At 56.0% G+C, this 57,671-nt stretch carries 42 protein-coding genes and 3 pseudogenes (1 of these 45 running past the window's edge); 21 read left to right on the top strand and 24 right to left on the bottom strand.

All coding sequences use genetic code 11. From position 1 onward, the window contains the following. Nucleotides 1–262: the end of an exodeoxyribonuclease V subunit alpha gene (gene recD, locus ACIQU2_RS25755; RefSeq protein ID WP_403144931.1), read on the top strand. The gene continues 1,847 nt to the left of window position 1, outside the view; only the last 262 of its 2,109 coding nucleotides appear in the window; its start codon lies beyond the left edge, outside the window; the stop codon is at nt 260–262. Between the two features lie 29 nt (nt 263–291). Here recD and ACIQU2_RS25750 read toward each other — a convergent pair whose 3' ends face one another. Next, a complete protein-coding gene (locus ACIQU2_RS25750; RefSeq protein ID WP_282374820.1) occupies nt 292–1,239 on the bottom strand; it encodes a LysR family transcriptional regulator in 948 nt (315 codons plus the stop codon). Nucleotides 1,240–1,402: 163 nt separating this feature from the next. On the opposite strand from ACIQU2_RS25750, the gene ACIQU2_RS25745 reads away from it, so the two are divergent. Beyond that, complete coding sequence (locus ACIQU2_RS25745; protein WP_403144928.1) at nt 1,403–2,929, top strand: CoA-acylating methylmalonate-semialdehyde dehydrogenase; 1,527 nt, start codon at nt 1,403–1,405, stop codon at nt 2,927–2,929. A 10-nt stretch (nt 2,930–2,939) separates the two neighbouring features. Next, on the top strand, nt 2,940–3,824 hold the full coding sequence (mmsB, locus tag ACIQU2_RS25740) for a 3-hydroxyisobutyrate dehydrogenase (protein ID WP_347802399.1): 885 nt from the start codon (nt 2,940–2,942) through the stop codon (nt 3,822–3,824). A gap of 163 nt (nt 3,825–3,987) precedes the next feature. On the opposite strand, the gene ACIQU2_RS25735 is transcribed toward mmsB, so the two are convergent. The 4 genes from ACIQU2_RS25735 to ACIQU2_RS25720 form a co-directional block, all read right to left on the bottom strand. Continuing rightward, nucleotides 3,988–4,332, bottom strand: coding sequence for a cupin domain-containing protein (locus ACIQU2_RS25735; RefSeq protein ID WP_007946320.1), 345 nt, complete (start codon nt 4,330–4,332; stop codon nt 3,988–3,990). Nucleotides 4,333–4,441: 109 nt separating this feature from the next. Further along, a complete protein-coding gene (locus ACIQU2_RS25730; protein WP_150658680.1) occupies nt 4,442–4,813 on the bottom strand; it encodes a MerR family transcriptional regulator in 372 nt (123 codons plus the stop codon). A gap of 46 nt (nt 4,814–4,859) precedes the next feature. Beyond that, complete coding sequence (locus tag ACIQU2_RS25725) at nt 4,860–5,435, bottom strand: NAD(P)H-dependent oxidoreductase (RefSeq protein ID WP_403144924.1); 576 nt, start codon at nt 5,433–5,435, stop codon at nt 4,860–4,862. Between the two features lie 45 nt (nt 5,436–5,480). Beyond that, on the bottom strand, nt 5,481–6,365 hold the full coding sequence (locus tag ACIQU2_RS25720) for a LysR substrate-binding domain-containing protein (RefSeq protein ID WP_403144921.1): 885 nt from the start codon (nt 6,363–6,365) through the stop codon (nt 5,481–5,483). Nucleotides 6,366–6,586: 221 nt separating this feature from the next. On the opposite strand from ACIQU2_RS25720, the gene ACIQU2_RS25715 reads away from it, so the two are divergent. Then, complete coding sequence (locus ACIQU2_RS25715; protein WP_347802396.1) at nt 6,587–7,351, top strand: sulfite exporter TauE/SafE family protein; 765 nt, start codon at nt 6,587–6,589, stop codon at nt 7,349–7,351. On the opposite strand, the gene ACIQU2_RS25710 is transcribed toward ACIQU2_RS25715, so the two are convergent. Further along, nucleotides 7,341–7,655 carry a putative quinol monooxygenase gene (locus ACIQU2_RS25710; protein ID WP_403144918.1) on the bottom strand — a complete coding sequence of 105 codons (315 nt, stop codon included), beginning with the start codon at nt 7,653–7,655 and terminating at the stop codon, nt 7,341–7,343. The two genes, ACIQU2_RS25715 and ACIQU2_RS25710, sit on opposite strands and share 11 nt — an antisense overlap. A 160-nt stretch (nt 7,656–7,815) precedes the next feature. On the opposite strand from ACIQU2_RS25710, the gene ACIQU2_RS25705 reads away from it, so the two are divergent. From ACIQU2_RS25705 to ACIQU2_RS25675, 7 genes and pseudogenes are all read left to right on the top strand, one after another. Beyond that, nucleotides 7,816–8,406: an NAD(P)H-dependent oxidoreductase gene (locus tag ACIQU2_RS25705; RefSeq protein WP_403144915.1), complete on the top strand. Its 591-nt coding sequence runs from the start codon at nt 7,816–7,818 to the stop codon at nt 8,404–8,406. Between the two features lie 144 nt (nt 8,407–8,550). Continuing rightward, nucleotides 8,551–9,462: pseudogene (locus ACIQU2_RS25700) on the top strand (LysR substrate-binding domain-containing protein). A 124-nt stretch (nt 9,463–9,586) separates the two neighbouring features. After that, nucleotides 9,587–10,573 (top strand): annotated as a pseudogene (locus ACIQU2_RS25695) (SulP family inorganic anion transporter); the annotation flags it as partial. Between the two features lie 227 nt (nt 10,574–10,800). Next, nucleotides 10,801–12,150, top strand: a complete 1,350-nt coding sequence (locus ACIQU2_RS25690) for a GntP family permease (RefSeq protein WP_403144912.1) — start codon at nt 10,801–10,803, stop codon at nt 12,148–12,150. A gap of 15 nt (nt 12,151–12,165) precedes the next feature. Further along, a complete protein-coding gene (locus ACIQU2_RS25685; protein ID WP_008149080.1) occupies nt 12,166–13,026 on the top strand; it encodes a MurR/RpiR family transcriptional regulator in 861 nt (286 codons plus the stop codon). A gap of 1 nt (nt 13,027) precedes the next feature. Continuing rightward, on the top strand, nt 13,028–14,485 hold the full coding sequence (locus ACIQU2_RS25680) for an amidohydrolase family protein (protein WP_403144910.1): 1,458 nt from the start codon (nt 13,028–13,030) through the stop codon (nt 14,483–14,485). A gap of 120 nt (nt 14,486–14,605) precedes the next feature. Further along, nucleotides 14,606–14,974, top strand: a complete 369-nt coding sequence (locus tag ACIQU2_RS25675; RefSeq protein ID WP_403144908.1) for a glyoxalase superfamily protein — start codon at nt 14,606–14,608, stop codon at nt 14,972–14,974. A gap of 3 nt (nt 14,975–14,977) precedes the next feature. Here ACIQU2_RS25675 and ACIQU2_RS25670 read toward each other — a convergent pair whose 3' ends face one another. The 6 genes and pseudogenes from ACIQU2_RS25670 to ACIQU2_RS25645 all read right to left on the bottom strand — a co-directional run. After that, a complete protein-coding gene (locus tag ACIQU2_RS25670) occupies nt 14,978–17,830 on the bottom strand; it encodes an RHS repeat domain-containing protein (protein WP_403144907.1) in 2,853 nt (950 codons plus the stop codon). Continuing rightward, entirely contained in the window at nt 17,827–22,317 is a 4,491-nt protein-coding gene (locus tag ACIQU2_RS25665) for a SpvB/TcaC N-terminal domain-containing protein (protein ID WP_403144904.1), read from the bottom strand. The genes ACIQU2_RS25670 and ACIQU2_RS25665 overlap by 4 nt, the downstream gene beginning before the upstream one ends. Next, on the bottom strand, nt 22,314–26,216 hold the full coding sequence (locus ACIQU2_RS25660) for a neuraminidase-like domain-containing protein (protein ID WP_403144901.1): 3,903 nt from the start codon (nt 26,214–26,216) through the stop codon (nt 22,314–22,316). Before ACIQU2_RS25660 ends, ACIQU2_RS25665 begins: the two co-directional genes overlap by 4 nt. Before the next feature lie 26 nt (nt 26,217–26,242). Next, on the bottom strand, nt 26,243–29,593 hold the full coding sequence (locus ACIQU2_RS25655) for a Tc toxin subunit A (RefSeq protein WP_403144898.1): 3,351 nt from the start codon (nt 29,591–29,593) through the stop codon (nt 26,243–26,245). A 234-nt stretch (nt 29,594–29,827) separates the two neighbouring features. Then, a complete protein-coding gene (locus tag ACIQU2_RS25650; RefSeq protein ID WP_403144941.1) occupies nt 29,828–30,541 on the bottom strand; it encodes a methyl-accepting chemotaxis protein in 714 nt (237 codons plus the stop codon). A gap of 144 nt (nt 30,542–30,685) precedes the next feature. After that, nucleotides 30,686–31,714, bottom strand: a pseudogene (locus tag ACIQU2_RS25645) (methyl-accepting chemotaxis protein); the annotation flags it as partial. A 293-nt stretch (nt 31,715–32,007) separates the two neighbouring features. Here ACIQU2_RS25645 and ACIQU2_RS25640 point away from each other — a divergent pair. Then, on the top strand, nt 32,008–32,679 hold the full coding sequence (locus ACIQU2_RS25640; protein ID WP_403144895.1) for a histidine phosphatase family protein: 672 nt from the start codon (nt 32,008–32,010) through the stop codon (nt 32,677–32,679). Nucleotides 32,680–32,705: 26 nt separating this feature from the next. Beyond that, a complete protein-coding gene (locus ACIQU2_RS25635) occupies nt 32,706–33,533 on the top strand; it encodes a phosphatase PAP2 family protein (protein ID WP_403144893.1) in 828 nt (275 codons plus the stop codon). 40 nt (nt 33,534–33,573) lie between these two features. On the opposite strand, the gene rimJ is transcribed toward ACIQU2_RS25635, so the two are convergent. Genes rimJ through ACIQU2_RS25615 form a run of 4 tightly spaced genes read right to left on the bottom strand, consistent with a single transcriptional unit; the run spans nt 33,574 to nt 37,142 of the window. Further along, complete coding sequence (gene rimJ, locus ACIQU2_RS25630; protein ID WP_403144892.1) at nt 33,574–34,161, bottom strand: ribosomal protein S5-alanine N-acetyltransferase; 588 nt, start codon at nt 34,159–34,161, stop codon at nt 33,574–33,576. Between the two features lie 57 nt (nt 34,162–34,218). Continuing rightward, nucleotides 34,219–35,241, bottom strand: a complete 1,023-nt coding sequence (locus ACIQU2_RS25625) for a sensor histidine kinase (RefSeq protein WP_403144889.1) — start codon at nt 35,239–35,241, stop codon at nt 34,219–34,221. Nucleotides 35,242–35,250: 9 nt separating this feature from the next. Continuing rightward, complete coding sequence (locus tag ACIQU2_RS25620) at nt 35,251–36,711, bottom strand: RAD55 family ATPase (RefSeq protein ID WP_403144887.1); 1,461 nt, start codon at nt 36,709–36,711, stop codon at nt 35,251–35,253. Then, nucleotides 36,708–37,142, bottom strand: a complete 435-nt coding sequence (locus ACIQU2_RS25615; protein ID WP_403144885.1) for a hypothetical protein — start codon at nt 37,140–37,142, stop codon at nt 36,708–36,710. The genes ACIQU2_RS25620 and ACIQU2_RS25615 overlap by 4 nt, the downstream gene beginning before the upstream one ends. Nucleotides 37,143–37,349: 207 nt before the next feature. Between ACIQU2_RS25615 and ACIQU2_RS25610 the strand changes: the two genes are divergently transcribed. Further along, nucleotides 37,350–37,940, top strand: coding sequence for a GNAT family N-acetyltransferase (locus ACIQU2_RS25610; protein ID WP_403144883.1), 591 nt, complete (start codon nt 37,350–37,352; stop codon nt 37,938–37,940). Between the two features lie 94 nt (nt 37,941–38,034). Here ACIQU2_RS25610 and ACIQU2_RS25605 read toward each other — a convergent pair whose 3' ends face one another. Both ACIQU2_RS25605 and ACIQU2_RS25600 read right to left on the bottom strand, forming a co-directional pair. Continuing rightward, nucleotides 38,035–39,441: a DUF2252 domain-containing protein gene (locus ACIQU2_RS25605; RefSeq protein WP_403144880.1), complete on the bottom strand. Its 1,407-nt coding sequence runs from the start codon at nt 39,439–39,441 to the stop codon at nt 38,035–38,037. 126 nt (nt 39,442–39,567) lie between these two features. Next, nucleotides 39,568–40,491: a hypothetical protein gene (locus ACIQU2_RS25600; protein ID WP_403144877.1), complete on the bottom strand. Its 924-nt coding sequence runs from the start codon at nt 40,489–40,491 to the stop codon at nt 39,568–39,570. 117 nt (nt 40,492–40,608) lie between these two features. Between ACIQU2_RS25600 and ACIQU2_RS25595 the strand changes: the two genes are divergently transcribed. Further along, nucleotides 40,609–41,028, top strand: coding sequence for a hypothetical protein (locus ACIQU2_RS25595; protein ID WP_403144874.1), 420 nt, complete (start codon nt 40,609–40,611; stop codon nt 41,026–41,028). Between the two features lie 13 nt (nt 41,029–41,041). Here ACIQU2_RS25595 and ACIQU2_RS25590 read toward each other — a convergent pair whose 3' ends face one another. Beyond that, on the bottom strand, nt 41,042–44,053 hold the full coding sequence (locus tag ACIQU2_RS25590) for a DEAD/DEAH box helicase (protein ID WP_403144871.1): 3,012 nt from the start codon (nt 44,051–44,053) through the stop codon (nt 41,042–41,044). A gap of 660 nt (nt 44,054–44,713) precedes the next feature. Continuing rightward, entirely contained in the window at nt 44,714–45,634 is a 921-nt protein-coding gene (locus ACIQU2_RS25585) for a restriction endonuclease (RefSeq protein WP_403144869.1), read from the bottom strand. A 204-nt stretch (nt 45,635–45,838) separates the two neighbouring features. On the opposite strand from ACIQU2_RS25585, the gene ACIQU2_RS25580 reads away from it, so the two are divergent. The 6 genes from ACIQU2_RS25580 (at nt 45,839) to ACIQU2_RS25555 (ending at nt 54,279) form a co-directional block, all read left to right on the top strand. Further along, on the top strand, nt 45,839–48,385 hold the full coding sequence (locus ACIQU2_RS25580; RefSeq protein ID WP_403144867.1) for an N-6 DNA methylase: 2,547 nt from the start codon (nt 45,839–45,841) through the stop codon (nt 48,383–48,385). Then, nucleotides 48,378–49,715 carry a restriction endonuclease subunit S gene (locus ACIQU2_RS25575; RefSeq protein WP_403144864.1) on the top strand — a complete coding sequence of 446 codons (1,338 nt, stop codon included), beginning with the start codon at nt 48,378–48,380 and terminating at the stop codon, nt 49,713–49,715. Before ACIQU2_RS25580 ends, ACIQU2_RS25575 begins: the two co-directional genes overlap by 8 nt. Further along, nucleotides 49,708–49,851 carry a helix-turn-helix domain-containing protein gene (locus ACIQU2_RS25570; RefSeq protein WP_403144861.1) on the top strand — a complete coding sequence of 48 codons (144 nt, stop codon included), beginning with the start codon at nt 49,708–49,710 and terminating at the stop codon, nt 49,849–49,851. Before ACIQU2_RS25575 ends, ACIQU2_RS25570 begins: the two co-directional genes overlap by 8 nt. A 154-nt stretch (nt 49,852–50,005) precedes the next feature. Beyond that, nucleotides 50,006–50,311, top strand: coding sequence for a helix-turn-helix domain-containing protein (locus tag ACIQU2_RS25565; protein WP_403144858.1), 306 nt, complete (start codon nt 50,006–50,008; stop codon nt 50,309–50,311). Beyond that, the gene (locus ACIQU2_RS25560; protein ID WP_403144855.1) at nt 50,308–53,571 is read left to right on the top strand and encodes a type I restriction endonuclease subunit R; all 3,264 of its coding nucleotides are present in this window, start codon (nt 50,308–50,310) and stop codon (nt 53,569–53,571) included. Before ACIQU2_RS25565 ends, ACIQU2_RS25560 begins: the two co-directional genes overlap by 4 nt. Then, a complete protein-coding gene (locus ACIQU2_RS25555) occupies nt 53,572–54,279 on the top strand; it encodes a M48 family metallopeptidase (protein ID WP_403144853.1) in 708 nt (235 codons plus the stop codon). A 477-nt stretch (nt 54,280–54,756) separates the two neighbouring features. Here the strand turns inward: ACIQU2_RS25555 and ACIQU2_RS25550 are convergent, their stop codons facing one another. The 4 genes from ACIQU2_RS25550 to ACIQU2_RS25535 all read right to left on the bottom strand — a co-directional run bounded on the left by ACIQU2_RS25550 (nt 54,757) and on the right by ACIQU2_RS25535 (nt 57,549). Next, on the bottom strand, nt 54,757–55,773 hold the full coding sequence (locus tag ACIQU2_RS25550; protein ID WP_403144851.1) for a hypothetical protein: 1,017 nt from the start codon (nt 55,771–55,773) through the stop codon (nt 54,757–54,759). Nucleotides 55,774–55,938: 165 nt separating this feature from the next. Beyond that, the gene (locus ACIQU2_RS25545) at nt 55,939–56,235 is read right to left on the bottom strand and encodes a hypothetical protein (protein ID WP_403144848.1); all 297 of its coding nucleotides are present in this window, start codon (nt 56,233–56,235) and stop codon (nt 55,939–55,941) included. Continuing rightward, entirely contained in the window at nt 56,232–57,212 is a 981-nt protein-coding gene (locus tag ACIQU2_RS25540; RefSeq protein WP_403144939.1) for an integrase domain-containing protein, read from the bottom strand. Before ACIQU2_RS25540 ends, ACIQU2_RS25545 begins: the two co-directional genes overlap by 4 nt. Further along, complete coding sequence (locus tag ACIQU2_RS25535; protein WP_403144846.1) at nt 57,190–57,549, bottom strand: hypothetical protein; 360 nt, start codon at nt 57,547–57,549, stop codon at nt 57,190–57,192. Before ACIQU2_RS25535 ends, ACIQU2_RS25540 begins: the two co-directional genes overlap by 23 nt. Nucleotides 57,550–57,671: the final 122 nt, after the last annotated feature.

The raw sequence follows: 57,671 nt of genomic DNA, 5'->3' as shown, positions 1-57,671 counted from the left end.
CAATGATGTTGAAACCGTGTACGCCATGACGGTGCACAAATCCCAGGGCTCGGAATTTGCTCATACGGCGTTGATTTTGCCGGATGCCCTGAACCCTGTACTCACCAAGGAATTGATCTATACCGGAATTACCCGGGCCAAAAACTGGTTCACCCTGATCGAGCCTCGTTCCGGCGTATTCGAAGAGGCAGTGCGACGCAAGGTCAAACGCTTGAGCGGGTTGATGCTGGAATTGGATGAGGGTGTTGAATCAAGTGATTGAAAGGGACGAAGCCGCGCGAAAAGCGCCGACTAATCGGCGAACAGGGTCTCCCGACTTTCGCCCATCAACAGACCCTGATTCTGCTCAGTGACCGCGCGGATGTAATCCCACAACAGGGTGATCCGCTTGAGCTTGCGCAGGTCCTCGCGGCAGTACATCCAGAACTGTCGTGTGATGTTGATCTCTTCTGGTAACACCGGCAGTAACCGCGGATCCTGGGCCGCCAGAAAGCACGGCAGAATCGCCAGCGACCGACCTTGCTGCGCGGCCACGAATTGCGCAATCACACTGGTGCTGCGCAGATTGGCACTGGCGCCGGGCAACACATTTGCCAGGTACAACAGCTCCGAACTGAACGCCAGATCGTCGACGTAACTAATGAATGAATGTTTACCCAGGTCTGCCGGGCGGCGGATCGGTGGGTGCTTGTCCAGATAATCCTGCGTCGCGTAGAGCTGCAAACGGTAGTCGCAGAGTTTGCAGCAGACGTACGGACCATGCTCCGGGCGCTCCAGGGCGATAACGATGTCCGCCTCGCGCTTGGACAGGCTGATGAAGTGCGGCAGTGGCAGGATGTCCACCGAGATCGCCGGGTAGGCGTCGACGAAATGGCTTAGCTGCGGGGTGATGAAAAAGCTGCCGAAGCCTTCGGTGCAGCCCATGCGCACATGCCCGGACAACGCAACGCCAGAGCCCGAAACCTGCTCGCAGGCCATGTGCAGCGTGCTTTCAATCGACTCGGCGTAACCCAGCAACCGCTGGCCCTCGGCGGTCAGGACAAAACCGCTGGTCCGGGATTTTTCGAACAGCAAAGTGCCCAACGCCGCTTCCAGCGAGCTGATGCGCCGCGACACAGTGGTGTAGTCGACCGCCAGGCGCTTCGCCGCGGTGCTGGCCTTGCGGGTGCGGGCGACTTCAAGGAAAAACTTGAGGTCATCCCAGTTCAACGAGCCTAGAGACGTGATGTTTTTTTGCATGATGGACCGGCTTTTATGTGCGTTCTTATTAGAAGTTTGCACATCTATACTCCAAAAACAGTCCGACAACCAATTCGCAACACGCGCCTCATCTCAAGGCGACTTTCTCGCCTTGGCTCCCCAGATAGCTCTCTAAATAAGAACAACGTCCCGGAGACCCAACATGAACGCATCGCTCACGCCAAACGAAACCACTGTCCAAACGGTAAAGCTGTTGATCGACGGCGAGTGGGTCGAGTCCCAGACCACCGAGTGGCACGACATCGTCAACCCGGCAACCCAGCAAGTGCTGGCCAAGGTTCCGTTCGCTACCGCACAGGAAGTCGACGCCGCGATCAGCGCCGCCCATCGCGCCTTCCAGACCTGGAAGCTGACGCCCATCGGCGCGCGGATGCGCATCATGCTCAAGCTCCAGGCGTTGATTCGCGAACACTCCAAACGCATCGCCGTGGTACTCAGCAACGAGCAAGGCAAAACCATCGCCGATGCTGAAGGCGATATCTTCCGCGGCCTGGAAGTCGTCGAACACGCCTGCTCCATCGGCAGCCTGCAAATGGGCGAGTTCGCCGAGAACGTTGCTGGCGGCGTCGATACCTACACCCTGCGTCAACCAATCGGCGTTTGCGCCGGCATCACGCCGTTCAACTTCCCGGCCATGATTCCGCTGTGGATGTTCCCGATGGCCATCGCCTGCGGCAACACCTTCGTGCTCAAGCCGTCCGAACAGGACCCGATGTCGACCATGCTGCTGGTGGAACTGGCGATCGAGGCCGGTGTTCCGGCGGGCGTGCTCAACGTCGTTCATGGCGGTAAAGACGTGGTAGATGCGCTCTGCACCCACAAGGACATCAAGGCTGTTTCCTTCGTCGGTTCGACCGCCGTTGGCACTCACGTCTACGACCTGGCCGGTAAACACGGCAAACGCGTGCAATCGATGATGGGCGCGAAGAACCACGCCGTTGTTCTGCCGGATGCCAACCGCGAACAAGCGCTCAATGCGCTGGTGGGTGCCGGTTTCGGTGCGGCCGGGCAACGCTGCATGGCCACGTCCGTGGTGGTGCTGGTGGGCGCGGCCAAGCAATGGCTGCCTGACCTGAAAGCGCTGGCGCAGAAACTCACAGTGAATGCCGGCAGCGAGCCGGGCACTGACGTCGGTCCGGTGATTTCCAAGAAGGCCAAGGCGCGGATTCTGGATCTGATCGAGAGCGGCATCAAGGAAGGCGCCAAGCTGGAACTGGACGGTCGCGAAATCACAGTTCCAGGCTTCGAGAAGGGCAACTTTGTCGGCCCGACCCTGTTCTCCGGCGTAACCCCCGAGATGCAGATCTACACCCAGGAAATTTTCGGTCCGGTGCTGGTGGTGCTGGAAGTCGATACCCTCGATGAGGCCATTGCACTGGTCAACGCTAACCCGTTCGGCAACGGTACTGGCCTGTTCACCCAAAGCGGTGCGGCGGCGCGTAAATTCCAGACGGAAATCGACGTCGGCCAGGTCGGCATCAACATCCCGATTCCGGTGCCGGTCCCGTTCTTCAGCTTCACCGGTTCGCGCGGGTCCAAGCTCGGCGACCTCGGTCCGTATGGCAAGCAAGTGGTGCAGTTCTACACTCAGACCAAGACTGTCACCAGTCGCTGGTTCGATGACAACAGCGTCAACGACGGTGTGAACACCACCATCAACTTGCGTTAAGGAGCCGGACATGAAAATCGCTTTTATCGGTCTCGGCAACATGGGCGCGCCGATGGCGCGCAACCTGATCAAGGCCGGCCATTCGCTACGGCTGGTCGACCTGAACAAAACCGTTCTGGCCGAGTTGGAGCAACTGGGCGGCAGCATCAGCGCTTCGGCACGAGAAGCCGCTCAAGGCGCGGAGCTTGTGATCACCATGCTGCCCGCCGCGGTGCATGTGCGCAGTGTGTGGCTGGGTGAAGACGGCGTGCTGGCGGGGATCGGCAAGGGTGTGCCGGCCGTTGATTGCAGCACCATCGATCCGCAGACGGCGCGTGATGTTGCCGCGGCGGCGGCCAAGCAAGGCGTGGCCATGGCGGATGCACCGGTCTCTGGTGGTACTGGCGGTGCTGCGGCCGGGACACTGACCTTTATGGTCGGCGCCACGCCTGAACTGTTCGCCACCCTGCAACCGGTATTGGCGCAGATGGGCCGCAACATCGTCCATTGCGGTGAAGTCGGCACCGGGCAAATCGCCAAAATCTGCAACAACCTGCTGCTGGCGATCTCCATGGTCGGTGTCAGCGAAGCCATGGCGCTGGGCGATGCGCTCGGCATCGACACGACGGTGTTGGCGGGAATCATCAACAGTTCCACCGGCCGTTGCTGGAGTTCGGAGATGTACAACCCGTGGCCGGGTATCGTCGAAACGGCGCCGGCTTCGCGCGGCTATATCGGTGGTTTCGGTGCCGAACTGATGCTCAAGGATCTGGGGCTGGCCACGGAAGCTGCACGTCAGGCGCACCAACCGGTGGTGCTCGGCGCGGTAGCCCAGCAGTTGTATCAGGCGATGAGCCAGCGTGGGGAAGGAGGCAAGGATTTCTCGGCGATCATCAATAGCTATCGCAAACCCTAATAAAACCTGTGGGAGCGAGCTTGCTCGCGATGGGGGCGGCACAGTCAACACTGGTTGTGGATGATCCACCGCCATCGCGAGCAAGCTCGCTCCCACAAGTACGGCATGTTCCTATCGACATTTACCGGGAAATCACGTCGGGTGATCTCCCGGTTTTTTTGCATCAGGCAAACACGAAATACTTGCGCACGGTTTCAACCACTTCCCACGTGCCTTTCATGCCTGGCTCAATGACGAAAATATCACCGGCGCGCAGATGGATCGGCTCCTTTCCCTCTGGGGTGATGATGCAGTACCCCTCGCGGAAATCGCAGTATTCCCACTTCACGTATTCCACATACCACTTGCCCGGCGTGCAGATCCAGGTACCCATGATTTTGCTGCCGTCTTCGCTGGTGTAGGCGTTGAGGTTGACGGTGTGCGGGTCACCTTCGAGTTTTTCCCATTTGCAGGCGTCGAGCACCGGCAGTGGGTGGGTGTCGCGAAGAACGGTAATAGGTGCGGTCATGTGGACTCCGGGGCAGTGGACTAGAGAACGGAAGTCGCACCCTATAGCGCCCGTCCACCGGTCAGTTGTCTGTGCTCGACATTGAGCTGTCCAGAAACGCGCATTGCCCTCAAAGACTGTTCAGCGGGCAATCGAATCGGCTCTGTTCGAGGCTGGCTTCGAACTCGACCAATTGCGAATGCTGCTGCGACAACGCAGCGATCCGCTCGCTGATTTCCTGCTTCTTGGCGGCGATGACCTGATGGGCCAGTTCCCACGGCATTTGCGGCCCTTGATGTCCGGCGAAGATCGACTGCAATTCCTTGAGCCTGAAACCCAGCTGCTGCGCGCACTTGATGAAGATCAGCAGGTCAACGCTTTGCTGGTCGTAGACGCGGTATTTGCCCAACCGTTGAGCGGCAGGCAGCAGGCCGATCGATTCGTAATGGCGGATGCTCTTGATCGTGGTGCCGGAGCGTTGCGCGGCTTGGCCGATGTACATGGAAAGTCCCTTTTCGCCGTGGTAGCCCGGTGCATTATCGGCAGACTCAGCGACTGGCGATAGCCTGGGCCTGCAGCAACCAGGTTTCACGCTGATCAGCGCTGGAACCGAGAATCGGGCCGAACGTGAGCGTGCGTTGTGGCTCGATGCCGCAGAACGCGAGCGTGGTTTTGCGTACCTGATGCAGTCCAGGCATGCGATAGATCCAGTTGTAATACCAGGGTGGCGTGTCCATGGTCACCAGCAAATGGGCGCTGCGGCCGTGCAGGAGTTTGTCGGGAAAGGCTTTGCCTTCGCGGTATTTGAAAGCGAAACCCGGCAGGAACACCCGATCGAAAAAGCCCTTGAGCAACGCCGGAACTCCGCCCCACCAGATCGGATAAACCAGCGTCAGGTGCTCGGCCCACACAATGTCCGCCTGGGCACGGCACAAGTCGGCTTCCAGCGTCTGGACCTGTTGATAGCCTTCACGCAGCACCGGGTCAAAGTCCATTGCGCCCAGAAACAACTGGCGCACCTCATGCCCGGCACGCACCGCCGACTGGGCGTAACGTTCGGCGAGTGCGCCGCAGAAACTGTTGCTCGCCGGATGACCGAGAATCACCAGAATTCGTTTGCCCATCGTCTCTGTCCTTGAAGATGAAAACTCAAGGGTAAAGTCTGCCCCTCAGGGGAGAGTCAAGGCGTGCAGCAAGGCCTTGGCATAACCGGGCAATGCGGTGAAATCCCGAGCGCAGAGCAACAGTTTGCGCATGGCCCAAGGTTCTTGCAGGGCGAGGCTCTTGAAGGATTGTTCGCCGCGCCAGCGCTCAACTGCCGCGAGGGGGACGATCGCCAGCCCGGCCCCCCGGGCGACCATGCGCATCACGCCATCGAAACCGTCTGCGCGGATTCGGATCTGCAGGCGTGAGCCGGTGTGCAGCGCCTGTTCTTCCAGGTACACCGCCAAGGCGCTGTTGGCGTTCAGGCCAACGTAGTCGTGGTGCAAGGTGTCGCTGAAGCTTACGAAACCTGCATGTGCCAAGGGGTGATCGCGGGGCATTATCAGCACCAGCGGATCGTCGCGAAACGGGCGGGTCTGCAGGTCATCGGTGTCCACGGCGTCCGAGACGATGCCCAGGTCTGCCGCACCTTGGCGCAAGGCGTGGGTGATGCGTGCACTGGGCAGTTCTTGTAGATCGATGTCGAGGTTGGGGTGGTCGCGAAGAAAGTCCGCGAGCAACTCCGGCAGGTACTCGGTGATCGCCGTGGTATTGCACAACAGTCGCACTTGGCCTTTGACGCCGTTGGCGTATTCGGCCAGATCCTGCTGCATGCGTTCAGCCTGTTGCAGCAGGACGCGGGCATGTTGCGCCAGGGCTTTGCCGGCCGGGGTCGGGCTGACACCGCGGCGACCTCGCTCCAGGAATTCGATCCCCAACGAAGCCTCCATGGCGCGGATGCGCGCACTCGCCGCCGCCAGGGACAGATGACTGCGAGCCGCGCCGGCGGTGATGTTGCCGCTGTCGAGAATGTTCAAGTAGAGGCGCAGGTCGGTCAGGTCGAAGTGCATCGGCAACCTCTTGATCTGTGTTGTCTGGAAGGCCGCTATCGCGAGCAAGCTCGCTCCCACAGGTGACCGCGTCATCCGCACCGACTCGGTCCACTGTGGGAGCGAGCTTGCTCGCGATAGCGGCCTTCAAAACGACGAAGTTTTCAGCCTATTGCTTGACGAGAGGCTGCCTCAGTATATGGCAGATTTCCAAGGAGCCGATCCAGGCCCACGATAGCGCCATGGATACTCTCGCCGCGTTCTATCAAAACATCGGTCTGGCCCTTTCCTTGATGGTCATCGCGACCTTTCTGCTGGCCGGCATGATCAAGGGCGTCATCGGCCTCGGCTTGCCGACCATCGCCATGGGCTTGCTCGGTCTGGCTATGGCTCCGTCACAGGCTGCCGCGCTGCTGATCATCCCCGCGACGCTCACCAATGTCTGGCAACTGGCATTCGGCGGGTATCTGCGGGGGTTGATCAAACGCCTGTGGCCGATGTTGCTGGCGATCTTCATCGGCACCGGAGCCGGCACGTTATGGATCGGCATGGTCGGTGGTCATTGGGTCGTGCGGGGATTGGGTGCGGCGCTGTTGCTCTATGCGTTGAGCGGGTTGTTTCTGCCGACCTTGCGTGTCGGCAGTCACACCGAGCGTTGGCTCGGTCCGCTTTGCGGCCTGTTGACGGGCGTCATCACCTCGGCCACCGGCGTCTTCGTGATTCCGGCCGTGCCTTATCTGCAAGCCTTGGGCTTGAGCAAGGATGAACTGGTCCAGGCGCTGGGTCTGTCATTCACCGTCTCGACCCTGGCTTTGGCCGCCGGCCTGTTATGGCGCGGCGCACTGGGCGGTGGCGAGTTAAGTGCGTCGTTGCTGGCGCTGATCCCGGCAGTGCTCGGCATGTTGCTGGGGCAATGGCTGCGCCAGCGGATCAGCGCCGTGCTGTTCAAGCGTGTGTTCTTCATCGGCCTGGGCGTGCTCGGCGGCCACTTGCTGATCAGCGGGTAGCGGACGACGGGCTGAGCATGTCGATGGCGCGGATATCGAAATCCCGTTCCAGGTACTCATCGCGCTGCTCGAGGAACTGCTTCATGTGCGGCAGGTTCGAGTGCACGTCGAGGTGAGCCTGAGACTGCCAAATCTCGTAGAAGATAAACAGCGTGGGGTCCTGTTTGTCGCGCAGCATGTGGTACTCGATGCTGCCGGGTTCGGCGCGGCTCGCTTCCACATAACCGCTGAAAAACGCTTCGAAGGCGTCGGATTTTTCCGGGCGGGTCTTGGCGTGCAGGATGAAGCCTTGCATTTCACTCATCAGAAATTTCCTCAAATGCAGAATCGGCGCAAGTGTATGGCAACAATCGCCTGTCGATTCGTGCGTATTGGTCAAATGAATGTTGTGAATTCAGCGCTTATTCCGCGCGAGGCAGATCGCTACTCTGCCGCCATCGAATTCCAACCTTCCGAGACTTCCCATGAAAAAAGTCCTGTTGCTCAATGGCGGAAAAAAGTTTGCCCACTCCGATGGCCGCTACAACACCACCCTGCATGAAGCTGCGCTGAGCGTGCTGGATCGTGGCGGTGTCGACGTGAAAGCCACCTTCATCGACGAGGGTTACGACGTCGCCGAAGAAGTTGCCAAATTCCTCTGGGCCGACGTGATCATTTATCAGATGCCCGGCTGGTGGATGGGCGCACCCTGGACCGTCAAGAAGTACATCGACGAAGTGTTCACCGAAGGCCATGGCAGCCTGTACGCCAGTGACGGTCGCACGCGTTCCGACTCGTCGCAAAAGTACGGCAGCGGTGGCCTGTTGCAGGGCAAGCAATACATGTTGTCGCTGACCTGGAACGCGCCGCAGCAAGCCTTCGACGACCCGACCGACTTCTTCGAAGCCAAGGGCGTTGACGCGGTGTACTTCCCGTTCCACAAGGCCAACACCTTCCTCGGCATGACCGGCCTGCCGACGTTCCTGTGCGTTGATGTGATGAAGCGCCCGAATGTCGAAGCCGATGTCGCGCGCTATGAGCAGCATTTGACCGAGGTGTTCGGCCTGCCGGCGTAAGCGTTTCGGGCTACTATCCGTCGCAACGGCGGGGAAGATCGCAGCCTGCGGCAGCTCCTACAGGTGTCCGCATAATCATGTAGGAGCTGCCGAAGGCTGCGATCTTGGCGATTCATGTCACGCCCATCGCGAAAGAGGACACACGTGAAAGCCAGATCCGATGAATTGCAGATTTTCGTCTGCGTGATTGAATGCGGGTCGATTTCCGCTGCGGCCGAACAGGTCGGGCAAACGCCTTCGGCAGTCAGCCGCACGCTGTCGCGGCTGGAGGCGAAACTCGATACCACGCTGATCAACCGCACCACGCGGCGCATGGACCTGACCGAAGAGGGCAAGTATTTCTTCGAGCACGCCAAGCTGATTCTCGATCAGATGGACGAACTCGAAGAACGCCTGACCTCACGCCAGCAAACGCCGTCCGGGCGTCTGCGGATCAACGCCGCATCGCCGTTCATGCTGCACGCCATCGTGCCGTACATCGACGAATTCCGCCGGCTCTATCCGGACATCCAGCTGGAACTCAACAGCAACGATCTGATCATCGATTTGCTGGAGCAGAGCACCGACATCGCCATCCGTATCGGCACGCTCGCCGACTCGACCTTGCACGCTCGATCTCTGGGATGCAGTCCGCTGCACATCGTCGCCAGCCCGGCCTATCTTGAAAAACACGGTGTACCGGCTGAAGTGGCGGATTTGTCCGGGCATACGCTGCTGGGCTTTACCCAGAACGAGGGCCTCAACTAATGGCCGCTACGCTACGTGCATGGCGATCGCTGGCCGATTCAGGCGTCGATCAGCGCGTCCAGCGGCGAGACGATCAGGCACTTGGCGCTGGAAGGTCAGGGCATTGCCTGTCTGTCGCATTTCATGACGATTGATGACATCCGCGCCGGTCGTTTGCAGGTGCTGTTGGCGGATTTCAACAGCGGCTATCGCCAGCCGATCAATGCGGTGTACTACCGTAACTCGCAACTTGCCTTGCGGATTCAATGCTTCCTGGACTTCATCCAGGGCAAATTGGCAGCTTATGCGAATGCGGACTTCAAGGGCTGATTCGCTGCCTTCGCGAGCAAGCTCGCTCCCACATTTGATCTCCACCCGACACAGATTTTGTGTCCGACGAAGATCCACTGTGGGAGCGAGCCTGCTCGCGAATGCATTTTCGAAGTCCCAATAACTGGCCGGACTCACCACGTCTTTCGCCCTGCTACCGAATGCATCGCCTTCGCGCTGGTTGCTCCCCTCAATCCATTGATGGGGCTTTACGGCGCTTTCATCATTTGCACGTTGACCGCGCTCTTCGGCCCGGGCGACCGGGCATGGTGTCCGGTGCTGCCGGATCGATGGCCGTGGTGATCGTCGCGATGGTGCTGCAGCACGGGGTGCAGTATTTGCTGGCGACCGTGTTGCTGGGTGGGTTGATCATGCTGGCGTTCGGGTTGCTGAAACTGGGCAAGCTGGTGCGCATGGTGCCGCACCCGGTGATGCTCGGCTTCGTCAACGGCCTGGCGCTCATCATTGCCTTGGCGCAGCTGGAACACTTCAAGAACGGTGACGTCTGGCTCAGCGGCACGCCGCTGTACTTGATGGCAGGGCTGGTTGCCGTGACGATGGCCATCGTTTACTTGCTGCCGCGCCTGACACGCGCCGTGCCACCAGCGCCGGTGGCGATTCTGGGGTTGGGCTGGTGGTTTATCTGCTCGGTCTGCCGACCTGCACCTTGGGTGACATGGCGCACATCGCCGGCGTCTTGCAGACCTTTGCGCTGCCAGACATCCCCTGGAACGTGGAAACCCTGCGCATCATCGCCCCTTACGCGATATTGATGGCGTTGGTCGGTCTGCTGGAAACCCTGCTGACCCTGAACCTCACCGACGAGATCACCGAGAGCCGTGGCTACCCGGATCGCGAGTGTGTGGCACCGGGGGCGGCCAACATGGTCTCTGGTGTTCGGCGGTATGGGCGGCTGCGCCATGATCGGCCAGACGGTGATCAACCTCAGTTCCGGCGGGCGCGGTCGGCCGTGCTCTGCGGGATCATCATTGCGGCGCTCAACTTTGCCTGGCAACAAGCCCGGCAGCTTTACGCCGACAGTCATCAGGAGACCGACGGCAGCAAGCTTTACCGTGTGCATCGCACCTTGTTCTTTGCCATGAAACACCCCATCAGTTGTGTCCAACTTTTGGGGTGCAGACCAGAGCGTGGGAACGATCAGCGTGAGGGCGATGAAAGTTCCACTGTCCAATTTTCATATTCACCGACCCTGCATGCCTCTGCGCGACATCCCTTACCTCTATACGGAAATTACTTTCACCTCGTTTGAAAATCACACCTCGAAATGTTTTATGAGTTTCACAGCCCATTCGACGTGACCCTTTCGAGGAGTACCGCATGACACCGTCCTTCGGCTATTGGCTGCTGGTTTACGCCGCCATTGCCATCATCGCACTGATCGTTCTGATCGCCCGTTACCGACTCAATCCGTTCATTGTCATCACCCTGGTGTCCATCGGCCTGGCGCTGCTGGCGGGGATGCCACCGTCGGGTGTGGTGGGGGCGTACGAAGCGGGCGTCGGCAAGACGCTGGGCCATATCGCGCTGGTGGTCGCACTGGGCACGATGCTCGGCAAAATGATGGCTGAGTCCGGCGGTGCCGAGCAGATGGCGCGAACGTTGATCGACCGCTTCGGTGAGAAAAATGCGCACTGGGCGATGGTCTGCATCGCTTTCCTTGTAGGACTGCCGCTGTTCTTCGAGGTCGGTTTTGTACTGCTGGTGCCGATTGCTTTCACCGTGGCGCGGCGCGTGGGCGTGTCGATCCTGATGGTCGGTTTGCCGATGGTGGCCGGGCTCTCGGTGGTCCACGCGCTGGTGCCGCCGCACCCGGCGGCGATGCTGGCGGTGCAGGCCTATCAGGCCTCGGTGGGGCAGACCTTGCTCTATGCGATTCTGATCGGGATTCCGACCGCGATCATCGCGGGTCCGCTGTACGCCAAGTTCATCGTGCCGCGCATTCAACTACCGGACGATAATCCGCTGGAGCGTCAGTTCCTTGAGCGTGAACCGCGCGACAGCCTGCCGGGTTTCGGCATCACCATGGCGACCATTCTGCTGCCGGTGGTGCTGATGCTGGTCGGTGGTTGGGCCAATCTGATTTCTACGCCGGGCAGCGGCTTCAATCAGTTTCTGTTGTTCATCGGCAATTCGGTGATCGCCTTGCTGCTGGCGACCTTGCTGAGCTTCTGGACGCTTGGCCTGGCCCAAGGCTTCAACCGTGAATCGATCCTCAAATTCACCAACGAATGCCTGGCACCAACCGCCAGCATCACCTTGCTGGTGGGCGCGGGCGGTGGCTTGAACCGGATTCTGGTGGACGCTGGCGTCACCGACCAGATTGTCAGTCTGGCCCAGGTATTCCACCTGTCGCCGCTGTTGATGGGCTGGCTGTTTGCTGCATTGATGCGCATCGCCACCGGTTCTGCCACGGTGGCCATGACCACCGCGTCGGGCATCGTCGCGCCGGTGGCCATTGGTCTGGGTTATCCCCATCCAGAACTGTTGGTGCTGGCGACAGGCGCGGGGTCGGTTATCTTTTCCCACGTCAATGACGGCGGCTTCTGGTTGATCAAGGAATACTTCAACATGACCGTCGCCCAGACCTTCAAGACCTGGACGGTGCTCGAGACCATTATCTCGGTCGTCGCCTTCGGCCTGACCTTGGGACTTTCTTATCTGCTTTAGCCGGAGCCGCCTGCCATGGACATCCTCTACCAGATCCGCGCCCGTCAGGATTCCTTCAGCGCCGGCGAAGGACGCATCGCTCGGCTGATGCTCGACGACGTGGGATTTGCCTCCGCCGCCAGTCTCGATGAACTGGCGCTGAGAGCGGAAGTCAGCACCGCCACGCTCTCGCGTTTTGCTCGCACCGTCGGCTGCCGCGATTTGCGGGATCTGCGGCTGCAACTGGCCCAGGCCAGCGGCGTCGGCAGTCGTTTCCTCGACCCGGCGGGCACGCCCGAGCAGTCGGCGTTTTACGGACAGATCGTTGGCGATATCGAATCGACCCTGCGCCAGCATCTGTCTGCGTTCGACGAGTCGCGTTTCGCCGACGCGGTGAAGCTGCTGGGCAAGGCGCGGATGATTCACGCCTTCGGCATGGGTGGTTGCTCGACCTTGTGCAGCGATGAACTGCAAGTGCGGCTGGTGCGATTCGGCTATCCGATTGCGGTGTGCCACGACCCGGTGATGATGCGCGTCACCGCCGCGAGCCTAGATGCCGAACGCGCAGTCATTGCCTGTTCGCTGACAGGCATCACGCCCGAACTGCTCGAGGCCGTCGAGCTGGCGCGCAGTTACGGCGCACGAATCCTCGCCATCACCCGCGCCGACTCGCCGCTGGCGCAATTGGCTGATGTGCTGCTGCCGCTGCAAGGTGTCGAAACCTCGTTCATCTACAAACCCACGGCGGCACGCTACGGCATGCTGCTGGCCATCGACGTGCTTGCCACCGAGCTGGCACTGGCCAATCCTGAAGACAATCAAGAGCGTCTGCGGCGGATCAAACTCGCTCTGGACGATTACCGCGGCGGCGACGATCACTTGCCGCTGGGAGACTGACATGATGTACGACACGCTGATCCGCAACGCCCTGATTATCGACGGCAGCAACGCGCCCGGTTATCCCGCCGACATGGCGATTCTGAACGGCCGCATCGAGCGTATCGGCGACTTGCACGATGCCAGCGCCACCGAAGAAGTTGACGCCGACGGCCGTGTGTTGGCGCCAGGTTTCATCGACGTGCACACCCACGACGACACCGTGGTGATCCGCCAGCCGCAGATGCTGCCCAAGCTCAGCCAGGGCGTGACCACGGTGATTGTCGGCAACTGCGGAATCAGCGCTTCGCCGGTGAGTTTGCGCGGCGATCCTCCCGACCCGATGAACCTGCTCGGCACCGCAGCAGCGTTCGTTTATCCGAGGTTCAGCGACTACCGCGCAGCCGTCGAAGCGGCGAACACCACGCTGAACGTGGCCGCACTGGTCGGTCACACGGCGCTGCGCAGCAATCACCTCGACGATCTGTTCCGCACTGCCACGCCCGATGAAATCACCGCGATGCGCGAGCAACTGCGTGAAAGTCTTGAGGCTGGTGCGTTGGGCCTGTCCACGGGGCTTGCCTATGCCAACGCGTTCTCGGCTTCCACCGATGAAGTGATGCAATTGACCGAAGAGCTGACCGCTTTCGGTGCGGTCTACACCACCCATTTGCGCAGCGAATTCGAGCCGGTGCTGGAGGCTATGGATGAGGCGTTCCAGATCGGTCGTCATGCGAAAACACCGGTGATCATTTCCCACCTCAAATGTGCCGGAGCCGGTAACTGGGGGCGTAGTCCGCAACTGTTGGCGTCCCTCGAACAGGCGGCGAAAACCCACCCGGTAGGCTGCGATTGTTATCCCTACGCGGCGAGTTCTTCGACGCTGGACCTCAAGCAAGTCACCGACGCTCATCGCATCACCATCACCTGGTCAACGCCGCACCCTGAAGTGGGTGGTCGCGACCTGATGGACATCGCCGCCGAGTGGGCCGTGCCGCTACTTGATGCCGCTCGACGCCTGCAACCGGCCGGCGCGGTGTATTACGGGATGGATGAGGCGGATGTACGAAGAATCCTCGCGCATCCGCTGTCGATGGTGGGCTCTGACGGATTGCCGGAAGACCCGTTTCCGCATCCACGTTTGTGGGGCGCTTTCCCACGGGTGCTCGGACACTTCAGTCGCGACGTGGGGCTGTTTCCGCTGCACACCGCGGTGCACAAGATGACCGGGTTGTCGGCGGCGCGATTTGGCTTGAAGGAACGTGGCGAAATCCGTGAAGGACATTGGGCGGATCTGGTGTTGTTCGATCCTGTGACGATTCGCGATGTGGCGGATTTCAATGATCCGCAACGAGCGGCGGAAGGTATCGATGGGGTTTGGGTCAACGGTGTCTTGAGTTACAGCGACGGGCAGGCGAACGGCAGAAGGGAAGGGCGGTTTCTGGCGCGGCAAGGGGACTTGCGTGATGGTTTCCAGTAAACATTCCGAGTGCTGTGTCACAGTGGTGGCACATTGAGACTAAAGAAAGCCATCGCCAAGCCGAAGCGCTGACATCTCGCCCAGCTACACTCTGGGCCTTATCAGTCTGGGAGCAACTCCATGAGCTTCGGCAAAACCACCCCGATCCTGCGGATTTTCGATGAAATCAAGGCCGTGGAGTTCTACGTCGACTTCCTGGGATTCAAGATCGATTGGCAGCATCGCTTCGAGCCGAATTTTCCGCTGTACCTGCAGGTTTCCCGAGGCGAATGCGTGCTGCATTTGTCAGAGCATCACGGCGACAGCTCGCCGGGCTCGGCGCTACGTATCGAGACGGACGAGCTGGAGGCGTTTCAGCAGCAACTGCTCGCCAAGGAATACAAGTTTTCGCACCCGCAGATCCAGGCCATGCCCTGGGGGAGCCAGGACATGACCATCAGTGATCCGTTCGGCAATCGGTTGGTGTTCACCAACGCGATTAGCGTATGAGGTTCATAACCTTTTGTATGGGTTAGGGTGCTGTTGCAGGTGAGTTATTGCATAGATGTCAGGAAGTAACGCGCTGGCATCCAGCCTGTTCCAATGGTTCGGGGGAACATTTGCGAAGTTGATGAAGCCATTATTTGTAACACCCCAAACGTCATTGGAGTGCTGTTGTGATGAAATTTGATTCCAGACCCAGCTGCTTACGCCGCTGGTGTTGAGATCATGTTGAATGTCTTGATCCAGAGGCCTGGGCAATGGTTGCAGTGGTCCGGTGTACAGAGGCGCGTGGGCGGCGACGTTGGCAACTGATATGTGAAATCTCGGGTCTTGGGGCATGGCCGCCGAGTTGTTGAATTGAATCAAGTTCGGGTGGTTGTAGCGGCTGGTCGAAAGTTTATCCGGGATCGGATAAGACACCCAGGGATCGACGACTACCGGATCCTGCACCGCCCTGTCACCGAGCAAGGTAAAGGTATGCCCGGGTATTTGCGCGATAAAGACAGGTGTTCCGAATCCGTGCAATGACGAGGCGGCCAAATGTGAGCTGACCGCTGCAAACTCATCGCACAGTCCGGCACTGGCTGCGACGGCATGTTCTGCCACCAGTTGGCTTGAAGCACCTGGGCCCAGGTTTGCTCTTAGATGCTCCGTCAGCATAGAAGACATCTCACCGCTGTTAAGTATGTCCCCTATCTGGTTGCCCGCTCCCGTGTTGAGCAGACTTCGCGTTGTCCAGTTAAGGTCGTAGGCCAGTTGATGCCTATGTGTATCTTGCATGTTTGCTGTGAACGTCAATCCGTTCGGGTTGTAATTGTTGTGATTGGCAAGCTGGTGAACACTTGGCGGTACAGGTCCAGTCGCGCCGGCACTGTAGGGTACGATTTCGTACTTCATCAGACCCAAGTAATCTTGATGAGAGACCGGGTTGTTGCCGACGAACCGATACATATTCAACCCATCCACGGCCCCCGCCGGGTCCGGGCTAATCCAGCGCTGCAACCACGGTGCGTAATAGCGACGGCCATAATAATAAAGGCCGCTGGCGTCGCGCTCTTTGCCTGAGTAGCGGATAGTTCTGTATTTCGCTTCGAGCTCGTTACGCGCGGCCCTCCACGCCGTACCACCAAAGGGGTAGTAGCTCTCCTCGCTGGTCAGTTCGCCGTCGGCGTTCAGCTCCAGGGTCGTTGAGCTCAAATGGTCGGTGAAGTTGTGACGCAAAGCGTCGTTAGCGATTTTTGGGGGGATGCCTCGGCTCCAATGGAGGCAGTGTACCGAACAGCCTCCAGCCTGAAGGGTGATGACCTCCAGTTCTTGAGCGTCGGTGACGCGGATTTCCAGCCCCGGCAGATAGCTCACGTCTCGAACAGTGGTGAGGGTGCGCACTTTTTTCGTCTGTCGTTTGCGGGCACGCTGACCGTTGCCGTCGTAAAGATAGGTTTCGGTGTCCGCGGCCTCAGCGTCGCGTTCGATCAGTATCACGCTTTGCAATTGGTTGCTCGCGTTCCATTGCAGGGGTTGACCTGTCTGCAGCCACTGCAAGTTGCCGTTGCTGTCGAAACCTTTTGCAAAGTCGGGTGGCGACTCGTCTGATTTCCATGGCAATGCGTGATTGCTGTCAGTGGCGATATGCATTTCGTGGGTGTAGTTGTTGCCTTCGCGGCGGTGCTGCAGTTTGACCAGATTGGCGCGATCATCGTAGGTGTAGTGCTCAGTGAAGTTGAGCAGTCGGCTTCGGTCTCCCGGCCTTGCCGACCAATCGGGAAGCCGGGCACCTTTGCTTGCTTCCTGCTCTTCACGACCCGAAGCCTTGATCAGTTGATAGAGGCTATCGTAGACATAGGTGCTGATCGGCTCGATACGTTGGTTGGCGTTGTATTGGATCGGTTTGGTGTGGTCGTGGATGCTCACTACATTGCCGACAGCATCATAGGCATAGCGGATTTTTTGCAGAACCCTGCCTCGCTCGCGCGAAATCGTGCGCTGAGTCGCGCGACCATTTTCGGGTGTGTAAACTGCCTCGCTGACGATTTTGCCGCTCATGGTTTGCGATTCGATCTGTCCTTGAACGTTGTATATAACCTCATCAAGGATCAGTTTTTGCTCGGCGCTGCCCTTGAGTTGCAACGTGACTTTTTTGAGCTGGCCGGCGACATCGAACCAGAAACGTTGCACATTTCCTTTTGCGTCTTTCTGCTCCAGGTTTTCGCCCGTTGGTGCGTACCGCCAGGTGGTGGTGTAAGCGCTATTGGCTTCAAGCAGCTTGTCGCGGTCATCGGGCGCTTGCGGCCAGCTCACGCCCTGATGTTCTTTCACAAATTCTCGCGTCTCTTCCAGCACTCGCCCTGTCAGGTCATACGCAGATACCAAACGCTTTCCTGCCTGATCATCATGGCGAATCAGGCGTCCACACTGGTTGTTTCGCGCATGGGCACTGGAGTTATCCGCGTAGGTAAAGCGCTGGATGGCCTGGCGGGGTTGGCCGCTGGGCTGTTCGTAAATCACTTGTGGACGTATCTGGTCGTCATACTCCGTTTGCCAACGGCTGCCGCGAGAGTCCCAGCTCTGCAGCGCTTGACCGGCTTCGCCACACAGCGTCAGCCGCCACCCTGCATCGATACTTGAGGTCTTTAACAGAACACCCGACAAGCTATTGACCTGCATGAGGTCTGGCGTATCTCTGTCATTGGCGTGCGAGCGTTGCTCGAGCACCTGTCCATTGATGTCATGCAAATGACGAGTGATGCGTGCCTGGGGCCGGGTGATGGATTCATTACATAAGTAGGTCACTTCGCGGACTTGAACACCACGACCGTCGACGACGTTCAACGTGGGCGTATGGCGATGAATAGACGTGCTCATTGAACACCTCCCTGAGTCACAGTATCTGGCTGGGTATCGTTTTCGTCCTCGGTCGTTGAATACCAGGGATGATAGGTATACCGACGCTCGTCGCCCTTGGCATTGATGACACGAAGCAGGCGGCCCATCGGATCGTAGAAGTGCTTGTCGCACAGCCCTGATTTGCGCAGGGCGTCATCCTTGACGTAGCGGTGGCGTCCGCTGAAATAGGGGCGATAAGTACGAATGACCAAGCCTTTGTTGTCGTATTCGATTCGTTCGCTGACACGCCATCGAAAGTTAACTTCACGCTCTTGCACTGTGTCGTTTTCAAGTTTCAACGTGCCGTCTTCATTGATGTCCAGGGCTTTACCCGGGTCCACTCGTTGTTTTTTTTGCAGTTGTCGGCCAAAGCCGTCCCAGCACACGGTGGTGATCCTTACCTGCTTTTCGCTATCTGAATAGAGCCTGTCTGCCTGCATCGTCACGCAGTGAACCGGTTCACGCTGCACGCTGGCCATCGCAGTTTGAAGCGTTTGCTCGTAGGGCGTTTTGGTGCTCAATCTGGCAAGGCGAGCACGGGTGCTTGCGCGTATGTGTCCGGTGGGCAGCAAATCACCTTTTTTTACGGCCTCTTCGTGCCAGATCTTGTTGTCCGCAATGTAGGGAACTCTGCCCATCCAACTCAGCGAGTCGTAGTAAAAAGTGCTCGCGATATCCTTGAGCGCAGCGCCAGGATCATTAATGGCGATGTCAGGACGGTCATCGGAGTTGCGCTGGTAAGTGTCCAAGGGTCTGAAGCCCGAACTGTCGTCCTCGTACCAGGTGAAGGCATGTACCTGTCCCAGAGCGCTGTACTGAGTTTCCTGTATGTTCGCGTTGGGGTCGATCAACCGTGTTGGCTGAAGTGTTCGATAGTCAATCCTGGACAGGTGAGTAGTGCATTGGTCGGGTAGTTTTATTGTTGCGGTCAAGCAGCAATAGGGATCTGAGGTGAGGGTTGTCAGGCCCTGTTTTTGGCTTTTCCTGACAGTCAATGGCCTGTAAAAACCTGCCGGATTATCGTATGTAATAAAACCGCGACGTGCGGACCACAGTTGATTCCGTTCATCCCAGCCTTTGTCAGTTGGTAAAGCGATGGGCATTTTTTGGTAGCCACTGCTTTGCAATTGCCCGGTCATATCAAAAGACGGCGTCGTTGCTTTAAGTCCGTTATAGGCAGCCAGGGCGACGTCATTGAATTCGGCGGTTTCCTGGAACGCAATTAAACCTTCAATGCTAGCCTCGCCTTCATCGTAATTGCTGTTTGCATCAGGTTTTCGGTAACGCTGTGCCGACAGACCTGTCATGACCTGCATGGTTTTCCAGGATTGCGAGGCGCTCAGTTCAAGCAACTGTTCATGGTCGATGGCTCCAGGCGATAACCCGTCGGTCAATGGCGCCTTCGGCAGCTTTAACGCATTGGTTCTCTGCAAAAAGGGCAAGCCCAGACGTTGTGCATCATCGGTAATGACATGAATGAATTGAGCCTTGGTTTCGCTCACGTAGTAATACTGTTGCTCCTCGTCATGGCTATCGTTCCACCATGTGTTCTGCCAGACATCTGTGTACGGCGAGGTGTCAGCAGGTGTTTTGCGCCGCGCGTAGCTGATCTCTACGCCGTGGGTGAGGTGACCATACTCGTCCCATTCAACGTTGATTGTGTGGCTACAGCGAGGATCTTCAGGGATGCGCTCATACTGATAGCGGATGGATTCCGCTACCAACGGCTGCACGATCGAGTAGGGTTGATAAATACCCATACTCTGGAGTTCAACAAGCCGATATCGATGATGCACAACCGAATAGGGGGGCTTTTGTTTTTCGTTTTCTTTGTCGAGGCCGAACGTTTCGACTCTTAATGTCCGCCCGCTCAGCGCTCGAGCGAACTCGCGCTTTCGGTTGTTCGTCATACCGTCCGCCATCGAGTTTTTGTCCAATGACAGGATTGTTTTTTTGAGCGCGATGGCTGCCTTGTCACTTTGGTCGTAATCAAGGTTGAGTGGGTCTATGACCTGGCCCGTATGGAACCAGGTCTTTGTCAGGATGGGTGGGTTATTCAGGCTGGCTTGTGCATCAAGGCCGGCCGTAGGGTTATCGGTTTGGATGAGCAGCCCGAAACCCCGGAACTCTCGCTCGACACTGTCGTACACACCACGACGATATTTGAAGTGTTGGGTCAGTTTATTACCGGTAATTTCATCGTTCTGGCTCTGATTCGTCACCAGAAACAGTGGAAATGGTAGATGAGAAATCACCGGTTTATTGTCTTCGAGCAACTGCTTCTTTTCATCCAGCCATTCCTGGGCAGAGCTGCGATAACTGACGCTGCAGGCAGCCCCCATGTTGTTGTTGCTGGTATCGAGCAAGTAAGGCTTGGTGTCGACAAAGTCGCAGCGCCAGTGACGGCGAGTATCCCCCGGCACGGTAAACACAAGACTTGAACAGCCAAGCCCCTGCAGATCGATTGCGCTGACCTTGCAGAATCGGTCATGGCGTAGCCCTTCAGGCCAGGGTAAATCCACGGCAGGCGCAAAACTGTTGCCGCCGCGGTTCATGAAAATCCTTGCGCAATCGGGTTGTAGATAAATCAGGTCTGCGGAACCCGAGCCATCCAGGTCGGCCAGCAGGATATGCGATGCATCGAAGTGCTCGTAGGAAAAGTCCAGAGAAGCCATTACGCGCCCCTTACCAAAGCGACCTTGACCCAAATTGGGCCAGCATTTCACTTCGTTGTGTCGAATACGAACCAAGTGTTGTTGACCGCTGCCCAAAAGATCGCTGAAAGCCACCAGCTCACCGGGTAAGTTGCCGGGCAGCGGTAAATCATCTTCTTCGCGACTTCGTGGCATTTCGGTGGCGGCGCCAAACTGGCCTGTTTCCTGATTGCAATACAGGCGCACGCTGCGGGGCCCGATCAATATCAGATCGTTACGGCCAGTCCCTATTACGTTCGCCAGCTGTCCTTGAGGATGAAAAAACTCGTTGGGAACCGCGTCAAAAGGTGTGAAGCCGGACCAATTTCCATTTGAATCCTGTGTGAAGAAACCGCATAGCTCAGGGTGAGCTACGATCCAGTCTGGACGACTGTCCCCATTCAGGTCGGCCAGATACTGTCGTGTGGGTTTTCGGTGGTCTGACATCGGGATCTGAGGCAGCTCGCTCCAAGGTGCATACGTCACGTGATCGCCACCTTTCTCATCGCGCACAGGCGAGCTGTATCGCCAACTTTTATCCGTTCGATGAAGAATACCGGGCAGTCCTTCTCCTCTTAGGTCAATGAGCTGGAATTGCTCTTGGTGATTGAGCTGGCTCAACGCCTCAAAGGGTTTAAAGGGGCGTCCCTCTGGCGTTAGCGTGAAACCGGTGTATGTAAATTCCAGAGGCGGCTGGTACATATCAGTGAATGTGGCGCCATAGGAGCGGGGCAATGCCGCACTCAGGCAGCTATAAGACAATGCGCAAGTCTGGTACGTGAGCAAGAGACGACGCACCAGTACCGGTTTGGCACCCATTGATGGTTCATTGGGGAAATGATGAAACATCAGGACTTGCCGGCACAGACGTCGAGTGCCCAATTCAAAGCCATACGCGAAGTGCGAAAACGGATCGCTGCGCAAGAGGCTTGGAGCCGTCACTTCATATGCAGGGGTGTCCTGCAGCCCAACACTGCGTTCGCCATAGTCGAAACACAGGTCGAAATGCCATTTTTTATCGGTAAGGCCATCAACGGAGCGCAGATACAACTGTGAATCGGCGTTGAAGTTGCCATAGCGCACGCGAGATAGATAACGTTGTGCCCGGTAATCGGCAGGGCCCTGATTTGCCGCTGTATCAACGCTGTATTCGTAAAGAATATGTTCGCCATGAGCATTCATGCTTTCTTCGAGCAGCCATTCTCCTACCCGTGAAGAGGTGTCGGGGTCCGCGCACCGTGCCGCCGTGGTTTTTCCGAACAGATGTTGACTGCCATCCGCGCTGCGTATCAACCAATAGCCCGCTTTGTCGGTCGCGCTGGACCAGTGCTCGATCAGGTCGAAAGTGCTCTCGACCCGCGGGCGATATCGCACGACAGCATGTTTCTCCTGCGTACCCCTATTGCTGCGCGTTACCTGCCTGGAGATCAGAACGCCGCTTGTCTTGTTTCGCTCAGGTAACCAGACCTCACCATCGGGGCCGTGAAACAAGTCGCTGTCGGTGTAAGTCGGCGCGCCCAGGTGAGTGCGCCGTTTGATTTTCCCCAGGGAAAGATTCCAGCCAAGGCCAAAGACGCCGTTGCCTTGAGAGCTGCTATAACGCAGCGCCAGTGCCGGTGCATACCCGCGCCCCGGCGTCACTGGTAAGGGGATTTCAAAGGAGGCGGCGCCACTGGTCCCGACGGCGCCCATCTCGTTACCGATGCTTTGAATGGCCCCCCCGCCCTTGGGCAGAGTCGCGGTGGTAATCGGGATGGAAGTCGCATTGATCATTGCGCACCTCCAGCAGCCCTGGCGGTGTACCGCACATGCACGATGATATCGGTCAGCGATTCGAGCATGGCTCTCTGAGCGCTGGGGTTGGGAAACGACAGCCTCCATTTTGAAATTGCACCGGTGTATTCAAAAGGAAGGTAGCGTTCGTCCTGAAAGTTCAGTGTGAACAGACCGTTGTCATCGATACCTGTCGAAAGAGCAATTTGTTGATTGGCCCGTTGAGTGCTCTTCGGCTGCTCGGCGGTGCTGCTCTCCCAAACCTCGGCGCTGACCTGGGTCAGGATGGCGCGGACGTCCTCATAAGGCCCCAAAATGGCAGGAAAGGAGATGCTGATGCTTTTTATGCGTCGTAGATAGTGACCGGGGTAATCATGGTCAAACAAGGGTTTGGTGAGTTCGAAATCACATGCGCCTTTGATGATGTCCGCCTTGAGTCCCGAAACGATCGGCCCAGCATCAGTTGAGTCATCCCATGGTTTGTTCAGGGTTTTGTTTGCAATCGTCTTGTTGTTCAGCTCGAGTATCGCATCTTCCTTTTTCTTGAGATGGCGCAACGACACGGTCTTGCGGATCTCCAGTTCGCGCTCACCACCGGCAAGGTAGGCATTCTTCATCTTCAGTAATCCCACTTTCATAGACTCACCAGGGCCCAGGCCGCGGTATGTACTGTTCCAGGTCTGCGGCTGAAAAAAAGAATGTGCCGATTCGTCGGCCATCTCGTAGCGCCAACACGATTCGGCAAGTCGGCCCAACGACAACGCTTCGTCATACACCTGCTGATGGAAGCTGGAGAGTTGGCCAATGAACCATTGATAAAGCTGCGAATTGGTAAAGCGCTTACTCAAGAACTCGTAGGACATTTTGGCTTGGGCGAGTGCTTTTTGGGTTTGTTGTAACTGCAACAAGGAAGCGGTTTCGCGTTCGGCTTCAACGCGCAGCAATGTGTCCAGATGCGCGATTTCAAGCCTTGCCTGATCACGCGCGAGTGTCCACTCTTGATGGCGACGCCGGTATTGCGCAGTACGTTCCAGGGTCTCCCCCGTACCATGAGCCACTGCCGCCAGGCTCTGAGCACCTGCCATGAACGCAAAGGGCATGCCTTCGATACGATGGCCCCCGTCCGCCAGGCCGAAGATATTGGGCAGGACCTTGACCCCTTGACCGATCGCTTGGGCCGCATAGCCAGAGACTTCTGCAAGGCGTCCCGTCAGGTGCAATGCGGCGGCCATTACTTCTTCCGGATTGACCACTTCATCGACCAATTGACTGTAGTGATTCAGACGGTCTTCGATAATGTTCCTGCTCGCCAGCAAGGCTTCCTTGTTTTTCTGGTCGACCTTCAATGCCTGGGTTTGAATCTGTACTGCGACGTTTGCCAGGTCCCATAGATGTTGCTGCTGAATTTCCTGATAACTGGATTGCTCGGTTCGCTCGATGAATGACAGCAACGTATTTGAAAACTGGATCACGGTGTCCACGGCATTCGTGGCTTGGGCGTGTATGACACTGAAGCGGTAAGGCGGGATGTCATTCCGCTGACGTTGGTAAACACCGGGCTCGGCAGCGCGTTGAGGATTAGTGCGCAGCAGATTTGCCGGCGCGGCGACTTGCGCAAAAAGAGGGAGTCTCAATGGCTTGCCGACGATATCGAGGTTGTGCCTGAGGTTGTGCAGGCGAGTTTCCAGCTTTTCCCAGCGAGCGATCAGCGTCGGGTTGAATGGCAGGCGCAAATGAGGGGTATCGATAGCGTGAACCGACGGTGCAAAAGCATAAGGTCGTACACACACTTGCGGAGCCATATGGGGGGTGTCTGCTGCAGGCTTGTGTTTGCCCTCTTTGCCCAGTTTGTTTTCGAAGTCGCGCAGTGACGAACTTTTCCCGTCGCTGAAAGTTTTCAGTTTGACGCGTGCCCAGACATCGGTTTGTTTGAGATCCGGGCGAGGGCCCAGCAAATCCAATGCGCGAATGTACCTCAGCTTAGCCTCTGTCAATCCGTCCGGCGTCAATGTGCGGTAAGCCGCATCACCACGATTGAGCAGGATATCGATGTAGAGCATGTACAAGGCTTTACGAAAATGTACCGGGTGGCTCAGGGCAATTTGATGAGGATCCTGAGGGCCCTGGATTGCATAGCTCAGTTGGCCGGGCGCTGGGGTTGAAGAGGCGTTGAGCAAGGGTACGGCGTTCCAGTAGTCAGGATTGCCACCCGCAATTTTTTTACGGCCCGGGTCGAACAGGTAGTGCAACCAGCGTTCGGCTTCGTTGTATTGAGATGACTGGTTGAAACGGTGGGCGATCAACCATGGCAAGTACACAAACAACTCCACGAAGTACCGCCCATAGGCACCGTAAAAATTCATTTTTTCCGTTTTACCGCCGCTTTCCAGCAACGGTTCTTCAAGATGCTGAGTCTCCCAGCTCAGCAATGTGTTCATGCTGGTCTCGGCACGATCGATCAAATGTCGGGTGAAAGTGATGTTCAGCCGAATCCCGGAGCGTTTGAGATGACCTTGAGTCTCTTTCTTCTTCCCGTCACTGAGTTCGATTGTTGACGATGAGAAGTCGACGTACTGTATGTTGCCTGATTGCTTGTCGAGGCGGTTTGCGATTATTGGAGGTTTAAAAATTCCAAGGCTTTTTTCATCAGGAAGTTTGTATTGCAGTGTTCGTGTAGAACCACCCAATTTCTCGGTAATCGATCGGATTTTCGTTTCAATGGGATCTTCGCCCTTTTCGGAAGGTTCTCCTGTGAGCGAACTGGAGGTGGTATTGAAGTCTTTGTCGATATCCACTGACATCCAGAAGAAATTGTTCGCTGTATTGTTATCTTGAGAAGGCTTGGCTTTAACGTACAGTGCGAGAAACAGATGCTTGTCGTTCTGCGTGGCAACGGTGTTAGTGTACTTGTTGATTTCGCTTAACGTCAGGGCATGCAAGAATTCCTTCGAAGCGTAAGCTTGCTGGCAAGTTTGTGGAGTACTCCAGCTGTCGTCATATTTTTTGTAACACAGGTTCAAACGAAATTGCGGGCTCGTGGGGTTTCGGCTGGGTTCTGCTGGACGGGGCTCTGACACTTGCCTGGCAGCATGAGTGTTGTCTTGAAAGATGCATTCGGCCCAGATGACGTATAGGCGATTGTTAAACATGACCGGGCGGATGGTTTGTTCAATCGTGTTTTCGTTGATGGGCAAATTGATACGGTGCCACTCTGACCACGCCTGGGGCTCGGGCGCATCGTACTTGGCCTGAGGGACGCCCGTATTGGGGCGCTTTGCCATATCCAGAGATCGCCAGTAATAGGTGTTCGCTGCGCGGGATTTGGCAATGAAGTAATAAATGCTGTTGGCGAAATCTGTCCCGTCTATATAGCCGTTGAGTGTATTTAAGTTGGCCACTTCCTCAAGTCTGCCCAGATAAGCCAGAACTGCCGTTTGTACAGACTCAGCGCTAAGTTGGTTTTGGTTGATGTCATTTTCCAGACTCTGGAAGCTTTCGGTTCTGGTTTGGCGAAGGGTCGGGTCCAGATAAACCGCCGGGAAATAATGAAGCTGCTGATTTGCCGCCCACGTGGGGTAGTGATGCATCACGGTACGCCAGGTTTCGATCTGGTCTGCCGGAATGTCCGCCGTGTGATAACCGGGTTCCATGTTGGCGAGAATACTGTTGATGTATTGCTGCAGGCTTGCAATGGCACAGGCTACCGGGGTAGTGGGCACGTCCTGACTGACCAGGACATCCAGCAACCAGTATTGGTACAGGTCGTTGGCGGTAAGTAAATGCTCTGCGATCCCAAGTTTCACCAAGGTCTCGTTTGTGGGCACAAATTCGTGCAGGTACAGGGCAAGCTGAGTATCACGCAGGGTTTCGTTAAGTTGCTTTTCAATGGTTGCGGACATGTTCATTCCTTGAGCATGTAATGGGATCAATGACTGGCGGCCATGACGGCTTCACCGACAGCCTTCCAGGCGCTGGCTGGACTGTTGTTGTTCAGGGCGGTAGCGCCGAGTAGTGATGCGACGGATAGCCCCGTGGCTGTGCAGGCGGTGAGGGAGCGCATGACCCAATCCAGGTCCTTCATCGTGCGCGCATGGTGATCTGGCAGCTTTGCGGTCAAGATGCTGATTTCAGCTTCTGACCCATTCAGCAGTTTGGCCAGAAAACCGTTCATGGTGGCCGAATTGGCAGAGTCTGAATTGGCGAGGCGCAGGTAACTCAGCAAGTCTTCTTCAGGATGGTGATAGGTGGTCATGCAATGATTGAAGCGATCCAGCCAATACAAGTTGCCCAGGGTCATTGCCAACCGCGTATTTGCAGGTTCCAACCAATCGGGATGGCTTAGGAACTGGCGAAGGGCGCTGTTGCTTAGATGCAGTTGAACGGCTGCTGCGGCGTGGCGCATAACGGGTGAAAGTGTCTGGGCAAGCGGGTTTGGTAGCGTGTTGTTTAGAGCGTCGGTCAAGATTGTGTGGGTCGACGTGTTTGCCCAATACAGCACTGCCTTTGCGCAATTCATCGGGAGCATGCAGATTTCTTGCAAAAGCTTTTCGATCAGGTGCAGTTGCCGCTCATGGGCAGTCAGCAGCAGGTCTTTGAGTTTTTTTTTGCAGCTGTCCTCAATTGCCTTGGCTAGCTTTAACGGATTGAGCATGCTTGCTAGCGCAGCGTCCAGTTTCAGTGGCACATCGTCTTCGATGGCGGGTGCGATATTTTTTACCAGGCCCTGGGCATCCAGCAGTCCAGCTGCCACCAGAGTGGGCAATTCGATTGATTTGGGAAGCGCCAGCTTTGCTATTTCTTCCGGTGTGACCGCGCACTTCACGGTGTCGCTCTTCAATTTTGTCAGGTACTGCTGCAAGCCCCGAAATGAATGATCATCGTCGCTTATGGGCGTCAGTAGATATCGCAATGTAGGGATGTTGTACACCGATTCGCTGAGCCACTTCGTGATCCAGTCCATTTGTAGAATTACATCGGTAATGTTGAGTTCATCGATTTCTTGACGGGTATCCGTCAGCGTCACATCGGTATAGTTACTCGTTTCAGGGAGGTCTTTCGAGCCTTGACTGCGTGGTAACAGCGCTACGATCGCCGACAGGTTTTCATTTTGTATAAATGCATCAAGAATGCTGCCTGGCAGCTCTATCAGGTACCCCTCCAGAGAGATCGACGTATTGGCTGCTACCGTCGGTAACTGTTCGATTGCAATGCTGGGGACAGCATCCTCATCGATATCTTCATCAGTCTCCGTTCTCGGCAACTGGATGAAAAGTGATCCCGCCATTTTGCTGTCGGCAAACTTCGAAGTACTGGTTGTCAGGGTTGATCCGGACATGAGTCGCGTGGTGACCTTGGAAGCCGTCTGGCCAGGCATGCGAAAACGTGCAATGAGCTCAAATGACTCGCCGGAATTACTGATATTTATCCGAATTGTCTGGATGTCCCGGACGTGTCCGATTGCCAGGCATTTAGAAGCGCTTTCACCCGCCATCAAACGTGCGAGCGCTGCGCAGTCAGCGACCGAAATTCCAAACATTTGGGCTATTCGCGCTTGTCGGTAAATTGATGACAGGGTGCGCAAGTCGCATTTCAGAGGGCCAAGGTGTCGCTGCGTATTCTTGACTATCAATAACAGCGAATCATCGGTCATGGGCTGACCAAGGCTCGCACTCAAATGCTGCAGGATGGTGTGAGAGGCAGAGGTCGCATCGTCGGTGGAGAATGTCCGACCATCGAGTGCCAGTGGCGTGTCGAACAATCGGGCGGGGTTGAATACGCGGTCGAACAAGGCCGGAGTATCACTATTGGTATCGGTTGATACCTGATAAAGCAAGGCTGCGAATTCTTCAGCGGTGATCGAGTACTGTCGGTTCAGGTAGCGATAAACACCCAAAGTACGCACGGTATGAGTATCTATCTGCATGAGCGCGTTGCGCGGAACTTGCGATTCAAAGGCGCTGATGATCAGTGCGTCCAATTCAGCAAAAGAAATGCCCGACCAACGTTGCAAGCGGATCATCCGTTGCAGGCGTATTAGTCGTTGCTCTGTCGCTTGGTCAATTGTTTTTTTGCCCGCTTCGTCAAGAATTGCCAAGTTGGAGCTGGTGGAAGGGCCGTTTATAAAAAGAGCACCATAGGGAGGGGGAGGTGTACCGTTCTCTGGGTAATTACTCGGATGGCGCGGAGCATGTTTGCCTAGTGAGAGCAGCGCTTCGATTTGCTGGGCATTCAATTCGGTACGCTTCATAAAACCAGTCATGTTGCTCAGGCTGGCGGGTTCGGATGTGCCATAGAGGTTTGTCCAATATTCATCTTTGCGCTTCTGTTGTTCTGCGGTGAGCGTTGTTCCGGTCTGCGGCTGCTCGTCCAGCGCAGGTTCGGTCAGTAGCGTTTGTTGTTGAGGGCTTAGGCCCGACAACAACTCTTGGGCTTCGGCGGGAGAAGATGAGAGCACTTGACCATATTGATTGTCGAAGTGCTCACTCATGGGCAGTCGAGTGCTGATGAGGTAGTTCAAGGCCCCCAGGGATGGTTTATGACCACTGAGGCCCAGCAGGCACTGATGGTGGGAAACGTTATAGGGCAACGCAAAGGGATAGCGTCTTTTTGCCAATACGCTGAATGTCGATATGCCCTTCTCGGAGGTGGTCTCCAGTGCCTTCTGAATACTTCTATCCAACAGCTCGTTAATAATCTTGAGCATGGGTTGCGGGTCGAACGTGCTGCTTTGATCTATCCATAAATCCGCGAGATCAGGGCGTCTGTTTTCCAATAGCAGTCGTTTGTCTTTATCCGTTGCAGGCGAACCGCTGGTTTCCAGTTGCGAGGCAAACAGGTACAGCGCCCTGAGGTAGGCAACTGGAGAATCAATGGCAGCGATCGAATCGACTTTGCAGGAGTCGTCCCAGTTTTCCTTGAATAAGTTGGTGTAGCTGGGGCCTTGCTTTTCGACAGCACGAATTCCTGGAGGATGCCAGTGGTGCTGCGCTTCGCCGGAAGACAGCTGTTGCTCTCTGTATAGGTGAGCGACCTGCGCAGAAAAACACTTGGCATTATCGTAAAGTTTTTTGACGTCGATAATTGATGGCGTTGCTTTTAGCTTTTCATCAATGGCCATGGCTGTTTCGACCTTTGCCTTGAAGTCAGCCTCGGTCAGCCGGGTGATATCGAAAACCGATGTGATCTGCAGCTTGTCCTTGAAAAGTTTTTGCACATCCGCATCGTTGCTTTTGGTGTTTTCCTTGATCAATGTCTGGAGTAGCGGGTAGTTGTCCATGACGATGAGACTCCTGGTAGGCGGAGCTCGACATTACTGCGTCATGACGGCAAGCACCGTCAGCCGTTCGTTTTATGAGTGAATGGAAAACTCGCTGCTTAGTCGGGGAAAAATCTCGACGAATCGTAGGCCGTTTTAATGCTGTGGTCTTGCCCGAGGCCAGCGCCATATTTGCGTGGGTTGGCCGGATGCCCCCGGCAGCATCAGGTTGCCGGGGTCCGGTTGCGTGAGGGATTACACCCGGAAGTGACTCACCATCATCTGCAACTGATTACCCAACCGCGCCAGTTCAACACTGGACGCAGCGGTTTCATCGCTGGCGGCGGCGGTCTGTTCGGACACGTCGCGCACGTTGATGATGCTGCGGCTGATCTCTTCGGCCACGGCGCTTTGCTGCTCGGCAGCGGCGGCGATCTGCTGGTTCATCGACTGGATGTTGGACACCGTGCGGGTGATGTTTTCCAGTGACACGCCAGCCTTGCGAGTCAGCGCGACGCTGCTGTCGGTCAGGGCGCGGCTGTTGTTCATTACCGCGGACACTTGTTGTGTGCCGTTCTGCAGACCGGCCACCAGGCCTTCGATTTCTTCGGTGGATTTCTGCGTGCGCTGAGCCAGGCCACGGACTTCGTCGGCAACCACGGCAAAACCACGACCGGCTTCACCGGCACGGGCGGCTTCGATGGCGGCGTTGAGCGCCAGCAGGTTGGTCTGTTCGGCCACGGCCTTGATCACGTCCATGACGCTGCCGATCTTGTCGCTTTCCTGTTGCAGCACGCTCATGGCTTCGGTGGAGCGCGCTACTTCGGTGGCCAGACGTTCGATCTGGGCGATGGCTTCGTTGACCACCTTGTCACCTTCGCGGGCTTCGCCATCAGCAGCGGCCGCCGCCTGGGAGGCTTCTTCGGCGTTGCGCGCGACTTCCTGCACGGTGGCAGTCATCTCGTGCATGGCGGTGGCCACTTGATCGGTTTCGATCTTCTGGCTGTTCACGCCAGCGCTGGTTTGCTCGGTCACGGCGGACAGTTCTTCAGCAGCGCTGGCGATCTGGGTGACGCCGTCGCGGATGCCGCTGATCAAGTCGCGCAGGGTCACGCCCATGCGAGCGATGCCTTGTTGCAACACACCGAGTTCGTCACGACGAGTCACTTTGACGTCCTGGGACAGGTCGCCGCTGGCGATGCGTTCAACCACGGCCAAGGTGTCGCGCAGCGGGCCGGTAATCTGACGGGTGATCATCACGGCAGCAATGATGCCCACCAGCAACGCCAGCAAGGTGCTGATCAGCTGCAGCGTGCGAGCCTGGGCGCTTTCGATGTCACGGCGGTCGAGCTGGATCTGATACAGCTGATCGCTCAGGGTCACGATGGCGGCGCCCTGGTCGGTCATTTCCTTGCGCGCCTGCACCGCATCGCTGTTCGCCGCTTTATACGCCTGCAAGGCGCTGCGGTAGTTGGTCAGTGCGGTTTCCAGCTGACGCAGGGCGTCTTGCTGAGTGTCGGCGAAATGCACATTGAGGGGTTTCAGGCTGGCGATCGCCACGTCCAGTTGGCCGACGGCTTTTTGCTCGGTCTCGGCGCTGGTGGTCGCGGTGTAGCCGCGCACTTCGTAGCGGGCGAGCAAGAAGGCTTCCTTGGCCGCCGTGATGGCCTGGAATTGTTCGAAGCGTTGGTCGCTCAGAGGCATTTGCTGCACGCGGGTGTTGATGGCGTTGATCAGCGTGTTGGCGGCGTCGGCATTGGCGCCCATGGTGTCGCGCGCGCTGTTACCGGTGCGGTACGCGCTGCGCATTTTGTTCAGGGACGTCTTGTAGGCGTCGATGACGGCGCCTTGCTCTTTGAGCAGCTTGAGGTTTTCCGGGCTCTTGAATTTCACCAGCAGCGCTTGTTGCTGAGCGGAGAACGCCTCGAGCGTGGTCTGGACGTTCTGTGCGGCGGTTTCGTCGCCGTTGGTCAGCATGTATTGCAGGCGAACCACACGCAGCTTGGTCAGGCCGGCATTGAGCTGGGTGATGTCGCTCATCCAGTTGCTGCGGTCAATCAATCCGCCCAGGCTCGTCCAGCCGGTCAGGGCGAGGACGCAGGTCAGTGCCAGGACCAGGCCGAACCCCAGGCCCAGCTTCATGTTCACGCTGATATTGCCGAACCAGCTATTCATCAAAAGTCCTCCAGGAACGTTGTGCTTCTTGATCGTCGGTTGGCTGGAAGATTGTTGTTTTTGGTCGCCAGCAAGGTGTGTTGCAGGTGTATATCGGCAGTAATTGCGAGAGCTGAATGGTTTTTGTAGGACAGATATGTAACAAGACCTTCGTGTGGTCTTAAGCTTTTTTTCACATGAGTTTCACCGGCTGCCGACGCCTGCCTCTCTAACCTCGCGGCATCGAATGACAGTGATGCGTGCCGGCGAGGCGGTTTGATGTGGAATTGAGACTGAGTCTGTTCGGGATAAAACGCTCGATTGATCTGAGCCGTTTTGCCCGCTATCGCAATGCGGCTGTCGTGCTCGCCTCGGCGCTGTTGGTGATTCCGCTGACAGTGTGGCTGTTGCATCCGGCCGCTGTACCGGACCTGGCCCACGGTAATGTGGCCGGCGCCCGGGCGTTGGCGGCCGGTTGGGCCAAGGGCGACGTGATCGTGCTGGTGCGTCACGTCGAACGCTGCGATCACTCCAGCGCCGCCTGCCTGAACGGTAACGATGGCATTACCGATCGCTCTCGCAGCGTCGCGGTGGGTGTTGGTGCGCAGTTCGAACAACTGGGGCTGAACAAGGCCGACATCTACAACAGCCCCGTCATCCGCACAGCGCAGACCGCTGGCTACATGTTCAACAAGGTCGGGGTCGGTGAGGACTGGTTGATCAATTGCAAGGGCACCATGCTGCGTGACGCTCTGGCGCACAAGGTGGCCGGGCGAAACCTGATTCTGGTGACCCACAGCGAATGCATGTCGCAACTGGAGAAAGACCTCAAGTTGCCGGCCTCTACCCTCGGTTACGGCGCGTCTTTGTTTATCTCGGCCGAAACGCCTCAGGCACCACGGATGCTCGGTTTCATCGAAGCCTCGGACTGGCGCTCGGTGACCACCGAATGAATTCACTTTCTGGATCGGGACACACAATGCTGACTTCTTCCCGCTACCGCTTTTACTGGGTGAACTTCGGCATTCCGCTGGCCTGTGCGGTCGTGGTTTTCCTGCTGTTCGACCTGACCAAAATCGACATCGCTTTCAATGATCTTTTTTATGACCCGGTCATGCAGACGTTTCCGCTGGATCATGTCCATCTGTTCGAAAAGATCACCCATAAATGGGCGCGGATCATCCCGAACTGGACCGGAGAGTTAGCGATCGTCGGCGCCTTGCTGTCGTTTCTCTGGCCGCGTCTGAAGGCCGAAAAGCATTCGAAACTCATCGAGTTTCTGGAAAAAATCAAAGTCGCGCCGGTGCTTCGGTTCGCCAGCAAGCACCGTCGGGACTTTCTCTATGTGGTGTTCGCGTTCTCTGTCAGCACCGGTGTGATCCACTACCTCAAGGGGCACACCAGCGTGTACTGCCCGATCGAAACGACCCAGTACGGCGGGAAAATCGAGCACAAGGAGTGGTATGAGAATTTTGATCTGCTGAAAGTCGCGGGCGATGGTCGCTGCTGGCCGGGCGGACATGCTTCGGGCGGTTTCACTATGCTGGCGCTGTACTTCGTGGCGCGCCGCTACCGCTGGCGCTATTCCAAAGCGGTGATGTATGGCTCGCTGTTGCTCGGTTTCGTCTACGGCACGACGCGGGTTCTGCAAGGCTGGCACTACATGTCCCACACCTTCTGGGCCGGAATCTTCGTATGGCTGGCGTGTTTGCTGACAGCGTTGGCGTTCTATGGGCGAGCGCGGCTGGAGCAACCGGTGTTCCAACAGGCTGCGCGACCCATCGCTGAGCCGCTCAGAAACTCATGAAGTTCGAACAAGGGAATGGGAAGCCCGAGCAGACGAAGTATTACGAGAGGCGTCTGGACCAGCGCTGTTCCGGTGCTTCAAAGCGATCATTGATCAACGCCGTCAACACATGATCCTGCCAGCGCCCGGCGATACTCAGGTAGGCCTTGGCGTAGCCCTCACGTTCAAATCCCAGACGCTCCAGCAGCCGCGCACTGCGTTCATTGCCAGGGATGTAATTGGCCATGATCCGGTGCAGCTTCTGCTCATCGAACATGTAGCCGATTCCCGCTTCCAGTGCTTCCTGCATCAAGCCCTGGCCCTGATGAGATTCGTCGATGTGGTAACCGAGATAGCAGGCCTGAAACGCCCCGCGAGTGATGCCGCTGAAGTTGCAGGCGCCGATCATCTGGCCGTTGTCCGGATCCAGCAACGCGAAATGCACCGCCAGACCGGCCTGGAAAGCGCTGGCTTGCACCTCAAGGCGTGGGCGGATGTTTTCAGGGCTGTGGTAATCGGCGGGGCGAATCGGCGACCACCGGGCGAGATGCCTCTGGTTGCGCCGGTAGAAGTCGCTTTCCAGCGCCGCCTGCTCAGGGTCTAGCACTGCCAGCGTCAAGCGTTTACAGGACAGGGACAGCAGCGGCATAGGGCGCTCCGGTTCGCGGGGATCGTCGCGCAAGCATTGCGTGGCCAGCGGAAAAACTCAAACCGCCAGCGGCAATGTCACGATAAAGGTGCTGCCTTTGCCGTCGCCATCGCTCATGCCGATCACTGTGCCGCCATGGGCTTCCACCAGTTCGCGAACCACCGTCAGGCCAATGCCAAGACCCGCACCGTTGAAGCCGGCGGCGTGAACATCCTGCACAAAGGGCTCAAAGATAAACGGCAGCGCCTTGGCGGAAATACCGATGCCGTTATCGCAAATGCTCATCTCCAGCACGTCGGCTTCAGCGGTCACCGACAGCGTGACATTGCCGTGCGCCGGTGTGTATTTGGCCGCGTTGCCCAGCAGGTTGCCGAGAATCTGCGTGAGGCGCACCGGGTCACCATTCACCGCCAACGCGCACTCGGGCAGTTCAGCGGTGAAGTGCAAATGGTGAGCAGCCATCACCGGGCTGCACACATCGATGGCCTGATGGATGATCTGCACCATATCCACGATTTGGCAATCGAGGCGCAACTTGCCGGTGCTGGCGCGGGAGACGTCGAGCAGATCGTCCACCAGCCGCGACATGTGCTGCACCTGGCCTTCGATCAGCGCCTGCATCCGCGGCAGTTCCTCACTGGGTACACGCACCAGCCGCCCGGCGATCATGCTGATGGGCGTCAGCGGGTTGCGCAGTTCGTGGGCCACCAGGGTGAGGATGTTGCGTTGTTGTTCCAGGGTGTGTTCGGCCGTGGCTTGCAGGTCTTGCGCGCTGAGGGCCGCGATCACCAATTGCGCGTTGGCTTCACGCATCTCCAGGAACAGTCGTTGTTCTTCCTGCGTGCGTTTTGGTGTTTCTGCATCGGACTGCGCCAGCAAAATCGCCAGCACCAACTGCTGATTGGCCTCGATCAGTTGCTCGACCTGCTGGCTATCGACCAGCCGGGTGTTGGCGTCGCTCAGCTCTTTTCGCAGCGCCGCCAGCACTGCCCGTGCCTCAACAGTTTTCTGGCCGAGCAGGAACAGTTCGCGAGCGGCGGTGGCCATCGCTTGCTCGTTCTTGCCATTGGCCTCACTCATGATTTTTGCTCATCCGTCGTCTTTGCTCAAACGCTGCCGGGTAGGCCGGCCACCGAGTAAGCCTTCCTGCTCTGGCAACATCTCGCCGATTTGCAGGCCGTTCTCGTCGATGTGGTACTGGCGCAACTCATCGGAATGGGCGCTGGCCCGCACCTTGACCACGGCCATGATGCGCAGTAAACGGCTCTGCACTTCAATGTAGCGCTGAACGATGATGGCGTCAGTGAGAAATGCCGTGCCGTAAGGGCTGAAACGTAGGTCGGTGTAGCGGTCTTCCAGCTCTGAGGTCATCAACACGCTGACCCCGACGCTCGTCAAAGCAGTGACCATGCGCGACAGCGACTCGCGGAAGTCTTCGCGGAAGGTCGGCGCCAGCGCCAGTTCGAAGCCCGACAACGAATCGATCACCACGCGGGTGGCTTTCAGTCGGCTGATCTCGCTGAGCAGCAACTGCACGATTTCGTCGATGGACAGGTCCGGGGCGCGGCTGTCCACCAGCCCGACCTGTCCGCTCTGGATCAGGCCCGCAAGGGTGGCGTTCTGGGAGTGATTAGGCCGTTGTTCAAACACCGCGATCACGCCGGTTTCACCATTTCTCGCGCCTTCGGCCAGGAAGGTGGACGCCAGAATGCTTTTGCCCGAGCCCGATGGCCCGGCCACCAGCAAGGAGTAACCACGAGGCAGGCCGCCGCCGAGCATCTCGTCGAGCTGCGGCACACCCATTTTCAGGCGTTTGATCGGGAACTCCAGCGGTGCTTCAACCGAGTTGTGCACAGCGGGTGCAAAGACCTTGATCCCCGACGTCGCGATACGGAAAGTATGCAGCCCTGGCAGCGTCGGCTGGCCGCGCATCTTCATGATTTCCATCTTGCGCACCATGGAGTTGCGCTGAACGCTCTGGCGCAGCCAGATCAGGCCATCGGCCACGGTGAAAATCGGGTTGGTGTCGGTTTCGGTGAAGTATTCGCCAATCAGGAAGGTCGTCGCCTGCCAGGTGGTCATCAACATGCCCAATTGCTGAACGAACTGCGGCAGGTTGTTGTTGGGGTTGTCCTGGGTCTGGCTCGCCAGCACCACCGAACGGAACGAGTCGACGAACACCAGTGACGGGGAGTGAGCCTCCACCTCGCTGACGATTCGCCGTAGCACTTCATCCAGATTCCCGGCCAGGGTGTCGTCAGCCAGGTTGACGTAGCGGATCGACTGGTTGATCGCTTCGCTGTCGAAAAAGTCGAATTGCTGCTGATAACGCAACATCTTCAGCGGCGGCTCGCCGAGGACGGTAAAAAACAGCGCCGGGCGCTCGGGCGTCGCCAGGGCGAACATCATCTGATGCGCCAGGGTGGTTTTGCCACAGCCAGGGGGACCTGCGATCAGGTTGAACGAAAACTCCGGCAATCCTCCGCCCAGCACCTCGTCCAGTCCTGGCACGCCGGTGGCCAGGCGGTTGATAGTCACTTTGGTGCTCATGGCGAATTTTCCTGCGAAGGGGTGTCGCTCAAAGAAGGTTCCCACACGCCACGAAGCAAACGTGCGGTGAGCGAGGGCCCGATCAGCGTGGTCAGCAGCTCGTAAAACGTGGTCAGCAACAGTTCACCGAAAAACAGCGCATCGGTTTCGCTTTGCTCAACGAGTACGGACTTGAGGGAAGTCAGATCCAGGGAGGCCTGCACACTCTCATAGGTGCCGGCCAGGCGCGGATGCCTGGAGGCGCACAGATGAAGGCTGCGGCGATAAAGCGCGACAACCCCTGGCTGGCCGATGATGGGCGTGAGGGCTGCGTCCATATCCTGCAATATTGATGCGATCGCTTGCGCGACTGTTGCAATGTCAGCGTTGGGGCCAACGCGGTGCACCAGAGAAGCTACGATCTGGCGGCTCTCTTCGCTTAGCGTGGACATAGCTAACTGATATCTGATGGACAGTGTTTGATGGTACACCCTATGGCAGTGCTGGGAGTGATTTGCGTCAGAGGATTGCGGCAGGGCCCGAAAACCTGACTCTTTCTAGTGCATGGCTCTATAAAGGCCCTCCGGTTAGCTGCACAAACAAGGAAACATCGCCTGTTTTGGCGAAAATGGAATCCGCTTTTACTTTAAGGATGATGCATGGAGCTTTCGTTACCCCTGCAATTGCACTCAATGAGCTTGAGGGCGCCCGACCCCAGCCTGTGTAAACCGCTTCAGGAGGCCCTGAATGCCAGTTATGTCGCCCACTTCGAGTTTCTGCCGTGGGCCAGGTCCCACACGTCCGAGGACGAAGCACGCGCGTTTTTGCTGCGGGCGGCTGATGATTTCAACAGCGAAACAGGCGAGCGGCGCCTGTTTATCGTGGCCGATGACGGGCAGGCGGTCATTGGCTGTATTGGGTTGAAACCCCGCCGACGCAATCGATATGTTGTGGGTTACTGGGCCAACACCGAGTACTCGGGGAAAGGTTACATGCGACGGGCGCTTGAGCTATTAGTCAAAAGTCTGCCCGGTTGTACGTTTTACCTGACGACATCCTCGGCCAATGGGGCGAGTCAGCAGATGGCTAAAGCCTCTGGGTTTGAGCTGATCAGAATGGCCCGGCAAGCGCGGCATTCGGAATGCCATGGCGTCCAGGACACGTATTTGTATCGTTTGAAGCTCCCGCAGGAAATAAAACAGCAGGCAAAAAAAAGCCCGCGGGAGGGCGGGCAAACCGTAGTTTCTTGAATGAGCGAGCGCAATGTACCCGTTGGTGAGAGGTCGTGGGGTGAAGAAAAATTCATGTCGATGAGTGCCCGCCGTTTCACGCCCTGAGACACGCCTAAGGCAAATGATCCGCCGCAAAGTCCGCTTCCGAGCGTGTCCGCAAACGGCCCTTGCGGCAGGCCTGCTGGAATCGTTCGAAGTCACGCTCATTCTGCTCGGTGTAGCTTTGTGCATACTTGAACAGCGCGTCGGCCAACGCATCGCTCTTGCCGATGTAGCCGCTGATGTGTGCGGCGTTTCCCGACGATTTGGCGTGGGCGCGAGCCAACGCGCGGCCACAAACGCGTCCGTAGGCGGCAAAGGTTTCAGCGTCGAACGTCTCGAGTTCAGCCGAGACTTTCATGTCGCGCAATTGGCGCACATAGAAGTGTCGCCCGCTGGGGCCGGTGGTCCAGCCGAGGAACAGGTCACTGGCCGATTGCATCAACCGTTGGCCATCGACCACGCGCTGACCGTTATGCCGCACCCGCAATTTAGTCTTCACATAATCGGCAAGCACTGAGCGCCGTGCTTCCTTGAATTGCAGGAACAGCGGGAACTCCTGATCATCGGTCAGCAGGGCCACCAGGCATCGAGTCCCGACGCTGCCCACACCGACCACTTTGAACGCCATGTCCTGAACGTGAAAACGCGCCAACAGCTCACGACGGTCGGCTTGCAGTGTGCCGGGATAGTCGCGCATGAACGCGTCGTAAAGCGCACGCCAGTTCGACAGGCGCAGCCAGTCGTCGTCGGCATCCAGCAGCGTGGTGTTTTCGTGTAAATGGAAAATTTCCGGCAGGTCATCGCGAATGATCAGTCGGCCATGTGCGTCACGTTCACTGATTTTCGGTAGCAGTTCAGCATGGGTACGCCGTTCGGCTTTTTCGATGGCGCGCTCTACATGCTCAAGTGTCGCTTTGCTCGCCTGCTGCCGCAGATCGCGGTAACTGATGGACTCGTACCAGGTTTCCATGGCGCTTTGTTCGGCGCATTCGAGCATGGTCTGCTGGTAGGCGCCGACCACCTGGCGGCAGACCGTTTCTTCGACCGTGTCGCCATGGCGCAGGTCGCGCGCCGCCACCACGAAACTTGCCACCAGCCGTTTCAAGTCCCACTCCCAAGGGCCGGGATGGGCTTCGTCGAAATCGTTGACACTGAACAGCAGATTGCGTTCCGGCGTTGCAAAACCGCCGAAGTTCATCAGGTGACTGTCGCCGCAGATGGGCGATACCAGACCCATGCTGGATGTTCCGGCCAAGTCATGGGCTTGCAGCAGCGCGTTGCCGCGATAGAAGGTGAACGGCGAGACCAGCATGCGGCCGTAGCGCAACTCGACCAGCGACGTGATCCGGCCTTCACTGGACGTTTTGATCAGCGGCAGCGGATCGCGATTTATTTTCCCTATGGCCGCCTGCGAACTGCGGGTGCAGTTCTTGCGAGCATCCTTGCCTTGCTTCAAACGGTCTTTGAGGGAGGTCATGTGGGCTCGTATGGTGAGTGTTTTAGACGTGTGAGAGGTGAGTGTAGAAGGGCTTCGGGTCTTCATCCGAAGTGTTTTGGCTTTGACCGTGGGGGCGAACGGGAGCAACTCACCAACGAGCATCCTTCAATACTCAGTCGTCCCCAAAGCCCTCAAAACCCACCCGGCCTCACCAGGCATCAACGTGTACTGAACCTGCCGAATTTTCCCTGTCCTGCCCGCGTCGGCATCCGTGCTGTCATAAACCGGGAACCGCTGCACCAACGCATTTTCCACCACGGCAAACTCATCCTCGCCGTGGTAGCCCACCGCTATTTTTGGGTTCTCGTTCACAGGTGGTAGATAAATCTCGCTAAGTGACTTCTTGCGATTGGCAGCGTAAGCAATGAGCTCGCCCGGCATCCCGCGCCCCGGTGACCTGATGAATACGTAAATCTCTGGAGAGCCATTGCGATCAAGGTCGGCGACCTCTGCTCGGACGATGGTGCCGGTGAGGGGGCGTACGATCTCTGAGTTATCGATTTCCAGACCTCGGGGTGCAATGCGCAGAGCACGATTTCCATCGGCCGACACGCTCGTCACGTGAAAGCCAATGCCCTGCAATTCAAGTGTCTGGTCGAACGGCTGGTTGCTGTCCGTCGCATTACCCGAGCTCAGGCTTAATGAAAGGCTGTAGTTGGCCACTTCATTGCGCCGAGCAGCGTTGCGCATCAGGTATACCTGAACCGTATATTCGCCATCGGCGGGCAATGGTCCCAGAAAGTGATTGCCCATGATCGATCCGTTAAACAACGCATAGTCCGCACCTTTCGCGGTGATGTTGAAGTAGGCAGAGGTGTTGGAAGACTTGAAGTCCACGGTCATCATTTGGCCGGCCTTCGCGTTTAGGCGGTACTGCGCGGTGAGCGGGCCTTTGATGGAACGGGCGGATCTGACGGTGTCGAAGCCCTTTTTGAAGGTGACCTGCTCGACATGAGGAGCGATCTCGGTGGCGGCGTGTACTGGCACAGAAACCATGGCGGCCAGGACGGCTGCGATCCATACGTTCATGTTGATCTTCCAGAGTTCGTTGGTTGCTCAAGCGGTTGCAGGTAAACCCGCAGCATAGGTCCGGTTGCGTTGAATCGCCGACTAATACGTTGATGACAGCTCACTCGATTTGAGCGTGTGCTTGAAATGATGCTTCCAAAGCCTGACACCAACTCTCCTGTCAGGCCTGCTTTTGCCGGGGAGGGTGATGCTGCCTACAGAAATGACCAAACCCCAGATGCAACAAAACCCGCACTTGGCGGGTTTTGTTTTGCTTCGTATTTGGTGGGCCGGGGTAATTTGAATCCGATCGGTAAGATATTGATTTATAACATTTATATCTTTTTTATTTTTGATTGGAATACCAATTGGAATACTGCACTCCACTTGACCACCCGCTTGCATTCGATCTTACCAGAACGCTTCGTAACCATGATTGGCAGTGAACTGCCTATAGCTGCCGATTGCAGCCAGTCACAAAGGGCCGCAGTCAACCCATTGCTGCCATTCAACATCGGCAGAGAGCGGCCAAAGGCATTCATTCGGCTGAAAGGCTAGTCATGTAGCCTCCTCAGGGCGAGGTAAAAATCCTCAAATCCACATCTAATTCATCCGCAGTGCTTAGCCAATCCTCGATAAGCTGAAAGGCTTGAATACTCTCGGGCGAAGACTTGAGTGGATTTCCCATGCTTTTGATGAAATGGTCACTGGAAAATGAATTTCCGCCAACGATCCAGATCTCTTTTTTACATCTCATTGATTTTCTTCGTTCGCAGATAAGATCCCAAACTCGCTCAGAAAGAGAGCCGTCAGGTGCTACCGGATGATTAATCTGACCATCGAATAATCTATAGCGCGTCCTGAGCGGATAAGTTGCATCATTGGAGGGCCAGCATCCATTCCACGTTTTGTAATTTCCCGGTTTTATATTTTTGTTATTAGAAACAAGCATATGAATATTTTTGATCGCTTGACTGCCGACCTCGGCGAGAGCACCTGCTGATGATTTTGGATTGAGGGTGTCGCCACACTTGACATGAACGAAACATAGCCTCTCAGGGGATGACAAAATGAAATCGCCCGGCTCAACGCCCATATCGCAGCAAAGCACGAGATCACAACCAGGTATGAACTTGGCGAACGGCCCCAGCTCGCCGTGTGGCGTGCCTGAATTCCCATATCCCTTTAGCCTGTCGATGAGATGGAAAATCGAGTCCGTATCAAAGCTGTCTTTGGTGGTTCGAAAATATTTGTGATCCCGGACGTGACCTTTCTCCTTAAGATTTTGGCTCCGCATCTCTGGAAGTGGGAACAGCGACGCCCCCGCGAAACTTTGTTCTGCCTCGATTCCCCGCTCATAAGGAAGTGCCAATCGGTAAAAACTTCCTCCTAGATACGTGACCCCATCCTCATACAGAACTTTTAATCGATGGCCAAAATTTAGATATTCCACTACCCATTCATGATCAGCCCTTCCTTCAGAAACACCAGCGAGCTGGACTTCGAAACATGAAGCGTCGTCCGAGTACGTGAAAGCTAGTTCCACCAACTCACCATGCGCATGGAAGCTGATTCCATCATTGAAGTCTACGTAAAGAAACTCTGCATGGATCTCGCCCCGGCCAATCTGCGTAGGTCCATCGAGTTCATTGAAATCCAGCAATACGGAAAGAATCTTTGTATCCGGCCTTTCGGCTATCGGTTGCGCGTAGGACTTGATAAGCCGTCCAGCATTGCCTCCTGCCTCGATGCATTCGCTGACCACGTCGATCCATTGAGAAAGATCATACAGCGTGAAATTGGATTCCTTCTGATCGACCACTCGGCCTGATCTGGCGCCAATGTAGTAACTGCTGTCTTTCTTGCCGTCCAGGCCAATATTGTCGACTTTCACCATCGTTAAGGCGTATCTGGAATTGCTCTGATTACTACGACTTCCATCTAGGTTTTGTCCCTTTAAAGCCACAGACTCCGGACGTCGTACAGCTTGGCCAATAGCTCGGGCGTGAGTCTCCTTGACCTGATGAATCGCAGTCCTGGCCGCTAACGCAGTAAGCTTGTCGATATGGATGGCATTACGAAGCCGATATTGCTCTTGGTTGTAGTATCGCCCGCCGCCGCTATCGAATATTGCTACACCTGCCCCCATCTCCTTTACGACAATTACATGAAGTTTTGGCTCAAAAAACAGCTTGTTAGAAAAGAATTTTGAGCTATTAAACGACACGTAGACCATGACTTTTAGGTCGAGGACCTCCTCATAGCTCTTGACCAAAGCCCCGGATCCATGAAGCTCCCAGTAGAGGCGATCCATAAGTAGGGACAGGGAAAATTCTTCCTCCTTCTGCACGAAGCACACCGAAGCGTGAGGGATTTTGATGTCGTCCTCAGGAACTAGCTCATTGAGATCCACTCGCTCCTTGAATTTGCCATCGAAATAGCTGTACTTAGGGAAGCTATCGAGGAAGGACTCGATTAGGTAACTCGTACTGAGAGACTTTACGAATTCTGACGCTCCTCCACTGGCGAGATAATCGTCAAATTTTTGGTAGCCATCCCACATCCCCTCATTCGCCCCCCGGCTAAGATCCAATACCAAGGGCCGCGCTTCCCCGTAACGCCGGACGATCCGGCCGACGGCCTGTACCAGCTCTCGCCCACTACCCAACTCGTAGGTCAAGACCAATAATTTGGCTTCGGGAATGTCTATGCCTTCGTCAAGCTTGTGCTGGTGGATGATTACCCTGAGGCCCTCAACTTTAAGCGCTCGTCCAACCCGCTTAAACTTATTTTTCTCGTCCTCATTTTCCAAACGCTCATGGACACTTGCGGTGCAAAAAAATGGAGCTATTAGGTCGTGATATCTCTCGATTTCCTCAAGACTCCTGCACTTAACGATGCATTTTAGACTGTCGTCGACTTCCAAATAGTCCGTAATCTTCGCGAGCATTTTCGCTTCATCGGCAATCTGCTCATATAAAGGCTCCGAAATTACTCCATCGGCTACAGCGTCTTTGAACGTAAACACATAGAAGTGGTCTGTACTCACGTTTAATTCAAACAGGTCATTCCTATAAGGCGTCGCGGTAATCACCACCTTCATAGCGGAAGATTGTCGGATTATTTCTCGCCAAACGGGTGACGGCTCTGAATGGCCTTCATCAACGATAATTAAATCGAAGTCTTGCTGAATTTTCCCAAGAGCCTCATCTCCGATAAATGTTAGTTTCTGAAAGCTGGTTATATAAACACCATCACCTTGCCCGAAATCAGAATCCCTGAAAGTTTTCTTAAGTTTGAAATTCGAATCATTGATTGTGATGCGAAAGAATTTTTTAGAAATCTCTCGGAAAAGTTGATCTTTCACTGCTTTGCGGTGACATATAACAAGGACTTTAGCTGCACTCGAGAGATGGGATATAAGCGAAATGACACCCGTTTTTCCCGCGCCGGTGGGCAGATTTATTAAGAAGGCCTTGTCCGCTTCATTTTCCTCGGCATACTTCACGAAACTTCGCACCGCGCCGAGTTGGCAGTCTCTTAGTTTTGCTTTCGCTGAATCCAAATACTCGAGAATTTTCACAACGTTCGTCCATGTCGTAGTAGGGCGCGTTCGTAATGCCTCTGCCTGCTAAAGCAGTGCCTCAGCAGGCGGGAGTGTCAAAATGCCATGACTAACAATATCTTGATACTAAGTGACGGTAAAGTGAGCGATTACAACCGCACGGGAGCAAGAGGTCGATGCTCACTCTTGCTTCTCATCATGTACGGCTTCGCACTTAGGTACCAAGCTGTTCAGTTGTCCGTGATGCACTGCTCTGCACGAAAGGGGGCAACGTGGGTTTCTCCAGGCGGAGCCCCTGAGTAGTAGAGCTTCGATAAGTCATCAAGGCTGCAAGGTACCAACGTGTTGCTCCATTGATCCGCGATCGCAGTGATTCATATGAACTTTCCTGATTTTTCTCCGGCAAAAGACCAGCTTTTTTGGCGGTTTTTGCTCTTCGTTGGTCCCTGTTTTTGCATTGAGTAGACGGCGAAAAAAACTATCAAGTAGGACCTGCCATTTGAAAGTATGTCGTATGTTCTCTTATGGCAGTTGGGAAGCTCAGATCCTAGGCAGGCACTAGGTACTTTGATTCTCTCATTACCCAAATGCAGTCAGCTTGGCTGGTTCAGCGATGTGGTGGCGGCCGATTTGGTCAGCGGCCTGCTGACCAAATTGCACTCGACACAGACTCTTCGCTCACTCATCGTCGAAATAATCACGGTCCAATGCCGGAAGCCTCAGCAGTCGTGAGGTAACCCCGACCTCATGATCCATCATCAGATTCACCAGGCGATTACCGTCCACCAGAACGATTCCGTCAACAGACTTGGCAAAATCAATAGCGTGGGCGGTGAAGCCGGAAGTGGTGATGAATACGCCGCGCTTCGCTTTCTGTCCTGCGAGGGCTCCATAGAACGCTTGCAGCTCAGGACGGCCGACCGTGTTTTGCCAGCGCTTGGCCTGAACGTAGACCTTCTCAAGCCCCAGTTTATCGAGAGAGATAATGCCGTCGATACCAGCGTCGCCTGAGCCTCCGACACGCTGTAGATCATTGCGACTGGCGCCGTAACCCAGGCGGTGCAGTACATCCAGCACAATCACTTCAAAGCGATTGGGGGTCACCTGCAACAGGTTATCAAGCAAATCGGCGGCGGTAGCTTCGCGTAATTCTTGCAACGCCTGCTCAAGACGGTCATCGGGGCTAGCGGTGGCTGAAGTGACGTCAGGCTCAATTTGAGCCTGATCATCCAGTGGGGCGGCATCGGTTGCGACTTTCAGCTTCACATCCATATAGCCAATAGCCAAATGCTCCACTTCATTGTGAGGGAGTGGCGCAGCGTTCTCTTTTGCGTAGCTGATTCCAGCGTCAGTCAGCTTCCAATAACCGCGCTTCGCGCTGCTAGACAGGCCTGCACGTTTGAGTCGGTCATGCGCCCAACCTGCGCGGTTTTTGTAGGTCGCCTGACCGCTGGCGATCAGTTCCTGCCGTTGCTCTTCGGTCAGGTGCAGCGTTTTCGCCGCAGCTTCCTGGGCATCCCGCGTAGGCGCGCCTTCTGGCTTGGTCGCTAAAAAACGCAGCACTGGTTCGATGAACTGGTCGTAAGTGGGAACGGGCATTTTGCCTTCCTTTGGCGGAGGTATTTATTGGGGGGAGTCACCTGAGCAGCTTGCAGGAGTAGGTGAAATCTCGGCAGACCAGCTGAGCAGTCTCGACGAACGTAGTGGGGTATCCTATGGCATTTTTTGCACGGACATCTTTCAGGTGCTTCGTTGCACCCAATTAGCACTCCGTTCGACGTTGTGACAGGAACCAGAATACCTATGGCAAGCGCCAAATTAACACTCGCACGGCTTGAAAATCTGTTGCTGACAGCCTGTGATGACCTACGTGGCAACATGGATGCCAGCGAGTACAAGGAATACATTTTCGGCATGCTGTTCCTCAAGCGTGCCAGCGATTTGTTCGATCAGCGGCGCGAAGAGATTGCCGCAGAAGGCAAGGCCAATGGTCTGAGCGAGAATGACATCAAGGCCCACCTTGAGGACCCTGATCAGTATTCCGGCAAATATTTCTTCGTACCGGAGCGGGCTCGATGGAATCAGGGCTGGGTCGATAGCACCTGGAATCTGCACCCAGCTCTCAAACACGTCAAAGAAAACGTTGGCACGGCCCTCAATAAAGCTCTTGAAGCATTGGAAGAGGCCAACCCTGAGGCTTTGCAGGATGTGCTCAAACACATCAACTTCAACAAAAAAATCGGCCAGAACACGCTGGATGACGACACACTCGTCAACTTTATTCAGAACTTTGAAAAAATTCCGCTGCGCGACGAAGACTTCGAATTCCCAGACCTACTGGGCACCGCCTATGAATGGCTGATCAAACACTTTGCCGACTCTGCAGGCAAAAAGGCTGGCGAGTTTTACACTCCGGCCGAAGTGGTGCGTATCTGTGTTGAAATCTGTGACCCCCAGGAAGACATGAGCGTGTACGACCCCACTGTGGGATCGGGCGGCATGCTAATCCAGGCACGTGATTACCTGCGCGAGTGTGGTGCCGATGCCTCCGAGCTGGCGCTGTTTGGTCAGGAAAAGATGGGCACCACCTGGTCTATCTGCAAAATGAACATGCTGTTGCACGGTATCTCTCACGCGGTGATTCGCCAGCAAGACACCTTGCGCGAACCGCAACACCGAGATGAGCGAGAACATGACCATCTCAAGCGTTTCGATCGCGTGCTGGCCAACCCTCCGTTCAGCCAGAACTACATCAAAAAAGACATCAAATTCCCAGGGCGCTTCCCGGTGTGGATGCCCGAAAAAGGCAAAAAAGCAGACCTAATGTTCGTGCAGCACATGCTGGCCGTGCTCAAAAATGATGGTCGGATGGCGACGGTAATGCCCCATGGCGTGCTGTTCCGCGGTGGTGAAGAGCGTGAGGCACGCAAATACTTTATTGAAAAGGGTTATCTCGAAGCAGTAGTTGGCCTGCCGAGTAATCTTTTCTACGGCACTGGAATCCCTGCCTGCATTTTGGTGCTGAATAAGGCCGGGGCGGCTGACCGTGACCATGTGCTGTTTATCAACGCCGACCGTGAGTACCGCGAAGGCAAGGCCCAGAACCACCTACGACCCGAAGACATCGATAAGATCGTGCACGCTTATCGGGCCGGGCAAGATATTCCTGGCTACGCACAGCGTATTCCGGTGGCTGACATTCGTGCGGAAGACTTCAACTGCAATATTCGACGCTATGTGGACAATGCTCCGCCGCCCGAGCCCCATGATGTGCGGGCCCATTTGCACGGCGGTGTGCCGGTCAGCGAGATCGATGCGCTGGAACACTTCTGGCAAAACTATGCCGGTCTGCGTGACAGTTGTTTTGTACCCCGCGCCTTGCCGGCCACCGGTGTGGCTTTTGCCGATTTCTCGACTGAGCTGCGAGATAAACGCGCCATTGCCGAGTACGTTAACGCACACCCTGGAGTCACTCAGCGGCAGGCCCAATTTATGGCCGAACTGCACAGTTGGTGGCACCAACACCTGCCCATCATCGAAGCGCTGGCGCCAGACACTACGAATCGGCAAGCTCGCACCAACAATGTCTACCATATGCGTGCCAACTTGCTGGATAGCATCGAGCGCACTTTCGCTGCTCAGCACTTGCTGAACCGTTATCAAGTGCGCGGTGCCTTCGCCAACTATTACAAGCTGCTGGCCGCCGATTTCAAATCTATCGCTGCCAGTGGTTGGGGGCCGGAATTAATTCCGAATGAGGATATTTTGCAAAGCCAGTTCCCCGAAGTGTTGGCTGAGCTTGAACAACAGCACAACCGCCTGGCCGAGCTGCAAGCGTTGTTCGCCGCAGCGGGCGAAGAGGACTTTGAGGACTCGGACGACAGCGGCGTGCTGCCAACCGATGAGGTGAAAACCCTCAAGGCGAGTCTGAAGGAGGCTCGTGGTTTGATGAAACTAGCCAAGCGCGATGGCGGCTTCGGTGACTGGAAAAGTCACCAAAGCGAGGTAGAACGCATTGAGAAACAGCTGGCTCGCCATAAAGCGCTGGAAGACGAAGCTAAAAGCCTTAAGGCCTTGATCAAGGCAACTGAGCAGAGCCGCGATGATTTGGTGGAAAAAGCCCGTGAGAAAATCAGCAGTGACGAGGCACGCGTGGTGATTGTTGAGCGGCTGGGCAAAATGTTGCTCGAAAGCTACCGCCAATATCTGCGTGCCGATCTGCGGGCTTGTGTGGCTGCGATTGAAAGATTGTGGGGCAAATATGCGGTCACGGCTGGGCAAATTGAGATGGAGCGTGATGAAGCGTCGAAGGCGTTGCGCGCCTTTTTTGTGGAGCTAGGGTATGAGTGAGACTGTGCCTGCTTTTTGGAGTGAATTGTCGCTTTCAGAGTTGTTAGTTAGTGATTCTTTCTTCTGTGATGGTGACTGGGTAGAAAGCCGAGATCAGGATGTTGAAGGGACAAACCGACTAATCCAACTTGCGGATATTGGGGATGGTCGATTCCTCGATAAATCCAACCGTTTTATGAATGACGCTCAGTTTGCTCGTCTTCGTTGCACAGCTCTTAGCCAAGGTGATATTTTAATAGCTCGAATGCCTGACCCTATTGGTCGCGCTTGCATTTTTCCAGCTATGAATATGCGCTGCGCGACCGTTGTTGATGTTGCTATTTTGCGCAATGCAAAAGCAGACCCGTTGTGGTTGGTGGCGGCAATTAACTCGGATTCTTTTCGGAGAAGTATAGAAATAAACTCATGCGGAACTACTAGGACACGAATTTCTCGGAGTTTTTTATCAGGCTTGAGATTAATTGTCCCTCCTCTAGAAACACAAAAAAGCATTGCGAAAGTCATTGGGCGTATAGATACGGTCATCGAAAAAACCGAAGCCTTGATTGCTAAATACCAGCAGATTCAGACCGGTTTGATGCATGACTTGTTCACCCGTGGTGTGCTGCCCAACGGCCAACTGCGCCCTTCTCACGATGAAGCGCCGGAGATGTACCAGAGAGCGGCAATTGGATGGATTCCGAAGGAGTGGAAGCTCAAAGATGCTTCTATGGTTCTCGAGTCGGTTGCTGATGGCCCATTTGGTTCGAATCTAAAAACAGAGCACTACGTTGTCGATCCTGGCGTCCGTGTTGTTCGACTGCAGAATGTAGTCAAACATGAGTATAACGATGGAGATAAGGCTTACGTATCAGGTAGGCATGCGGCTTTTTTGGTCAGAAATAAAGTTGTTGGGGGTGATGTCTTGATAGCAGGGTTGGGGGAGGATCGTTACCCGGTTGGTAGAGCGTGTACATATCCAGAGTATTTACCTCCTGCAATCAATAAAGCAGATTGTTTTCGCGCTCGGTGCGTAAGTGGAGTGATGCAGAACAAATTTTTCATGTTGTTTTTGAATAGTGAGTTAGCGCGGCGACAGATTAGACGGTATGAGCAAGGTGTCACTCGGCCGCGAATCAACACCGGAAACTTGAAACGGTTGATTGTTGGCGTGCCGAGCATCAATGAACAGATTGCTATTATTGAAAGATTTGAAGCTGCTCAAGCGAATATCCATAGACAGCAAGCGAGTGTTGAAAATCTAAAGGCCCAAAAACTCGGCTTAATGCAAGACCTTCTCACTGGTAAAGTCCCCGTCATGATCAATGCCCCGGAGACCGCCGATGCCTGACAAGCTGCCCATCAATCTCAATGACCTGCTGCGCCAACGCATGGTTGAAGGAGAACGTATCGAATACAAGGTGGGCTGGAATCCGGACGCCATTCTTCGCACGCTTTGCGCCTTCGCCAATGACTTTGAAACCTGAGCGGCGGTTACGTGGTGATTGGGCAGGATTGTGATACCAACGGTTAGTCGCTATTTTCTCCGATGGGCTTGGCCGACAATCAGCTGAATAAAATTCAGCAGGAATTGCTGGCGGCCTTCAGTTGATTCAGCCGGCCTACTTCCCAGTGCTAAGTGTGGAACTGGTCGAAGGCCGCAAGCTGATCGTGCTATGGGTGCCGGGCGGGCAAAACCGGCCTTATAAGGCGCCGGTGTCAGTGACGGCCAAGCAGAAAAGCTGGCGCTACTATATTCGTCGCTATAGCAGTACGGTGGAAGCTAAGGATGAGACCGAGCAGGAGCTGTTGAGTCTGCCTGCCATTGCGACCGGATGCCTAGAAATGACATTGCCCGAGCAACCCAACAGTCGGTTGCAACGCTACCGCCTCACCGCCACAGGCCAGCACTGGTTGCAGGCCAATAGCCAAAGAAGCACACGATGAGTGAGTACAGCGAAGTCGAACAACCCTTTTTGCAGCAGCTGGCCGAACAGGGTTGGAAAGTGATAGACCAAGGAACGGGTATTCCGCAGAGCGCACACGGAAGCTTGCGTACTAACTTTCGCCAATGGTTGCTGCCCGAAGTATTCAATAACGCTGTCCGGGAGAACAACCGCACGGATGAAGGCCAGCTCTGGCTGACTGATCGCCAGCTGGAAGATTTACGCAGCCAATTGCTGCGCCATCCCAACCGCACCCTGCTGGAGGCGAATGAAACGATCCAGGCCTTGCTGTTTAAAGCGCAGGTAGATGTCAATGAACTGACCGGCGAAGCTGATCCTGTGGTGCGACTGATCGATTTCAAAACGCCTGAGAATAATCAGTTCCATGCTATCAATCAGTTCCGTATTGATACTCCCGGGTGCGTAAAGGACTTCATCGTTCCGGACATTGTTCTGTTCGTGAATGGCATCCCCCTCGGAGTTGTGGAGTGCAAAAAAGCCTCTCAAACCTGCGCCAATCCGATGCAGGAAGCCTTCGTGCAGCTTCAGCGTTATATGCGCAAACGTCCGGAATCCCAAAGCGCTGGGCTAAAGGAGGGTGAACCGGCCCTATTCCATAGCAACCTGCTACTGATTCGCAGCAGTGGTTTGCAAGCAGACTACGGCACCATTACCTCAGAGGCGGAGCATTTCTATACCTGGAAGACGCTCTATCCGCAGGACGATGCGGCCCTCGAAGGATTAAACCCGCAGCAGCAACTGATCGCTGGGATGTTGAGTCGAGCCAACCTGCTGCAGATTCTGCGCACTAGCTCAGTTGTGATGGATACAGATGGCGGCCCTCGGGTGAAGGTGGTATGCCGCTACCAACAATTTCGCGCGGCGAACAAAGTAATGGAGCGCTTGCGTAACGGCACTACGGCCATGGCGCGCAGTGGTGTGATTTGGCACACCCAAGGCTCGGGGAAATCACTGACGATGGTGTTTCTGGCGCGGATGCTGCGAGCCAGCCGCGATCTCGCGGACTACAAGATCGTGCTGGTCAATGATCGGCAAGATCTAGAAGAGCAGCTTGGAAAAACCGCTACGTTGATTGGTGGCCGGGTTAATGTGATCGAGAACCGTCAAGCGTTACGCCAACATCTGGCGACCGGCAGCTCCGACATCAATATGGTCATGGTGCACAAGTTTCAGGAACACAAACAGACCTTGAGTAATACCGTGGCTGAGGCGCTGGGCACCTACCTGGCCATACCGGCAGGCAAGACCTTTGGTGTGGTGAATCCTTCAGAGCGGATCATCCTGATGATCGACGAGGCGCACCGTACTCAAAGCTCGGACCTGAGTGAAAACCTGTTTGAGGCTTTTCCCAATGCCACTCGCTTGGCCTTCACCGGCACTCCGTTGCTGACCGAGCGCCACGGTGAGCGCAAAACCCGCAAACGCTTTGGTGAGTACATCGACACTTACCGGCTGATGGATGCGGTCAAGGATGGTGCCACCCTGCAGATTTTGTACGAAGGTAAAACGGCCGATAGTGCGCTGAATGAAAAACATGCGTTTGATGAGGCCTTTGAAGACCTGTTCCGCGACCGCAGCGAAGAAGAGCTGCTGGCGATCAAAAAGAAGTATGGCGCTACCGGCGACATCCTGGAGGCCGAGAACCGCATCAACGCGATTGCCCGCGACCTAGTTAAGCATTACGTCGACAACATCTTGCCCAACGGTTTTAAGGCACAGGTGGTGTGTCATTCCAAGCTGGCCTGTGTGCGCTATCAAGCAGGTATCAAAGCGGCGTTGTCCGACCGTATCAAACAAGAACAGGCCCGGACACTGCCTGACACAGAATTGATCCGACGGCTGAGTTTTTTGAAAACAGCCGTCGTGGTGTCGTCAGACGGCACTAACGAGGCGGCGTTCATCACTGATGCACGCAAACAGGCCGTGCGGATGAACGCGGTTGATAATTTTTGCCGTAGTTTCGATTTTGACGATCCGGACAAAGAGCACACAGGCATCGCGTTTCTGATCGTCTGCGACATGCTGCTGACGGGCTTCGATGCGCCCATCGAGCAGGTGATGTACATCGACAAGAAACTGCGCGAGCACACCCTGCTTCAAGCTATTGCCCGTACTAACCGGGTCAAGAGGGGCAAGCAGCGCGGCTATATCGTCGATTACATCGGTTTGGCCAACCATCTGACCGATGCGCTGACGCTGTACGCGGCCAGTGATGAGCTACAAGAGCTGCAGGACGGTATGCAAAACATTACCTCCGAGTTGCCGGTGTTGGAGGAGCGTTATCAGCGTTTACTGCAACATTTCACAACCTTGGGTGTGAATAACATCAAGGCCTTCGTCACGGGGGCTTTACTCACATTGGATGCGGATGCAAGGGTGGTGCATGACGCCGTCAAGGCCCTGAAGGATGAAAAACAACGGGCGGATTTCGAGGTTTACCTCAAGAAATTTTTGATGAGCTTGGACATCATTTTGCCTCACTCGTCTGCACAGCTCTACCGCGTCCCCGCCAAGCGTTTTGGTTATATCCTGCAAGTCACCAAGGAGCGCTACAAAGATTCCAGCCTCGATTTGGGCAGCGCAGGTGAAAAAGTGAAGGCGTTAATCAACGAGCACTTAATTAGCCTGGGCATTAACCCCAAGATTGAACCGGTGGAGCTATTAGCCGAGGACTTCCTGGAGAAACTCAATGCTCATGCTGGTAAAAACAGTGAGGCCAAAGCCAGTGAGATGGAGCATGCCATCCGCAAGCATTGCACTGTCCATCATGATGAGGATCCATCCTTCTTCAAGAGCCTATCGGAAAAGGTTGATGCCCTCATTGAGAAGCACCACGACGAGTGGGATTTGTTAGCGGAAAAATTGGCCGAACTTAGAAACCAAGCTATCGCCGGCCGTCAGCAGGGCGAAGAGGGGATGAGTAAGGAGGTGACGACCTTCTACGAGCATATCGTCCAGGTTGGCTTTCCAAACGGCACAGTTGAAGGCGGGGATAAACCCAAGTTCAAAGCATTGATGGGCGTTACGGTGGAGATTTTGCAGGAAACCATTGCCAGCATTGATTTCTGGCAAAATCCGGACAAACAAAAACGTGTTCGAGGACTGCTCAAGGCTGAAATCACCAAAGCGGGCATTGAGGAACTCAAGCAGAATCGTGAGCGCGTGGCAATCGAGGTCATGAAGTTGGCCAAGAACCGTCATGATGAACTAATCCGAGCCCTGCGCCGTGGAGACGCATAAATGCAACTTCGTCAGGTTCGAGACATCGAGTATCAGTTACTGCCAGGCTCAGACCGCCAGACTACAGATATCGTAATTGAGCGAGATGGTTTGATCACAGTGCGCCCGCCCAGGCGTATGACCCCTGAGCAAGTGGATGAAACCGTACTCAGCAAACGTATGTGGATCTATCGCAACCTTGCCGATTGGCGTGACCTCAACGCCACTCGCGTGACACGTGAGTGGGTCGGTGGGGAGTCTTTTCTGTATCTGGGCAGCAGCTATCGCTTGCAGCTGGTGCAAGAGCAGGATGAGTCTCTGAAACTCAAGGATGGACGGTTCTGCCTTTTGCGGTCCGTTGTAGAAACGGGGGGGCACGAACTTGCGCAGGAGATCTTTGAATCCTTCTATAAGGAAAAAGGTCTTGCCCGGCTGAGCAAGCGGGTCGCTTTCTTCGCCAGCAAGGTGGGGGTGACGCCGGGCAATGTTCACGTCAAAGATATCGGTTACCGCTGGGCATCCTGTCTGAAAAACGGAGATTTGCATTTTCACTGGAAGTGCCTGATGGCTCCGCTGACCATCATTGACTACATAGTCGTTCATGAGCTGTGTCACTTGCATCATCGTGATCATTCTGATGCGTTCTGGAATGAGGTCGACAAGGTGCTACCCGATTATCGCGACCGGAAGGAGTGGCTGCGGGGGCGTGGAGCTGGTCTTGACCTTTAACGAGTAAGCGAAGAATTGCCTTTGCATGCACGTTGCCATCTCAACTTTCCCCAGACGTCTAACTATCAGCAGTACGCTCTGGCGGTAGCGGCTCCTATGGCATGGTCCTTCAGGTGCTTTCACGACTTACGCACAGCCTACGGCTGTAAACGCTACGAACGTATGACTGGCCACCTCACCCCAGGTCAGTTACTGGCCGGATTTTCCGCCAGTAAAGAGAGCTCTAAGCGCCAGCAGCAGCCAAAACGACGCTCTTACACCAAGACTTTCAAAGCCAAAATCATCCAGGAATGCGCCCAGCCGGACGCCTCTATTGCCAGCGTGGCCTAATACCACGGGATCAACGCCAATCTTTTACATAAGTGGATCCGCCGTAGGCCCCAAGCGACGAACAGGCCAGCGTGCTGCTAGGGCGCGTCCAAGCCCAACGTGCGGCCGAGCCGAAAACCAAAAGAGATTGTAGGTCAGTCGGCTAGGCTAATATCCGGCACGCCCTTCGTCCTCGCTAGCCTCCCAATAAAACGTAAATAGCACCAACTGCTCCACCGGTTCATAAAACATCATTATCAGATCCGCCCCCCAACTCTGGTAATGATGTGCGGGCACGCTTGCCACGTGATGAAACAGACGGCCAGCGGGGCTGCGCGGGTATCCCGCTGTGACTCCGTTCTTCTCGCTTTCCACATAACTAAGCGACAGGCTGGAACTCGGGAATTTTGAGAAGTCCGCCACACCGCCAATCTGCTCAACAAACGTCATCGGCTCAACGTCGTACAGGGGGACTCTCTCCGCTAACGCTGATGGGAAGAACAGGCGCCCCGAGTCGTGATAAAGTTTTTTGGCCGCCTCATAGGCAGCTTTCTGATCAGCATACAGCGCAAGCAAACTTTCGCGCGCGCCCTCATACGGGTCGCCCAATTGCTCGTTATCCGCATGGAGGAAGAAATAGCGCGGGTCTCCCATCAGGCGGTACCGCCCTTCCTCGACCTTGAAGCCAATCCAGTTAGTATGCAAAAGCATGGAATGCCACGGGGTATCTTCGGTCGCTTGGCCCACGAATTTATGTTCTGTCGGCTCCAACGGTCCCAGCATGGTCAGATACCCAGACCACTCGCGGTTAACCACATTGAGGTCAATACCAAAAAACGGTTGCAAGTGCTCGATGAGGTCGGCCTGATCGGGCACGAAAACCGTCTCGGGCGCCGGGAACGGGTACAGCCCATAAGGTACCTTCCTATAATCCGGCCAGCGCTGCTCAATCTCACGGAGAACATCCCCGGCCTCAGGGTCTTTGTCCAACCCTTTCTTGTAAACGCTCAATAGGGCTTGCGCCGCATCAAAATGTTCCGGACTAAGCTGCCCCAGCTCATCTGCGGCCACGGCATATCTGTAAGGTCCACGCATCGACAGTACGATCGACCGTAAACATTTAGCGGAGGCACTGTGGTCATTGACGAGCACGTCCTTGTATCTGAGAAAGGGGGATTCGCTCATGTTTGGTCGTCCGTAGCCCAAGTCTGTGAATGCCCTCCACATTGCTGCCGGAGAGACTGTTGAGGGACTTTACGTCCCGTGGCACAGATGCAGCAACCTTGCATGCCACTCCCTAACTATCATTCATCCACTCAGCGGTTACAAAGATGAAACCTAGCTGCGTACTTAGCAAAACCAATCGGCCCCATCCCCACCGCTCAGCGGGCTGTTTCCTATCCGTCTCCAGATCAGTAGGGCCGTGAGCCGATAGTAATAGCGGGTAGCCTTGGAACGACCCTTGAGGTGTTGCGCAAAAAACCAACGCAAATGCTTGAGCTGCCAGGTCCAGGGATTGTCTCGTTGCCATCGCTGTTGAATCACCGCTTGCATGATTCGGGCTTGCCGTATATGCCGTTGCTGTGTGACCTTCGAGCCGGTTAGTACACCGCTCAGGAACAGTTCCATATCGAAGGGCTTGGTCACGCTCGGCCACCGATGTAGGCCGACACCACATCGATCCGGTGGTGTCCGAGCTCGTAGCTGATCTGCTGACGCGCCTGTCGATCTAGTTCGCGGTCAATGCGATAGCAGTGACCACCATTGACCGGCGCGGCGTGTCCAGTGAGCTGCTCGTAACGCTCGCAGGCGTAGGCTGCTCGCAGTTCATGAAAGCCCTTCAGCTCCTGTTCATGCAGCGCGTCGCGGGCGGGGAGTACGGTCTGTTGCAGGAACGCAGCGTAGCTTTCGTCGCGGGCCAGCAAGTTGCGGCTGCCGGTTGGCGACGCATGACGAGCCAACTGCAGCGCCGCCTTCACCTCTTCATTCGCCACGACCCATCGCGGCGCTGACGCGCCTGAGCGGCCGCCTTTGGTGCCGTCCTGGATGTTGATGCGGCCGAGGCGCTCGGCTTCGCGTTGCAAGCGTGGCAGGTCAGCCAGGATCGCCTCGCGCAGGCGCATACCGGTTTCTCGAACCAAACGGACAATCGCCGCCACCCGCTCATGTTGCCGTTCGCCAAGCACCTCAAGCACTCGCCGCACCTGTTGGCGGTCTTGGCCATCCGGTGAACGGGTGCGTACGGTCGAGCGCTGCTGGCCTAACGCCTGGCTCGGACTGGCGATCCTCACGTCCTGATCACCGCGCAGCGCAGCGAGGGTGCGGTTGACGCTGCTCAGGCGGTTCTGCGCGGTAGCGATGCAGAGTTCACCTTGCTGGATCTGCTGGCGCAGGTAAGCGGCGTAGTCTTGCAGCGTCCGTCGATCGATCTGACGTGCATCGTTGTAACCGGGGCCTCCCTCGGAACGACACCAACGCACGAACGCTTGCCAGCGATCGCTATGCGCTTTGACCGTGGCGAAGTGGCCACCGGCAAACAAATCCACTAGTGCTTGCGGGCCGGCATAACTTAGCTGGCGGCCGTAGCCAAAGTTGCGACCATCACGCCGACCGACCAGAGCCATCGTCATCACCGTTTTCGTTTGTTTGCAGAAAGAGCAGCAGGGCTTTCCAGTGAGAGCTGAGCCTGTCCACCTGCTGCCAATGTGTCGGACGGATCAGGAGGGTGTTCTCGTGGTGTTGCAGCAGTGCCCCTTCCTCACGCAGTTGCTCGATCAGCAGGGCGAGGTTGGCAGGGTCTAGAGGTGGTGTGGCGACAGCGGCGACAGTGGTGACAACCCGTGTCGTTTCTGGCCTAGCGCGTGGCGACAGGGTGGCGACAGAGACGGCGACACGCCGCGATTCTGGCTGTGGTTGATGTTGCGCCTGGTAGCGGCGCACCGCGTCATTGAGGCGGAACATGGCGGACCTCGAAGGTTCTTCCATCGCGACTGCTCAACCAGCGATGAGTGATCAGTACGACCAATAAAGAGGCGGTATGGTCAGCGCTCTTGCGGGCAAAACGAGGGCCGTTGCGATTGATG

The sequence above is a fragment of the Pseudomonas sp. NPDC098740 genome, assembly GCF_044760065.1.
GTDB lineage: Bacteria > Pseudomonadota > Gammaproteobacteria > Pseudomonadales > Pseudomonadaceae > Aquipseudomonas > Aquipseudomonas rossensis.
This window is presented reverse-complemented; position numbering and strand designations above follow the sequence as displayed.

What these genes read in the sequence shown, in the direction of transcription:
- ACIQU2_RS25750 (WP_282374820.1), bottom strand. Translation starts at nt 1,239, where the DNA reads ATGCAAAAAAACATCACGTCTCTAGGCTCGTTGAACTGGGATGACCTC.
- ACIQU2_RS25745 (WP_403144928.1), top strand. Translation starts at nt 1,403, where the DNA reads ATGAACGCATCGCTCACGCCAAACGAAACCACTGTCCAAACGGTAAAG.
- mmsB (WP_347802399.1), top strand. Translation starts at nt 2,940, where the DNA reads ATGAAAATCGCTTTTATCGGTCTCGGCAACATGGGCGCGCCGATGGCG.
- ACIQU2_RS25735 (WP_007946320.1), bottom strand. Translation starts at nt 4,332, where the DNA reads ATGACCGCACCTATTACCGTTCTTCGCGACACCCACCCACTGCCGGTG.
- ACIQU2_RS25730 (WP_150658680.1), bottom strand. Translation starts at nt 4,813, where the DNA reads ATGTACATCGGCCAAGCCGCGCAACGCTCCGGCACCACGATCAAGAGC.
- ACIQU2_RS25725 (WP_403144924.1), bottom strand. Translation starts at nt 5,435, where the DNA reads ATGGGCAAACGAATTCTGGTGATTCTCGGTCATCCGGCGAGCAACAGT.
- ACIQU2_RS25720 (WP_403144921.1), bottom strand. Translation starts at nt 6,365, where the DNA reads ATGCACTTCGACCTGACCGACCTGCGCCTCTACTTGAACATTCTCGAC.
- ACIQU2_RS25715 (WP_347802396.1), top strand. Translation starts at nt 6,587, where the DNA reads ATGGATACTCTCGCCGCGTTCTATCAAAACATCGGTCTGGCCCTTTCC.
- ACIQU2_RS25710 (WP_403144918.1), bottom strand. Translation starts at nt 7,655, where the DNA reads ATGAGTGAAATGCAAGGCTTCATCCTGCACGCCAAGACCCGCCCGGAA.
- ACIQU2_RS25705 (WP_403144915.1), top strand. Translation starts at nt 7,816, where the DNA reads ATGAAAAAAGTCCTGTTGCTCAATGGCGGAAAAAAGTTTGCCCACTCC.
- ACIQU2_RS25690 (WP_403144912.1), top strand. Translation starts at nt 10,801, where the DNA reads ATGACACCGTCCTTCGGCTATTGGCTGCTGGTTTACGCCGCCATTGCC.
- ACIQU2_RS25685 (WP_008149080.1), top strand. Translation starts at nt 12,166, where the DNA reads ATGGACATCCTCTACCAGATCCGCGCCCGTCAGGATTCCTTCAGCGCC.
- ACIQU2_RS25680 (WP_403144910.1), top strand. Translation starts at nt 13,028, where the DNA reads ATGATGTACGACACGCTGATCCGCAACGCCCTGATTATCGACGGCAGC.
- ACIQU2_RS25675 (WP_403144908.1), top strand. Translation starts at nt 14,606, where the DNA reads ATGAGCTTCGGCAAAACCACCCCGATCCTGCGGATTTTCGATGAAATC.
- ACIQU2_RS25670 (WP_403144907.1), bottom strand. Translation starts at nt 17,830, where the DNA reads ATGAGCACGTCTATTCATCGCCATACGCCCACGTTGAACGTCGTCGAC.
- ACIQU2_RS25665 (WP_403144904.1), bottom strand. Translation starts at nt 22,317, where the DNA reads ATGATCAATGCGACTTCCATCCCGATTACCACCGCGACTCTGCCCAAG.
- ACIQU2_RS25660 (WP_403144901.1), bottom strand. Translation starts at nt 26,216, where the DNA reads ATGTCCGCAACCATTGAAAAGCAACTTAACGAAACCCTGCGTGATACT.
- ACIQU2_RS25655 (WP_403144898.1), bottom strand. Translation starts at nt 29,593, where the DNA reads ATGGACAACTACCCGCTACTCCAGACATTGATCAAGGAAAACACCAAA.
- ACIQU2_RS25650 (WP_403144941.1), bottom strand. Translation starts at nt 30,541, where the DNA reads ATGCACGAGATGACTGCCACCGTGCAGGAAGTCGCGCGCAACGCCGAA.
- ACIQU2_RS25635 (WP_403144893.1), top strand. Translation starts at nt 32,706, where the DNA reads ATGCTGACTTCTTCCCGCTACCGCTTTTACTGGGTGAACTTCGGCATT.
- rimJ (WP_403144892.1), bottom strand. Translation starts at nt 34,161, where the DNA reads ATGCCGCTGCTGTCCCTGTCCTGTAAACGCTTGACGCTGGCAGTGCTA.
- ACIQU2_RS25625 (WP_403144889.1), bottom strand. Translation starts at nt 35,241, where the DNA reads ATGAGTGAGGCCAATGGCAAGAACGAGCAAGCGATGGCCACCGCCGCT.
- ACIQU2_RS25620 (WP_403144887.1), bottom strand. Translation starts at nt 36,711, where the DNA reads ATGAGCACCAAAGTGACTATCAACCGCCTGGCCACCGGCGTGCCAGGA.
- ACIQU2_RS25615 (WP_403144885.1), bottom strand. Translation starts at nt 37,142, where the DNA reads ATGTCCACGCTAAGCGAAGAGAGCCGCCAGATCGTAGCTTCTCTGGTG.
- ACIQU2_RS25610 (WP_403144883.1), top strand. Translation starts at nt 37,350, where the DNA reads ATGGAGCTTTCGTTACCCCTGCAATTGCACTCAATGAGCTTGAGGGCG.
- ACIQU2_RS25605 (WP_403144880.1), bottom strand. Translation starts at nt 39,441, where the DNA reads ATGACCTCCCTCAAAGACCGTTTGAAGCAAGGCAAGGATGCTCGCAAG.
- ACIQU2_RS25600 (WP_403144877.1), bottom strand. Translation starts at nt 40,491, where the DNA reads ATGAACGTATGGATCGCAGCCGTCCTGGCCGCCATGGTTTCTGTGCCA.
- ACIQU2_RS25585 (WP_403144869.1), bottom strand. Translation starts at nt 45,634, where the DNA reads ATGCCCGTTCCCACTTACGACCAGTTCATCGAACCAGTGCTGCGTTTT.
- ACIQU2_RS25580 (WP_403144867.1), top strand. Translation starts at nt 45,839, where the DNA reads ATGGCAAGCGCCAAATTAACACTCGCACGGCTTGAAAATCTGTTGCTG.
- ACIQU2_RS25575 (WP_403144864.1), top strand. Translation starts at nt 48,378, where the DNA reads ATGAGTGAGACTGTGCCTGCTTTTTGGAGTGAATTGTCGCTTTCAGAG.
- ACIQU2_RS25570 (WP_403144861.1), top strand. Translation starts at nt 49,708, where the DNA reads ATGCCTGACAAGCTGCCCATCAATCTCAATGACCTGCTGCGCCAACGC.
- ACIQU2_RS25560 (WP_403144855.1), top strand. Translation starts at nt 50,308, where the DNA reads ATGAGTGAGTACAGCGAAGTCGAACAACCCTTTTTGCAGCAGCTGGCC.
- ACIQU2_RS25555 (WP_403144853.1), top strand. Translation starts at nt 53,572, where the DNA reads ATGCAACTTCGTCAGGTTCGAGACATCGAGTATCAGTTACTGCCAGGC.
- ACIQU2_RS25550 (WP_403144851.1), bottom strand. Translation starts at nt 55,773, where the DNA reads ATGAGCGAATCCCCCTTTCTCAGATACAAGGACGTGCTCGTCAATGAC.
- ACIQU2_RS25540 (WP_403144939.1), bottom strand. Translation starts at nt 57,212, where the DNA reads ATGGCTCTGGTCGGTCGGCGTGATGGTCGCAACTTTGGCTACGGCCGC.
- ACIQU2_RS25535 (WP_403144846.1), bottom strand. Translation starts at nt 57,549, where the DNA reads ATGTTCCGCCTCAATGACGCGGTGCGCCGCTACCAGGCGCAACATCAA.